The following is a 57,671-nucleotide window of genomic DNA, read 5'->3' as shown; positions in this document are numbered from 1 at the left end:
AGTCACCTTAAAATCAGGTCCTATCCCTATTCCAACCTTCAATCTTTCCATTGGTGATCTTTTACCGATTGAAAGAACTCCTGAAGAAATCTATGATGCACACATGTTCCATGGCGATCAATACCAGGGAATTACTGAAGTGTCAGCGGTTGGAACCAAAGGAATCATAGGAAAGATCAAAGGAAATGGCGGAAAAGGATCTCTATTGGATAACGCCGGACAGTTATTCGGGCTTTGGTTACAGCTTACATTGGTGAAAGACCGTATCGCCTTCCCGGTGAAGATCAGAGATATTGAATTCTTCGGAGACATGCACGATCAGGAAGGTATTTTTGAATGTACCTGTATGCAGACTGAGCTTAATGATGAGTTTGCCATTGCTAATATCGTTCTTAAAAGAGACGGAAAAGTATGGTGTGCCATCACAGGCTGGCAGAACAGAAGACTGGAAATTGATGCCGCACTATGGAATGTTTCCATGTCGCCGTTGCATAACCGCCTTTCTGAAGAAATTGCTCCTGAAGTATTTTTCTTCCACCAAGCTTATACCAGAGTCGCTTCATGGGATTTTATCCTGAAAAGATATTTCAACCAGACGGAAAAACAGCATCATCAGCAATTATTACCCAACAAGAAGAAAAACTGGATGGTAAGCCGTGTTGCGGTGAAAGATGCTGTGAGAAACCTTCTTCGTCAGGAAAAAAATCATGCCTGCTTCCCGATCACCTTTGAGATCCGTTCCGATGAAGTGGGGAAACCTTACCTCATCAGTGATTTTACAGAAGACATTCATATTTCACTCGCTCACAAAGGAAAAGAAGCTGTGGGGATTGCGAGATATGGCAAATCTGTAGGAATCGATATGGAACTCATGGAAGAACGCAGCGAAGGATTCTATGATCTGGTATTTACAGACCATGAATTAGCCTTATTAAAAGGAAAAGATCAGGCAGAATGGACCACCCGTTTCTGGGTAGCCAAAGAAGCCTACGGAAAGTTCTTAGGAACCGGACTGAAAGGAAATCCAAAAGCCTTCGAAGTCGAACTTATAAAAGACGATCACTTGTGGATCAACACTATTGAAATCAAAACTATTAAACATAAAAATTATATTATCGGATGGACACTGTAAACGCAACATTAAAAATGAACCACGAAGAACTTTTTACTTTATTAAAAGGTTTTATTACTGAAGTGATAGGTGCTGAATTTGTAGAGGAGATGGACATTACTCCGGAAAGTTCATTCACTAAAGATCTTGAAATGGACAGCATTGAGATTGTCTCTTTCTCTGAAAAGATCAAGGCGCATTTTGGCGATCAGATCGACTTTACAGGCTGGTTATCTTCTATGGATCTTGACCAGCTTATTAATCTTGACCTTAGTATGATCATCAATTATATCTACGAATGCCAATAATCACTGTCAATAACAGACAAGTTCATATACAGGAACTCAACAAAGGAGCCGAACAAACCGTGGTCTTAATCCACGGTATGTTCAGCAACCTTTCCATTTATTATTTTAATATTGCCCCTATTCTGGCAAAACATTTCCATGTGGTGATGTACGATCTGAAAAGTCACGGTATGAGTGAACGCTTTTTGGATGGGTACGACCTTGAAAACATGTCATCCGATCTGATTGGTTTAATAGATCACCTTCAACTGGAAAAAGTACATCTTGTAGGCTATAGCTTCGGAGGTCTTATTGCTTTGAAAACAGCATTGAAATACCCTGAACGCGTTAATCAGCTGGTAGTAATGGAAGCTCCGGATCCTCAGGACGAAAAAGCCCGTAACATCATTGATGAGTACAGCAAGGAATTCCTTGAGCATTATGTAGCCAATTTTACAGATACCACCAAAGTGCAGATGGGCAAAAGACAAATGGAAAAGAACCATCGTATGTATGAGTTTCTGTTTAATCAAACCAGCATCAAAGCAGATATGATCAAGGAAAAACATTTCCTTGGGGAAGCGGATTTCAACCAACTGAAAGCTTCCACTTTATTACTTTACGGTGCTGATTCCAATTGCAGACCTACAGGAGAGTGGCTGCAGTCTCAAATCGGTTCATCCGAACTTGAATTAATCTCCGGCGATCACAATATTCCCATTCAGGAGCCTCAGCTCATCGCAGAGACGATCGCTCAGTTTTTATCTAATATTTTAACGAAGAACCATGGCTAAATTTGCATTTATAGTTCCACCCTTGACAGGACATGTCAATCCTACCTTAAGCATCGGTGCTACGCTGCTGGAAAGAGGGCACGAAGTAGCCTGGATCAGCCTTGACCCGACTTTAGAGGCGAAACTTCCAGAGGGCGGAAAATTATTACTGATCCAATACGATCAGACCGACGCAGAAAAGAAAGAAAGCGAACAGTATCTCGATATTATTTCCAAAAAAGTAGTGTACGGAATAGACAGCGTGAAATTCCTTTACGAAGAAGTTCTTATTCCACTGAACAGACACTGCTATAATGGAATTGTTGCTTTATTAAAAGCATATCAACCTGATTTAATCATCGGTGACCATCAGTTATTTGCTGCTCCGGTGGCGGCAAAAGCATTAGGAATTCCTTGTGCAACTTCCGTTACCGCTCCGGCTGCCATCAAAATTATGAATGAGCTACCAAAAGTACACGAATGGGAAGTGAATCAGATTATTGAATTACAGAAAGAATTAGGTTTCAATGAAGAGCGTTCTCTGGCCACTTCAGACCTTTTAACCCTTGTTTTAACCTCGAATTACTTCTTTGGGGAAATGGAAGATCTAGCCCCTCAATATCAATTCACGGGACCCGTTCTTACCGAACGTCGTATCTCTTGTGAATTTGATTGGGACAGATTAAAAAGTGCCACCAACAAAAAGATTCTAGTAAGTATCGGAACTACTTTCGATCATGATCATAAAAAGGCATTCTTCCAAAAGGTAGTGGATGCTTTCAAAGACGAAGACTTAACCGTTGTTGTAGTTTCTGATCCACAGCTTTTCGAGCAATGGCCGGATAATTTTATAGTGTATCAGCAGGTTCCGCAACTGGATCTGTTACCTCATCTTGATGGTGTAGTTTGCCATGGCGGTCACAATACCGTTTCCGAAACCTTATCCAACGGGATTCCTTTAGTCGTGATTCCTATTGCGTATGACCAGTCGCACGTTGCAGGGCGTGTGGTGCGTACGGAAGCAGGTGAACGACTTAATTTCAACAGATTTAAAGCCAATCATCTGAGAGAGGCAGTACAACAAATATTAAATAACCCGGGCTATCGTGAGGCAGCTCAAAAAGTAGGACAATCTTTTATGGAAGCAGGAGGAGCATCTACAGCCGCTAATTTATTGGAAGAAGCCATCACAAAGGCTTCAAAACCAGAAAAACCATCTAAATTTTTATTCGTTGTTCCGCCGTTTTTCGGACATGTAAGCCCTACATTAAGTGTGGGAGCCAGTCTGATTGCCCGTGGCCATGAAGTAAAATGGTTCGGAATTACGCCTTTAGACAGCAAACATATTCCGGAAGGAGGTTCTTACTTCTATCCTGAAGAAGATCTTATTCCGTATCAGGAAGAAATCGCCCGCATTTTAAAAAGACAGGATGACGGACCTGCATGTTCAGGACCTGAGGTGATGAAATTAGCACTGGAAGAAACGTATGTTCCTTTCGCCAAAATGATGATGCCGGGATTAACGAGATTAACAGAAAGCTGGATGCCTGATGTAATTGTGAACGACTGTATCACTTTCGGAGGTGCTCTTTTCGCTCACAAACATAATATTCCTTGCGTAACGACTACACCTGTTCCACCGGACGTAATGGGAGACACTGAAAAAAGTGCCCCTAAAATCTGGGAATGGCAGCAAAACCTTATCAAAGACCTGCAAAAAGAAGTAGGCATTCATGAGGAAGGAATTTACATCCATTCTCATAAACTGAATATGGTATTTACGTCACAAGCCTTTGCCGGTTTTGATACTGTACCCTCTCACATGAAATTTGTAGGCCCTGTAAAAGGCCGTCCAAACGATGCACCATTTGACTGGGATAAATTAAATGCTTCTACCACTCCAAAGATCTTCGTATCACTGGGAACGTTGTTGGTAGACATCAGAAAAGCGTTCTTCGAAAAGATCATCGCTGCATTTAAAGATCAGCCGGTAACGGTGATTGCCGCTACTCCACCGGAAATCTTTGAAGAATGGCCGGAGAACTTTATCGTGAACAGCTTTGTGCCTCAATCTGCAGTGATGCAAAGGATGGATATGGTAATTTGCCACGGTGGTTTCAATACCGTAAATGATACTTTCCGTAATGGTTTACCGATGTTAATCACTCCTATTGCTTATGACCATTTTCATATTGCGAAATTAATTGAGCAGGCAGGTTGCGGAATCAGCATCCGATACAAGAGACTGCGTGTAGAAGCTCTTCGTGAAACCGTTTTTGAATTATTGGAAAATCCTAAATACAAAGCTGCTGCTCAAGAAGTTCAAAATACATTCAATCTTGCCGGAGGTAATGATAAAGCGGTAGAATTGCTTGAAAACTTTGTACAGGAACATTCCACATTAGCATCTGTCTAGCTTATGAAATCGCCATGATTCACAGGCTCAACACCGATAAAAACGATGCGATTGCATATGACCTTATAAAAAAGATAGACATCTACATATGAAAAGAAGATTGTTATTTGGCGAACGAATGTTACTGGGAGACGGAACAGAACCGTTTAATGCGGTGATCCCTTTCAGACTCAGAGGTACCTTTGCATTAAAGGATATCCAGGAAGCTTTGGCTAAGATCCAGCAAAAACATCCGTGGCTAAGAGCGCTTATTGCTCACGATGATAAAAATATCCCCTGGTTTGATGTTCCTGAAAACCCGATCTCCATTCCGGTACGTATTATTGCCAGACAAGGAGAAGATCAGTGGCAGGAAGAATCCAGAAGGGAATGGAATACCTTATTCGATCCTAAAAAATTACCTCTTATCCGGTTTGTCTGGATTAAGGGGGAAGACGTTTCTGACATGTTATTTGCGTTCCACCATTGTTTGTGCGATGGTGGTTCTGCAATGACCTTCCTTTATGAGTTTTTAAAAGTCTTGGATAATCCAAAAGCCGATATTGGAATAGAAAGTCCTATTTTAGGGATTCAGGATGTGGTTCCGGCAAATATTTTAAACAGCCGGAAGCAGAAATTAAAAGCCAAATTCATCGGAAGATTAGCGGCTACAGCCATCAAGGTTATTCCTACCGGAAAGAAACCCGTTGATCGTCAAGATGATTATTTAATCAGTTGGAAAATAGATGAAACCGTAAGCCAACAACTGATTTCCTATTGCAAAGCCAATGGTGCTACCGTGAATACGTTCTTAAGTGCCGCTTTACTTCAGGCATTCAGGAAAATAAAAGGAACCGGAGCTTTCAATAAAGTATCCTGCCCTGTAGATATCAGACGTTTTGCTACCCAGGTGAAGAACGATCATATTTTTGCTTTTGGATTGATGATTGTAGTTTCTGCTAACGAAAAGCTGAGCTTTATAGAAAATTTACATGCCATGCAGGCTTCTGTAGAGCGTAAAACCTCTAAGCTTGATCCTTATATTACCATGATGGTGATGGAATCCGGGCATGATGCGTTGAATAATTTCACCAGGCTTTTAAAGAACGGAAAATCATCTAATGACTGTATGTTTTCCAATCTGGGACGCATTCAGATTCCTCATGAGTATAAAGAATTCTCGGTGGATACTATTTTCAGTCCGTCTGTGATTGGACCGCTTGGGAATACCACCACAATGGTAGTTTCTACCTACCGTGGGAAAATGGATTTTTCATTTGTAGGAAGTGAAGGATATTTGCCTTATACGGAAGCTCTCGCCATCCGTGATGAAGTTATGAAGATCATTAAAACCCAACTGGAATATATCGCTGTATCATGATCAAAAGAAAACTAATGATGGTGGAAAGGATCATGTATGTAGATCCCGAAACACCCGTAAACTGTATATTTACCGCTAAAATAAAAGGAGAACTTCCGGAGCAGAACTTTAAAACTGCTCTGGAAAAAATCCAGCAAAAACATCCAATGCTGAGAGTGGTCGTAGATACCAAAAGCGAAAAACATCCCTTTTTTAAAGAAGAAAAGGACATCGCTCCTATCCCACTCCGCATTGTAGAAAGAAAAACGGATGAAGACTGGCTGACAGAGTCTCAAAAAGAATGGAAAATCTTATTTGAGGAAGAAAAAAGCCCTCTCGCCCGTTTAGTTTGGATCAGGGGACAGGATGTTTCTGAAATCTTTTGGGTAATGCCCCACTGCATCTCAGACGGAACAACCGGAGTAACATTAATGAAGGAACTTCTTCAGCTTTTGGATAACCCTGCTTTGGAATTAGATCCTTACGAAGCTTTTCAATCTGTAGATGAATTTTTACCTTCTAACTTTAATGTAAAAAGTAAGAAATTCAAAGCCAAACTTTATCTGACTTTTGCCAGGTTCTTCTTTATGTTACAGCAAAAAAGTAAGAAGAGAAACCTTGGGAAAGATTATGTTCTTCACCAAAAACTAGATCCGGCAACTACAACCCAAATCACCGAAAGATGTAAAGCCAATGGAGTTTCTGTACATGCTTTACTTTGTTCGGCATTCATGCAGGCATTCCAGGAAGTGAAAGGGAAAGACGCCAAAGGAAAAGTGATCAGTCCGGTGGATGTCCGTCATTTTATTCCGGAGATCAAAGAAGATCATTTATTTGCTTTTGCTCCAACGGTTGACCTTGCGATTAAAAAAGGAAGTTCCGATCTGTTGAACAATGCCAGGCATATTAAAGAAGACCTTGTTCAGAAAATAGGAAAAATGGAAGCCCGCGAACTGCTGTGGATGGGTGAACAGATGCACCCAATTGTGGATCGTATGATCTCCATGCTCAAATCAAGCAATGGCGGCCATGATGTGACCTTATCCAATATGGGCAGGATCAATATCCCGAACGATTACAAAAACTTCAACATTGAAACTATTTTCAGCCCTACGGTAGCCTTCCCATGGCTGAACTCAAATACTTTGGTGGCGACTACGTACAACCATCAGATGGATTTTATATTTTTGTCCAACGAAGATTTCCTTCCCAAAGCGGAAGCCGCTAAAATAAAAGAGAAAGCCATAGTGCTAATGACCACCTCATGAAATTGAAATTTAAGCCGAAGCCGCCTAAAAAGCTCAAAAAAACTACCCTTAAACGCTTTCTCATCAAGCGGACGATTTATTATGTCCTTCCGAATGTATTTTTCAATTTCATCATTGCCTATGCCAGCTTCAAAGAATTAGGCTACACCCATTTTTTCTCAGGCGAACAGAATCTGGCCCGCCTTACCTTACCCATGGCCCTGTTTCTCCCCGTTGTCCTCACCATAGACATCATCAAAAGAGTAACCGATGCCGCCGGACAAGGCGCCATTGAGTTTACCGTAGATGAAGCGTTGAATATAAAAAAGTTAATGACTAAGCTGAGTATTCTGCATGGTGTAATTACCTGTTCTTTGGTCTTAGCGATGCTTTTTTTAGGGCAGTATAATTTTTCTAAGGATTATAAGCTGGATGCTACGGCGATGGCTGTTGTTGTGGGGATATTGGCTGGGATTTTATCTGTGGTTTTTGTGTATTTGCCAGTGTGGAGATTGAGGAGGTGGATGTGTAGGAGGAATATAGCTATATGAAATATACTTTATAGAAAAGTCATCATTATAATCTTGGTTCTAAGCATTTTTAATAAACTTTAGAAAAGAAGCTTCTAATGTGTTTTAAAGCGAAAAGTATTTTATTTATAGTAGGTTTTTAGTAAGTTTGTCTTTTACTAGTGATTTTTTAAAAGACGATAACCTATACTATTAAAAACACCTAATGCCATCAAAATTTTTATTTCTAAAGGATCTTTATCCTGAGCTTTTTAATTGTGCAAGATTAGCAGAAACTTTGTATTATATAGATGCCAGTTCATCGATATCAAAATCAAGATTATTTTGTGAAAAATTAGTTAGTTTAATTGCTGGTTTTGAATCAGAAGACATTTCTCTTTTAAATCAACACGATGCTATACAGTATTTAAATAATCACGAGATCTTACCTGATACAATAACTGATATTTTCCATGTCGTTAGAAAATCAGGTAACAGAGCCTCTCATAATGGTTCTAATAAATCTGATGAAGCTTTATTTATATTAAAAAAAATATTTAGTCTAGCTAAGTGGTTTTTTGAAACTTACGAAGAGGATACTATTGAAAACCTTGTCTATGAATTACCTCCCAATAAATCTGATGAGGAAATAGCATCCTTAACAGATAAAGTTGATGAACTAACCATTCAATTAAAAAACTATGAATTAAAAATTCAATCACTGAATGTTTCAGAAAGTGGTATAAAAAAGAGAAGAGAAAAAGCTCAATTTTATGCAGATAAAATTAATCTCAATGAATATGATACAAGAATCCAACTTATAGACGTTCAGTTGAGAGCCGCTGGATGGGAATGTGATACAGAAAATATTAATTACAAGAATAAAAAAATATTACCCGAAAAAGGAAAAAATAAAGCAATTGCAGAATGGCCATGCGGAGGAAAGTATGCTGACTATGCTTTATTTATTGGTACTGAACTCTACGGTTTAGTTGAGGCTAAGAAATATAATACTGATATTTCTACCAACCTTCGGCAGTCTAAGGTATATTCAGAAAATATCAACCCACAGGATGAGATTCTTTTACTCGGGCAATGGGATACTTATAAGGTTCCATTCTTATATTCCACCAACGGGAAAAAATATTTGGAACAACTGAAACCCAAAAGTGGAATTTGGTTTCAGGATATAAGAAAATCTACCAATCGTCCGTATGCTTTAAAAGGTTGGTATTCACCGGAAGGGCTAAAAGAGCTATACAATAGAGACTCAGATGCAGCTAAAGAAAAACTCTTAGAAAGTGATTATGACTATTTGGCTTCTCCAGGCGGATTAAGTCTTCGTGACTATCAGATAGAAGCTATACAATCCGTTGAAAATAAACTTGCCGAAGATCCTTTTGATAAAAGAGCTTTACTAGTTATGGCTACCGGAACAGGAAAAACCAGAACTATTAATGGGTTAATATATAGACTGATAAAAGCCAACAGGTTTAAAAGAATTCTATTTTTAACAGACAGAAAGCTTCTGGCAACTCAGGCACGTGACAGTATTAAAGAAAATAAAGTTGAAGCTCAACAGTCTTTTGGTGGAATATATCAATTTGATGATCTTGGGACAACTATTCCAGACTCTGAGTCCCGTCTTCATTTTGCTACAGTTCAGAGTATGGTAAAAAGGCTATTCTATAATGAAGGAGAACCATTAACTGTAGACACTTATGATTGTATTATTGTTGATGAGGCACACCGTGGTTACCAGTTAGATAAAGAAATGAATGAAGATGATTTTGGTATCCGAAATGAAGATGACTATGTGGCACAGTACCGTAAAGTTCTTGATTATTTTGATGCCTTTAAAATAGGGATGACTGCTACACCAGCTCTTCATACAACAGAAATTTTTGGAGAATCTGTTTATAATTACTCTTATCGAAGAGCTGTAATAGATGGTAATCTGGTAGATCATGAACCTCCATTTAATATTAAAACTTATCTTAATACCGAAGGAATTACATGGGAAAAGGGAGAAAAACCTCAGGTATATGATGGCGAAACTGGAGAAATAACAGATTTGGATGAACTGGAAGATGAATTGAAATTTGATGTAGAGCATTTCAATAAACAAGTTCTTAATGATAATTTCAACAGAACTGTAGTTCAGGAACTTGTTAAACATTTAGATCCTGAAGGTAATGAAAAAACAATCATCTTCGCAGCAAGAGACAGTCATGCAGATACCATAATTAATATGCTGGGTGAAGAGTTTGAAAAAATTGGCGTTGATGTTCATGAAAAAGCTATTCAGAAAATTACGGGTAGTGTTTATGATAATGCGCAATTAACCAGAGATTTTAAGAACGAAAGATATCCCAATATTGTAGTTACAGTAGATTTATTAACTACCGGAATTGATGTCCCGTCTATATGTAATGTTGTATTTATGCGTCGTGTACGGTCCCGTATATTGTACGAACAAATGTTGGGAAGAGCTACACGTCTTTGCCGTGAAATAGGAAAAGAATCTTTTAAAATATTTGATGCAGTTCGATTATACGAAGCATTAAAAGATTATACTCAGATACAGACCGTAGGAAATCCTTCTTATACATTCCAACAATTGGTAGAAGAAACTGAGAGAATTTCTGATGAGCAACGTTTATATAAACAGGTTGAGCAAATCATTGCAAAACTGCAACGAAAGTCAAGAAGCCTGACGACTGAACAAAAAGAGCATATATCTTATCATACAGATGGAAATACCATTGAAGGATTAATACAGTCTTTGAAGAATACAACCAGCTCTGAAATAAAAAATACAGTAGAACAATTAAGCTCACTATGGAATTATCTTGATACAAAAGTATACAAGAAATATTCTCAATTTGTTTCTACACACGAAGATTCTGTAATGGAAGTTACCCGTGGATATGGAAATGCAGATAAACCTGAAGATTACATAGAAGGATTCAAAAAATTCCTTCAGGAAAACAGTAATACGATTACAGCAATCAATATCATTTGCAACAAACCTCACGAGCTAGACCGTAAGTCATTAAAAGAATTAAAGTTACTTTTAGATGAAAAAGGTTTTAATGAAACTTCTCTAAATACTGCTTGGAAATCCACAAAAAATGTGGATATTGCGGCCGATATTATAGCTTATATCAGAACACTTTCTATGGGAATTGATTTAATAACCCCTCAGGAACGTGTTCAGAAAGCCATTAGCAAGTTAAAATCAAAACATCAGTGGACTGCTGTGCAATTAAGATGGATAGACCGTTTTGAAAAACAGTTGATGGCAGAAACCATTCTTACAAAACAGGACTTAGATTTAAGACCTTTTGTAGATGAGGGAGGTTTTACAAGGCTAAATAAGATATTTAATAACGAATTAGAAGAATTGATAACAGAGCTGAATAATGAACTGTATTCAGCATAGAGATGTAAAATGAGCGCACAGGAAATAGCCAATAAACTTTGGAATTTATGTAATGTGTTGCGCGATGACGGCGTAACGTACCACCAGTATCTTAACGAACTTACTTTTATCCTTTTCCTTAAACTATCTGAGGTAAAGGGATTTTCAGATCAAATTCCTGAAGAATACAGATGGAATAAATTTGTGGAGGAAACAGATAATGTTGAAGCCTTTAGATTATACCGTGATTTTTTAGCGAATGTAAGTAGCAAAACAGACAGTCCATCTATTAAAGACATCTATACTAATGCTTCTACTACGCTTACTAAACCTGTAAACTTTAATACTTTGGTTCAGGCTATCGATAAGCTAGATTGGTATGAAGAATCTGACCGTGACGTGATGGGAGACATCTACGAAAGTCTGTTGGAGAAAAATGCAGGTGAGAAAAAAAGTGGGGCCGGACAATATTTTACTCCACGTCCATTAATTAATGTAATGGTAAAACTAATGGCTCCGAAATTAGGAGAAAGATGGAATGATCCTGCCTGCGGAACCTTTGGATTCATGATTTCTGCAGATCATTATTTGAAAGAAAAATATGATTACCGTTACGTTCTGTCTTCTGAAAAAATAAAATTTCAGGAAGAGCAAGCCTTTTCCGGTGTAGAACTTGTTGCTGATGCCCATCGTTTGGCATTAATGAATGCAAGATTACACCAAATGGAAAGTAACATTCTTTTAGGTGATACATTAACAAGTTTAGGTGAAAATCTAAAAGGGTTCAATGGTGTATTAGCAAACCCTCCGTTTGGAACAAAAAAAGGAGGCGAAAAACCTACCAGAACAGATTTAAAATATATATCCAGCAACAAACAGCTCAATTTCTTACAGCATATTTACAGAAGTATTATTACTGACGGAACAGGTCGAGCTGCGGTAATATTACCGGATAATGTTTTGTTTGAAGATGGTGATGGACAACGCATCCGAAAAGACCTTATGGAAAAATGTAATCTGCATACTATTCTACGTCTACCAACAGGTATTTTCTATGCAGCAGGGGTAAAAACCAATGTTCTTTTCTTTACAAGGGGTAAAAAAGAAGAAGGAAACACCAAGAATGTATGGTTCTATGATATGAGAACCAATATGCCAAGCTTTGGAAAAAGAACACCTTTTACAGAAAAAGCATTTGATGATTTTATCACAGCTTATACAGGAGGATTAACTGCTGAAAACGTAGTAAAAGAATATGAAGGAGTAATAGATGAAGAAAAAAGAAAGCAGATAAAAGACGAACGTTGGCAATGCATTTCCCGTGAAGAAATTGCAAAGAAAAATGATTCTTTAGATTTAGGATTGATTGCTGATGAAAGTTTGACTAGCTCATCTGATATAGGTGAACCATTAGATATTGCTAACGATGCTTTAAAGGAACTTTTACTTATGCAAACCGAATTGGAAAAATTGATTAAGGAATTAAATTAATGGAAAATAGGTTACCAAAAGGTTGGGGAAAGTTTAATATATCTGCTTTACTAGATAAAAATGATATTTTTTCAGATGGGGATTGGATTGAAAGTAAAGATCAAGACCCAAATGGGGATGTTAGATTGATTCAACTAGCTGATATTGGAATTAATGAATTTAGAGATAAGTCTAATAGGTATTTAACAAGTCAAAAAGCAGAAGAATTAAAATGTACCTTTCTTAAAAAGAATGATGTACTAATTGCAAGAATGCCTGATCCTATAGGAAGGAGTTGTGTCTTTCCATTGGAAGGAAAGTTTGCAACTGTTGTTGACGTTGCTATAGTAAGAATTAATAGTAAATATATCAATCCTAGATTATTATCTTTTTTTATTAATAGTATACATATTCAAAACAAGATTAGAGATTTATCAAGTGGTTCTACTAGGTTGAGAATTTCTAGAAAGAATTTGGATACAATTAAATTTCCTCTCCCTCCATTACCAGAACAAGAACGTATTGTAGCAAAATTAGATGCTTTATTTGCACAACATGAAGCAATGAAAAAAGCATTGGAGCGTATTCCTCAATTGCTTAAAGATTTTCGCCAACAAGTTTTAATACACGCTGTTACTGGAAAATTCACATCTAATTATGAGTATCAACCAATTGTTCAAGAAATTATAAGTGATAGAAAAGAATGGTATAAAAAACAACTATCACATGCAAAACCTAAAAAAATTATTGAAAAAGTAAATGAAGACAAATCTTTTTTAGAATTTTATTTAGAAAAGAAAACCGATATTTCTTTTATTGAAGAAGTATCTGCAAAAAAAGATAATGCGCTAAAAGCTGGGCCATTTGGTTCTTCTTTGAAAAAGGAATTTTATGTTCAAAAAGGATATAAAATTTATGGCCAAGAACAGGTTATTAAAGGAGATAGTAAATACGGAGACTATTATATTGACGAGGCTAAATATAAGGAGCTTCAATCATGTGCCATAGATAAAGGAGATTTGCTGATAAGTCTTGTTGGGACAATTGGAAAAACTTTGGTAATTCCTGCAGATTTTGAGAAAGGAATAATAAATCCTCGATTATTAAAATTTTCTTTTCATGAAAAAATTAATCCCTATTATATTCAAATCTATTTGCAAAGTGAAATAGCAAATAAATTTCTAAGTAAAAATTCACATGGAGGAACTATGGATGTCTTGAATATGGGTATTTTAAAAAAACTTCCTATCCCAATTCCTTCAACAGAAGAACAGCAAGAGATTGTTAATATAGTCGAAAATCTTTTCTCAAAAGCAGATGCTATAGAAAAACGCTATAAAACTTTAAAAGAAAAAATAGATAATCTTCCACAAGCCATTCTACATAAAGCTTTTAAAGGGGAACTCAGTGAACAGCTTGAGAGTGATGGAGATGCAAAATACTTGCTAGAGGAGATTATAAAGCTAAGGATGCAGACAAAAAAGGAAGAGGGAAAAAATTAAAGAAATAATTTAATTTATCAATTTCACATAAGTTATGAAACTTAAAAGCATTACTATACATAATTATAAAAACATTCCTCATCAAACCATAAAATTTGATACTGATCTAACATCTTTAATTATTGGTCAAAATGGTCTCGGAAAGTCCAATCTACTGGAAGCCATTACATTAATTTTTGTAGCATTATCTGATAAGGATGATTATTTAAACTTATCAAATTTAGATGGACGCTACTTAAGTTTTGATTTAGAATATTCTTTAAGAGGAAAAAATATTAAAATTATTTATGGAATAAAAAACGTTTATGAAGTTAATATTGATAAAGACGTTTATAATTTAAAACCAGAAGGACAATATGATCCAAAAATTATAAAGAAAATCAATAAAGATTTAATCCCTGATTATTTTGTAACCTATTATTCGGGGCAAAATAAGCGTTTAGAAAAAATACTGAAAAAATTTGAGGATACATATATTGATGGCTTACGAAAAAATAAAGAAACCACTTTTTTAACAGATCGCAGAAATTTTTTATACCTCAAAAATTATCATGCGCCGTTGCTTATTTTAACTTTAAGTATTTTTCATGAGGTAGAAGTTTGTGATAAGAAAATATACTTAGTAAAATTTAATAGCTTACTGAAACATTTAAATATAAAATGTATTGCAGAATTTTCTTTAAAATTGAATAGTCCTGATTGGATTGCTAAAAAATATTCAGAAAAAATAACCGATGAAATAAAAATTGAAAATAGATATACTGAATTTATTCATTTATATCTCGCAGAAGAAAAGAAATATCCTTTTCCTTTTTGGGGCTTAAAAAGTTCTGTTGATTTATTATTAAAATGTCTCACAAAATCAGTTGAAATGACTGAATATAATAATGAAGATGACATTAAAAATAAATCTAATTTCACAGAAACAATTGAATTCAATAATGTTTCTATTTCAGAATTAAGAAAGCATATAATTGAAGATTTTGAATCTCCATTAGAGCTATTTTATGCATTAGAAGCATTAGTGTTATTAAATATTTTAGATGTTGAGAATAACTTAAAATTTGACATAAAGAAAGGTGAGTCAGTATCTGCAAAAAAATTTTCATTCGAATATTTAAGTGAAGGAGAAAATCAGTTTTTTATTGTTTTAGGGATAATATTAGCTACTGGAATTGAAGAAACCTTATTCCTATTAGATGAGCCAGATACTTATCTTAATCCCAAATGGCAAAGAGAATACATTCATCATCTTGAAGAATTTAATCTTGAAGATGATGACTCTCATATCCTTGTAACAACACATAGTCCATTACTTGTCCAAAATATACAGGGGGAAAATAAATATAAGTATGATTTAATATTATTATCCAGGAATGATAATGAAATTGAATTTGATCAAGATATTACATTATTTCAGAATTGGAGAATAGATCAAGTCTTATCTAGTAAGTATTTTGATTTAGTAAGTAGTAGACCTATTTTACTTGATGATTATCTGAAAGAAAAAGAAGCTATTCTATATAATAATGATTTAAATCTTGACGATAAAAAGAATCAGATTGACCTACTAATGGAAAAGTATGGTAATCTACCTACTGGGGAATCAAGAAATGAAATTCAATCGATGATATTAATAAATGAGGTAATTAAAAGATTTGGAAAATGATTAAACTAAAACGATTACCTCATGACCCAATTTACACTAATGGTAGAGCTTGTAAAATTATTAGCGAAACACAAAAGTTGTTGGATACTTATGCTATTAATCCTAATGATTACAACAATGGAACATTAAAACTTGATATTAATGCTGTATATCGCCATGATAATATTAAGGAAAAGCTAAGGGAAATTCAAAAAAATAAATGTGCATTTTGTGAAGTTAATTTGGATAGTCAGCATGGAGAAGTGGAACATTTTAGACCAAAAAAATTTAGTAAACAAAAACCTATTGGACCTGAAATCTACCCGGGATATTATTGGCTAAGTTATGATTGGAACAATCTATTGCTTTCGTGTATTACCTGTAATCAAAAATGGAAAAAAAATTTATTCCCATTAAAAGATCCAAACAAAAGAGCCTTAAATCATTCGGAAGAAATAAAAAAAGAAAAACCTTATTTTATTAATCCCTATATTGAAAACCCTTCTAATTTTATAAAATTCTTTGGTGCAGAAGCTAAGGGTATTGATAAGTGTAACAGAGGGAGAGTAACAATTAAATATTTTAATCTTAACAGAAAAGGTGAAAATGGTATAAATTCCATTTATGAATTACGAAATGATCATTTCACAAACCTTGACTTACTAAGTAGAACATTGTCTTTTATACCTCCAACAGATCCGCTTTATGCAGAAATAAGAGTGAATATTCAACTTGCAAAAAGATCTAATGAGCAGTATGCTGCTATGGTAAGAGACAATTTCTAATTTTAAAATACATAGAGTATAGTCCGTACTATTTTTATAAATTAATTTGTAACCCTAATATACAAAAAGGTTCAGCACTTGCTGAACCTTTTTGTATATTAAATTATTTATTCTCAATCAATCTCTCCAGCCTCACCATCATCTCATCCTTCTCCTTCAGCATCCTTTCATAAAGCTCAATTTTTTGATCATGTAACTCAATTATTTTTTCAATAGGATGAAAATTAATTGTACCATAATTAAATGAGTTACTAAATGCATGCTCACCAAACGTATTAGAAATAATATTCACCGCCTGCTCCTCATCAAAATTCTGAAATGCTTCCACCGGAATTTTCAATACTTCAGAAATTCTTTTCAGCAAAGGGTCTTCAATAATTTCTTTCTGTTCCAGCAGAGAAACTTTCTTCTGGTTCCAGTCGTCCCCAAGGTCAAGATCCAATGCTTCCTGCTTGATGCCCAGCATTTCCCTGAATCGTTTTACATTGCGTCCCTGATGTATTTTATGTTCCATGATAAAGACCCCAGAGGGCCGTTAAAAAATAGTTTGCATCACTCTAGAAGATATAAAACTTTTTTAAAGGATATTTCTGTTGAAATTTTACGTTTTCCCGTAAGTAAAAATTAAAGATTTTTCTTATCATTGCAATAAATAAAACTACAAACTCATGAAAATAAATACCATTTCATCTCTTTATAGGATGGTATAAAAATATCTAACACTTACAGCTAAATAATTTACTGCCGATATAGTCTCCGTTATTTATTAATGGATTACTTTGTATATATGGCAATATAAAAACTAAAACATCATGATTTTTAGAGAATTAATTGATAAAATAGAAATTTGGGATCACTGGCAGGGAGAATATAACCGTTTTGTCCCTCAGTTTGTGGCAGAAGCAAGCACAGGAAAAAATTGGGAAGATTGGGATAAGGAACTCTTTTATGAGTTTTTTATGCGCTCTGCAGATCAATGTGTTTCTTCTTTAAAACAAGGATATTTTACCAATACAGAAAGAGACCTTATTAAGCAAAACTGGCCTGAACTTTCTGTACTATTACAGAAAATTGCTTTAAACCAGGAGCAGCCTTTATTTGATACGTACCATCAGATTAAAGAATTGCTACGAAAATGTACAGACAATAATAAAAAAGCAGCAACCAACAGGCTTATCGCAAGTTTACAGCCTCAGTTGCTGTGTACTGTTGTTAATCAAGATAAATTAGGACAATTAGTTTATCTGTTGAATACTCATGTTGAGGATTTCGAATTGGAACTTACCTATGACTGGTTTAAGGACAGTTATAACCTTCTTCAGATCTTTAAAGAAAAGCTTCACCACGATGTTTTTGAAATTGTAACCCTTCCATGGCAGGTTTACGATTATTTTCAGGAACAAAATACTTCATCTTCTATAGAACAAAATGATATGAGTGAAAATAAATTGGATCATCAGATTCAGATTTTAGAATACAAAAAACAAATTATCCTGCAAGGCCCTCCAGGAACAGGAAAAACAAGACAAGCCAAAGAACTAGCTGTTCAATTATTAGGATTACATACCACTCAGGAACTAAAAGATCATCCACAGTTTAAACTGATTCAGTTCCACCCTAGTTATACCTATGAAGATTTTGTAAGAGGAATCGTAGCCAAGCCGGATGAAGCAGGAAGCGGTATCATCTACGAAGCTGAAAATAAAGTACTGGGTGATTTTATCAAAAAAGCCAATGAACATTCTCAGCACAGCAATGGTTCTTCTCATACAGCATGGCTTGATGAATTATTTGAAGATTTCAAAACTTCTATAGAAGAAGAACTAATTACAAGTGATCATAAAATACAGCTTACCAATAAGCTGTTTCTTACCCATATTGGGGAGAGCTCTTTTCATATTTCCAGTGAAGGATGGACAGGAGACCGCTTAAAGTTCAGTGAGATAAAAAAACTATACAAGTATAACATCACCAAAAGAGAGGAAACAAAAAAATATGATGATCTGGCAAAAACGGTCTATCACAGAACTGCCTATTACTTCCCATTAGTAGAAAAATTCAAAAACTTTTTAAAAGATAAGCCTGCTTATACTCCTGATCAGGCATCATCTCAACCGGAGAACTATGTTCTGGTCATTGATGAAATTAACCGGGCCAATCTGTCATCTGTACTGGGAGAATTAATTTACGCACTTGAATACAGGGGGAAAGCAGTAGAAAGTGTGTATGAAATAGAAGGTAATAGAGACCTCATTCTCCCTCCCAACCTTTACATCATTGGTACCATGAATACTGCAGACCGAAGTGTAGGCCATATTGATTATGCTATAAGGAGACGTTTCGCTTTTATTGATGTACTGCCTGAATCTCTGGAGCATGATAATAATATTCATTTTAATTCCGAAGGCTTTGAAAAAGTCTCTCAGTTATTTAAAAATGGAAATGTAAGTGGTGAATTTGAAGCAAAAGATGTTCAGTTGGGACACAGTTATTTTATTGCCAAAAATGAAGATATCCGGGACGGTCAGACAAAAGAGGAAATCTTCAGAATGAAAATGAATTATGAAGTGGTCCCTATTCTTCTAGAATATGTGAAGGACGGAGTTCTTATCGGAAATTATGCCGGTAAAGATATTAAAGAATATATCAATACCCTGAAAATGAATAATTAATGGGAATTTTACTTTCAGAGCACAAAAGCATTCTGATCAAACGGGTAGCAGCAGGAGAATCTTTTACAAATGTACAAAATGAACTGCTGCACCTTGATGATGATTCTTTCGCCTTATTTAACACGTTGGAGAGTAAAAAATTCAACCATCAGTCTTTTTCTTTTTCAGTAGTAAAAGAAGAGAATCATTGTGAGATTAAGGCAGATTACTTTGTAGGCATAGACTGGCTGGGTAACACTGGCAGAACAATCTATGTAGAACCTAAGATTAATGCAGGTTTATCACAATATTTCCGAAACTGTCTTAATGAGGAAGAAAGCTCCACCGAAGTTCCGGAAACATTTGATAGTAAAGAAAAGGTAGAAACCAAAGAAATCAATTACCTTAAAATCCTCTTGGATATTATGGCCTTGCCTCAAACAGCCCGATATTCAAAAGATATGATCCAGATCGACTGGAAAGCCAAACCTATTCCTATTGATCAGAAGAATGACCGCCTAACTCCATTTCTTATTGTACAGTTTTTACAGCATTTAAAAACAATTGTAAGAAAAGGACTAAAAAAATCATACTACAAAACTCAGGAAAATCTGAACAGTAAAGTAAAAGGTAAAGTATTAATTGGGCAGCATATCAAAAAAAATGTTTTTAAAAACAGATTAACATCTACTTTTTGTGAATTTCAGGTATTTGGAGAAGACCACCTTGAAAACCGTTTTTTAAAGAAGGTCCTGGAATTTGTAATCAGTTATATTGAAAATAACCCATTATTATTTTCTTCAAACCTGACATCAATTAAAAATATATTCAATTATTGCAGACCAGCTTTTGAACATATCGGTACTGAGATTAATGAACATCAATTAAAAAACATAAAGAAAAATCCCTTTTTCAATGAATATGGAGAAGCGATCAGAATTGGTCAGCTTATACTGAAACGTTTCTCTAATACTATTACCAAAACAATTCAGGAAAAGGCAGAAACTCCACCTTTCTGGATTGATATGCCAAAGATGTTTGAACTCTACTTTTATTATCAGCTGGTAAAAGCAAACCCTGAAGATGAAAAATACATTCATTACCAGTTTAGTACCTACGGAAATCATGTTGATTTTTTGATCAGTAAGCCTGGTTATGAAATAGTAATTGATACTAAATATAAACTCAAATATACCAAAAGTCATATTCATAAAGACATCCGTCAGGTTTCAGGTTATTCCAGATTAAAGAAAGTCATACATGAAATAAAGAGTAAAAATGAAACTTGGGACGAAAATAAAATATTGGATTGTCTGATTATTTACCCACACCTCTACCAACCTAATGAAAACAATTCAAATATCCCACAATCATTACTCAATAGCTTCAAAATAGAGAATATCAAAAAGCAATTTGATAATAAAGAAAATCAGATTACTGCATATCACAAAGTTTTTAAATTGGGAATTAATTTACCCATACTTTAAATAAAAAAGGTTCAGCTAAAAACGCTGAACCTTTTTTATTTTTACTAAGAGCAAAAACTAGTTAGCTCCCCGGCCCATTCAAATATTCATTACTAATATCCTTCTCCTTTTTAAAATCCATCTTTCCAAACTTATAACTAAAGCTGATCCCCGAAGGAACGGTACGGCAATTCCCTTACAGAATAAGAATCATAATCTGCGGTACTCACTGTGGTAACCTGCTTGATATATTTATTAAACGGATTGGTCATGGTAAATCCTAAGCTTGCCTTATGTGAACTCATTGTACAGCATCCTTCTCAACTTACTCAAGTGAACTAAAGTGTTTTAAACAAAAGCTTTTGTGACTTTTGACTCCGTCGAAATAACATTCATCGACTCACAGGAGATAATCTTCGATTTGTGGTTAAAAATGATAAAGGTTTACCTCACTCCACCAGATAATTTCTCTAATTCCTACGCCCATCATAATACTTTAACAACCTTTATACCCCATCCCCAGATAAATTTTCGTTCTTTTGCAAAAAGTTTTAATTTTTACCATAACATGTCGAAGTTTGATGAAATCCGGTATTTTCATGATCATGAAGTAAATGAAAGATTGCAGAGCATAGCTCGTGATCCGATGATGAAAGCACTGATGAACTTTACTTTTCCCGGAGAGGATGAGCAGGTTTGGCTGGAACAGTTTAAAAATGTGCATTCTATAAGTGATTTCCAACATCAGTTTGTAGCGTATGCCGTTCGTCAGATTCTTGCCAAAAGTTCTGAGGGATTAACGACTTCAGGTTTCGATAAACTTGATAAAAATACGTCCTACCTTTATATTTCGAATCACAGAGATATTGTACTGGATACTTCCCTGCTTAACCTTGTTTTGTTGGAAAGTGGCCATATTATGACGGCTTCAGCCATTGGTGACAATCTTGTAAAGAGAAACTTTTTGAATGTACTGGCTAAACTGAACCGTAATTTCTTAGTTCAAAGAGGATTATCAATTCGTGACCAGCTTAAAAGTTCACAGACCATGTCTGAGTATATTGATATGCTATTACACGAAGAAAACCGCTCTGTATGGATTGCCCAGCGTGAAGGCCGTGCTAAAGACGGGAATGATGCCACTCAACAAGGGGTTTTAAAAATGTTGGCCATGGCAGCGGGAGATCAGTCATTAATAGATTATTTTAAAACATTAAAGATTGTTCCTATCTCCATCTCTTATGAGTATGATCCTACAGATTCTTTAAAAATGCCTCAATTATTGGCACAACACAGAGAAGAGGAATACATTAAAGGTAAAAACGAAGATTTTAATACCATACTCAGCGGAATTTTAGGACAAAAGAAAAGAATTCATATCCATGCCGGTGATGTTATTGATACAGAACTGGATCATATTGCCGCTGCGATAGAAAATAAGAACAAACAACTGCAGGCTATTGTACAGTTGATTGATGATTCAATCATTAAGAATTATAAACTTTGGCCTACGAAATACATAGCCTACGATCTGATTAACAATACAGACACCTATGCTTTTCAATATACAGAACAGGAAAAACAATTGTTTATCCGAAGACTGGAAATGCGTATTGATCCGTCTGATCTTGTTTCTAAAGAATATTTCATGGCGATGTACGCTAATCCTTTGGTGAATAAATTAAAGGCAGAAGAAAAATAGTTTCTTTAACCACAGATTTTCTCATATCTCCACAAATTTTAATACAAAAACTGAAAATCTTTTTAGCCACTAATGCACAAATAAAAAAATGATTCGTGAATTAGTGGCTAAAAAGATTACAAGATTTTATAAACGCAAAGGTTTTTTCTTCATTCCGTAATATTTAAAGGGAGCAAAGAATGGAATCAATGAAATTGATTCTTATTAAGCATACGTTTAGCCATAAAGCTTCTTCAGCGACAAAGTCACTGTTCTTAGCTTCCTTACAATATCCATTATTCACCTTAAACTTTGTTGCGTTTCAAAAAAAATAATCTATGGATAGGCTAGTATATTTTATACTTTGTGTATGCTTTTCCCAGAAAGACTATCTTCGTATTCTTAATCAAGGTCTATCAGATGAAAAAGATGATCCCTTCTCACCATAATCAATTGGAAAATTCGGCAGTCAGGCTGATACCTTTATCTGTTTTTCATGACAAGCAGGCGGAAATACATCGGGATGATCACTATATGTTTATTATTCAAAGAAAGGGTCATTTTATATTGGAAGTAGATTTTAAAACCATTGAGCTAAAAGGTTCTTCCGTATGTTTTGTAGCACCAGGTCAGATTCATCAGTATATTGATCAGAAAAATAATGAAGGATGGTTTTTATTTGTGGAAGCAAGAAGTGTTTCTGAATCGTATCAGGAAATACTGGATATTCACCAGTGGCTCCATCAGTCTATTGCTATCAAAGAAAATGATGTGATTTTTGATTTTCTTTCCCTATTCGAAAAAACAGAAAAAGACACCACATTACAAGACTTTGCAATAGAGCAATCATTGACAGATGCAGTTGTTGGAGTCATCATTTCCAGGATTTCGGAATTTCCTGTGCTGCAGATTCAGCATAACGGTCAGAAGCAGGCCATCACAAGACAATTCAAAAAACTCATTTCTGGCAATTTTAAAAGTACTAAACAGGTACAGCAATATGCTCAATTCCTAACAATCACTCCGCTGTATCTGAATGAAGCGGTAAAAGAGGTAACAGGGTATCCTGCCAGTTCCTGGATTCAGCAGAAAATTATTTGGGAGGCCAAACGTTTGCTGGTGTATACAACCATGGATGTGAAGCAGATTGCATTTGAGCTAGGATATGATGATCCGGTTTATTTTTCGCGTTTTTTTAAAAAAAGAACAGGAAGTACGGCATTAGATTTCAGAGTAAAAAACCAAGATTTGTCCCATCATCACCATTAAATAACTATCGTTCCCTTCATCCACTCATTATAATTTTGTCTCATCAATTCATTACCACTATATAACAGAATTGATGCTTAAAAATTATGATACAAAAACACACTAACAAACGTATTGCCATTATAGGGGCAGGCTTGGGAGGATTATGTCTTGCTCAGGGATTAAAAAAGAATGGACTGGATTGTAAGATCTTTGAAAAAGATGCAGCCATCAATACCCGAACTCAGGGATATAGAATCAGAGTGAATGAACCAGGCCGAAAAGCACTACAAAAATGTCTTCCCCAGAATTTGTACAATCTTTTTATAGATACCTGTGCAGCTAGCCATCGTGGCATGAATGTACTCACCACAACCCTTGAATCTTCAAGAAACGAATTGGTAGAATCCTGGAGTGATGGAATAAGAGAAGTTCCAGATCTGAAACCTAACCGATTAACGCTCCGTGAAATTTTATTACAGGGATTACAGGAAAACATCAGCTTTGGAAAAGAACTTACAGGTTGGAAGGAATTGGAAAATGATGAAGTGGAACTTTCTTTTGCTGACGGTACAAAATATATTGCTGATCTCGTAATAGCAGCAGATGGAGTACACTCTAAAATCGGATCTGATTATTGCAAAGATCAAAAAGTCAATACAGGAAATATTACGATCTACGGAAGAACATTTTATTCTCCGGAAGCTTTGAAAGCCATTTCTCCGGAACTTCAAAAAGGAACTTCTGTCATTATAGAAAATCAGTACTCTCTGATCATTGATGCAATGGTATTTGATTCTTCCAAAAAAGAGATATCCTGGAATATATTGAGTCCGGTTTCTAACTATTTCTATTGGGCTTTCATTGGAGACCCTGAAGCTTTTGGGCTTTTACAGGCTGATTTTTACCATCATTCAGGAGAAGAAATCTTTCCTGTCATTGATTTGCTTACCAATGACTGGCATCCTCAACTTAAGGCTTTATTCAATTATGCCGATCAAAAATCATTATCCATTACTCCCATACGGTCATCCTTACCTAAAGAAACCTGGCCATCAGGAAATATTACAGCATTAGGTGACGCCGTTCATACAATGAGCCCGGCAGGAGGTGTAGGCGCCAACACAGCATTTATAGATGCTGCTCTTTTAACGGAAAACATAATGACTCATAATAGTATTTCAACGGCTATAGCTGACTACGAAGATAAAATGAGAAAGTATAGCAATCAGGCCGTAGACATCTCCTTACAGGGTGGAGAAATCTTGCAAGGGATCAATAAAAAAAATAATTAGCTGATCAAATAATCTTTAAAAAAATAAATAAAGTCGATGAAATTTTCCTTCATCGACTTTTTCTTTTGAATATAAACTGAATCACAGGGTACCATATTTTGTAGTTTCCCTCATTTTTCTAAGGATTGTTTGTAGTTTCAGCCTTGTAAAACAAATCATCTTTAACACCCCATTAGCAATGTATCATAATCTAAAATATTCTCTTATTAAACTACACAAATCTCAATTTTTACTTCAATATATATTATTATCGTCTTTTCTGAACACTTACAGAGACTACTTTTCCACTTCCGTCATAAGTAATGACTTCTCCTTCACAATTACTATTGAGCGTTGAAATAGATTTGCTTTGAACTTTTCCATTGGCCATCATCGTAAATATTTGTTTTCCATCGATAGTCTTCACTGTATTTTCAGAACGTATCTTTCCTTCTTTATCTTCGATAATCAGTTTTGAGTACATCCTTCTTTTATCAGAGTCATATTGATAAGTATTAATGACAGTAGATTCTCCTTTGTGAGTGCTTTCTTCTTTTAAAACTCTCCCAAGATTATCATAGGTATAATGGATCTCCCGCTTCATTTTGTTCTCTTTATTGAAATCATATTTTACATTTACCTGTCCTTTTGTATTAAGATGAAACTCTTCCCTATCCCCATAACTTGAATGAATAATGAACTGATCCGGTAAATACTTGAAGTTAAGCTTCATTTCTCTTTTACCATTCTGAGAACTAACTATAGAATCCAATAACCCTACTGTATTGAGGTAATATTTTTGTACATTTTCAAGCCCTTCCCTTGTGTATACATACTCCAGCATTCTTCCATTTCTGTAGGTAACATGGGAACTATAACTTATATGTTGTTGTTTTTCATCTGAGTAAATGATATTTCGAAACTGTCCGTTACAATTCCCGCCATCTTCAAAGGAAAGCAAAGGGTAATAGACGGTATTGCTATGGTTGATTATGCGATCTGCATATTTTTGGTCCGGTGAGAAAGAAGTGGCATCAATAGATTTCCAGGTGTTAAAAGCTCCTTTTTCAGCATTCTGATTTTCTTTATCCGCTTCCTGCTTCTTTTTCAGGTCCTCGGATAAGTATTTTTTCACCAAATGTTCATAATTTTTGGGGTTGTAATCAATAATGGGTTCATTGTTTCCATCAAATACAATCATCGCCGTTCGTTTCGGAAAGTTTTGAATATCGACAAACCATGTGGTCTTACCATTGGAAAATTTAAAAGTTTTAGCATTGGTTCTGGCTACCATCACCCGTTCTGTAGCTCCTCCAAATAGTCTGTAAAGATGGTCTGCGACTTCTTGATGTCTGCGGATATGATCTTGGGGCGCAGTAATCTTTTCATTCTCCACAAAAAACAGGGCCTTGGAAGGCTTTGAGATCCCAAAATCGGCTTTATCTTCCGCACTGGCCAGCCTGACCACTTTTGGAGAACACGAGCACATCAACAAAAACAGGAGTATAGAAGAGAATATTTTCATCATTATTAATCTTATTTTAAAAATACAAAAAATAGGATGAATAAATTCCCTCAATAATGTGTACTTTTAAGATGTACTACAGCCAAAATGAAAAAAATAATAGTTTCAATCCTTTTGTCGGCTCCCTGCTTTTCATTCAATGCTCAAAAATACAATGAGCTGTATCCGATGAAGAATGCTAATGGATATATTGGTTACTACCTTTCCGATGGAACCAATATCATCCCGCCTCAGTTTTGCTCTGCAACCTACAATACGGATGGCTATTATTTAGTTTCGAAAGCGGATCATGAATATGATGAAACCGGAAGAAGAAAGGAGGAGCATATTCCCGGTACGGAAAAGTATGGCATCCTTAACAGTAAAGGGGAATGGGTTATAGGTTTGGATAATACTTACAGCTCAATAGGCATATCCAGTGGATTTATAAAGGTTACGAAAAATGACCTCAACGGAATTGTGAATGACAACAATAAAATATTGATTCCCATAGAAAATGAGGATCTGGACCCGATGTACAGCACACTTATTTCTGCAAAAAGGAATGGTAAAAAAGGAATCATAGATATTCAGAATAAAACCCTTGTTCCGTTTCTATATGATGAAATTCACGGATTTCATTTTATGAATGATAAAAACCAATTTTACTCTATTGTAAGAATTGGAGATGAATACGGAGTGGTGGATAACAAAGGGAAATATGTCATCAAACTAAGTGATACTGAGCTGGTATCTATGACGGACACTACCATTATTATCCGGAAAAATGGTTTATTTGGCTTATCGGATTTCCAGATGAAAACCATTATCCCTTTAGAATATAATGATGCCTATCTTTATGGTCAGGAATTATTTTTTCAGAAAAACAATGTCAACTTTTACTTCAGCCCAACAGGAAAGCTGTTGAGAAAAGAAAAAGCAGATTAAAAAACTGATTTAATGTAAACTAAATGAAACACCATATAATACTATTCTTTATTGCACTCACTTCAGGAGCTTTTCTGTCTTCGGCACAGACTTTAACCTCTTCTGAGGTCTGGTATAAACTTATTCAGAACAAGACTAATACCGACAGTCTTTTAACCCGAAAAGGATTTAAAATGATGTATTCGGGACCGAAGAAACTTGGCGGCCATCTTTCCTGCTATTTTAATAAAAAGGCTGATGAATGGCTGTTCATCCACGATAATGAACAATGGCAGACCACCAATGTTTCTTATCTTCTCCCTACTTTACAAAAATATCGGAATAATCAGGTTGAAAAGAAACTTCTGTTACAAGGTGAAGAGGTAAATCCAATGGGCAAGACCTATCAGGAAAACAAAGTTTATTACCATCTTGTTTATACTTTTGAAAAATATAAAGCACCTCCCGTAACAGAATAAATATAAACTGGATACCATACATAAGCTGGAAGTTACCATTCAACCAACCTTGATTTCTGGTTTACAATACTAGCTAACCAACAGAATTTCAATACAGAATCAGGCATTAACCACATTTCAAGAACTTCCCTCCTCCAGCTCCCATTCTTCAACTCTATTAAACTTAAAACCTTATCTTCGCAAAAAATTTGACAATATGAAAAAAATGATATTTCTGGCTTCGGCTGTTCTGGTACTCAATTCCTGCGTGGTAAGAACTGCTACCAAAGTGGTATCAGGAGCTGTAAATATAGGCTATAAGGCGGTAAAAGGAACTGTGAATGGGATTAGCTGGGCAGTAAGCAAAGCAAAAGGTAAAATAGATGAAGACCGTTTAGATGGAACCTGGAAGATAGTGGGCGTTTACAAAGGTTCTTTCGAAGATTTTACCAAAGATCAGAATCCGGAAAGTACATTTTCTTCTGAATGTGCAGGCGGCTTTGACCAAATGATCTTTAAGGCTAAAAAATCTAAGTTTAAACCAGTGCATTGTAGTACGGATAATGAAGATTGGGTAAAATACTCACTGGAATTCGGGAAAAATCCTATTACTAAGGAAAAGGAAAACTATATTGAATACAATTCCAATAATTATATTTCTGTGATTGATGTTAACAGCAAAACGATGGTATTAGAAGGTAATCTGATGCCTAAGCTGGCATTCTCAGGAGCTAAATTATATCTTTTGGAAAAGGTAAAATAAAAATAACAGAGCCTGTCTTCATAGTAAATGACAGGCTTTTTTTATATTTCATTTTTATTTCCCACAGATTTCACGGATTACACAGATGATTGAAAACAGCAGAATGTTTTAAGATGCAAAGAGCTATATCTGAAGCCTTATGATTTTAAGAATAGGTTTAAGAAACTACTTATTTTCTATGTCAACAATCTTGTTTCCTTCATTTCCCAGATAATGAAGAACCAGATTTTCATAGACTTTATAACCATCATCAATATTGGTAAAAATAATAATGCCTCTACCGGAATCCGGAAGTATGATCGCAATACATCTTGTCCCCTGATCGGCTCCGCCATGAGCTAAAGCATATTCACCATTACCCAGATCATAGATTTCAAGACCCAATCCAAAGTATTTATTTTCTTTGGTTTTCACCTGCTTTTTGATCATTTCCTGGAATACTTCAGGTTTCAGGTTTTTACCTTTCATCACACTCACCATAAAGTTTCCATAATCTTTGATTGTAGTATGCAAATCATCCGCGGCATTGGCCTTTTTATTTTTTTCTGTTGGATATGGTTTTCCATCTGTATTATATCCGATGATAAATCGTGATTCATCCGTCTTCTGATCCCAAATGTAGTTGGTATCATCCATTTTAAGAGGTTTGAAAATCAAGTCTTTTGCAATTTCTTCCAAGGGTTTTCCCAATTTCTTTTCAATGGCTTTTCGCAGATATTCAAAACCTTCTCCTGAATATTGATATTGTGTTCCTGGTTCAAACTGAAAATTAAGTTTTTTGTCTGTATTCATCCATCGCCAGTTCGGAAATCCGGTCTGGTGGCTCAGAATCATTCTGGTCGTAAGTTTTTTATGCCTTGGGTCATTGATGATATCAGGATCCGTCCAGTAAGCATCCAAAGACTCATCCAGCTTCCACTTTCCTAAACTGATCAAACGCAGAGCGACCATTGCTGTAACGGGCTTGGTAAGAGAGGCTACATTAAAAAGGGCATTATGAGGAGCTGAAAATCCTTTCGTAACATCTCCGAAAACTTTTACTTCTTCTAATTTTCCTCCCTTGATGATGCCTAATCCAAGCGCAGGAATGTTGTTTTCTTTAAGCCAGTTTTCCATTGACTGATCATTATCAAACATCGCGTCATTATCTGTAGTTTGCTTTGGATGATGATTAAAACTTAACGAATTCTTCAGCCTCCACTCATCTTTTTCCAATATCCATAAATGGGTAAAACTGGCTTCTCCTACTAGTTTTTCGGTATGATTTTCTGCTTTTTCATAAAACAGATGGTGTCCATTCTGAATGGCAGCATATATCTTTCCCTCTTTATACATGGGATAAACCTGAGTGCTTTTGTCAATCAGGATTCTCTTTAACTGATAGGTTTCCGGAGATTTGCATAAGCCATTTTTGAAATCGGTTATAAATTTATTTTTTTCCGCAAAGCCTCCTTTATCGTGATAAAATTCAAAATTTTCACTTAGAAAACTTTCCATCTTAGGAATATCACAGGTATTATAGGCGACTGAAAAAAACAGACTGTCTTTAGACATAATGGTTTGGTAAAGCGGATCCGTTTTGGGTAATTGCGCCCGAATATGATTAAAAATAAGAGTAAAAAAAAGAAGTGCCAATGAAGCTGTCTTTGTCATGATTAAATTTTTGACAAAGATTATATTTTCATCTGTTTCGAAACGAAAAATGAACCCGACAAAAACCCGACAAAGTCCTGACAGGTCTTATATCATACTGAAATTCAACTTGAAATACAATTTCTTATTCCTGTCAATCTCTGCAGCGTTGCGAAGGATAATAAAAATATTAGAGAGTGCAATCACGATCATAAGAACTAAAGTAAACGATCTTCCGAGCTTTAAAAATATACCCAGCATGAATACAATCGGTGCCATTACCGTCCATATCATCTGGATTGAAATGATCTGGCGAGCCAGACTATTTCTCTGCTTCAGAGTAAACATCAGAATAAGCGGAACGAAAATATTGAGTGGTGGCAGCAAGGTAAATAACAGTGATGAAAGATTGATGATTTTAATGAGAGAATAATTGATTTCAGACTGCTGTTCTTCTTTTACTTCCGGAATGACTTCATGGCTTACTTCATCAACTGTATCCGAAATTAGAATGCTATCCTGTAATGATGCTTCTTCTATTTCCAATGCCTGAGCCAATGCTCTTAGAGTATGTCCTTTCGGTTCTGTACCTGCTTCAATCCTTTGAATGGTTCTTACAGAAATTTTAGATTTTTCTGAAAGTTCTTCCTGGGTCAGGTTTTTGTGTTCTCTTGCGACTTTTAATTTGGACATTTACTTGGAAAGGATTCATAATTGATTTGGCTAATTTACATTTTTTAGAGGGATAACAAAAGCTGTTTCATAAACAATTGGTCTACAAAAAGTAATTTTAAACACTGTTCAAAAATTTAATCAATTCACAACTGAGAGAATTCCCTTATTTTTTAAAATTCAGTTTTTTCCCTTAATGTAGATTTATTTGAATTTGAGAAATTTGTATTAGACAAAAGAGAAAAAGCGTTTCATATTCTCTAGCATCAGACCTTTATGAATAATGGGGATTGATATATAAAAAACGCTGAAAATTAAAACAATAATAACCATTTTTAAATAAAGTATATGTCAGATAAAGTAAACAGTCAGACCACAGATGCGGTAACGCAGACCAATGTGACAGTGCTTGGAGAATCTCCCGCTCAGGCCATGAGTATGCTCTATCAGATGGCGAGCCACGCCAGTGGAATTTCCATCCAGAATTCGGTAACCAATCAACAGAATCTGAACCAGTTAAATCCTGTAATCATTGCTGATGCCATTAAAATCTTAAAAGGATAATTTCAAAAATGAAAGAATATGGATACAACCCAAAATACAGATGTACAGGCCAACACTCCCATTGAGGAATCTGTAGTCTTTGTTAACGGTGAAGTATTAACTCCACCAGCAACTACCCCAATAACAGGTGCTTCAAAGATAATGACTGATCAGGCTACTGGAATGATGATGCAGGATCTTCAATCTTTCCTGAAAGGATTTGAGCAATTAAGTTTAATCGCTGTCAGCAGATTAGCTAATAACATGCTGACTTATGGAAAATATCACCACGATCCCGATGCTCTCCATAAAGATAAATCTTCCGAAAATGACTTTCAAGATGTTGGGAAAGGGAATGAAGTGATGAAAGATCTTTTCAAAATTATCAGTGATTATGCTGAAGTAAAAACCAGAATAACAGCTCTCAGTCTCCCTGCGCCCACCCCGATAGTCAACAGCAATATGTCCTCGCCTTCACCTGCAGCTTCACTGGATCTTTCACAAGAAGATTCTCAAAAAAAAAACATGACCTCTGAGATTAATGATGAAGCATCTGAAGAATCGGCTTATGATGAGCCTGAATTTCCCACCGGGGAAAATAAGGCTTCTGAATCTAAACAAAACCTGATCTCAAAACTATTTAATACCTTAAAATCAATATGATATGAATTACTCAAATGACAGCAAACCTGCTCAAATATTCAATTTAAGATCTTTAGAAGAACTTAATGAGAGTTTCTTTCTCCAAAGGGATAATGATACAGCCTATTTCAGTATAAAAAAACCTGATAATAATACTAACCGGGTAGTATTCAACCTGCAAACCTCTGATATTAATATCACCCCTACAATACGGCTTGTAAACTGTGTCAACAAAAACAAAAAGTACCCACTTTATCAATCATTTGCTATAGAGACAAAAGATAAATCAACGGGTATTGCAATTATCATGATTAAACTGGATGATCAGAAAACGTTTTATTGTAATTTGAGAATTCTTCCACTCAATACTTTAAGTGATGTTGCAGACCAGGAAGCAGACTTCCCTCTTGTTACTGTGAATCTTGAAAAAGCAACTTATCTTTTAAAAACGGATATTACGATCAATCCATCCAATACCGGAGAAGCCTTGTATTCTACTCATGAAGTAGATGTGAATGCAATTTCAGACCTCATTACCTCAGCTGAAATGATAGAATTAAAAAGGGAACTAGAATTTCAGGGAGCAAGACTTATTGCCCATTACTGCCAGGAAATTCTTCAGATTGTAATCAATCAAAATTCAGCCGGCAACAGCACACTTCCTTTGCTTTCTGAAGATTATATTCTGCAGTTACCACTTGATTCACTGAAAGAGTTACTTTCTGCCAATGTCATTTCAGGAAATATAGCCCTTGAAATTGTAGGGAGTAATGTCATCAGAAATCTGAATCAGGACTGGACAGGAGCAAGTGCTTTTATAGACTATCTTCTTTAGCGGAGTATAAACATTTTGTTATTAACCTTAAAAATAAAATAATGAATACAGACGATGAATCCAATGCATCTCAGAGTGAAGCGCAGACTTCTACTTCCGATGCTGATCAACAAAATCAGATATCTTTTCCAGATATTCTTTCCCATGAAGATGAAATTATTCAGTACATCAAGGAGAAAGCGACTAAGGAAACTCTTAAATCTCTAGCTCCATTATTAGAAAAACTGGAAGAAGCCGTAAAACAACAGCAACAGGAAACTTCTTCACAAAATTCCGTTCCATCTGTTATCAATTATGATGAGCAGCTGAAAAATCTACAGGAAATTTCCAAGGAAAAAGTGAAAGCCCAAGAAATAAAGATTGCTGAAAGACTAAGCAAATTACAAGCAAAACTGGCCAACATTCGTAAATAAGTACGATCACCTCAAAACTAAATATTTATGGAATCCTATCAAAATGAAATCAACAATACGGGTATTGTAGCAATGTCATCAACAGTACCAGCCGCTATTTCTATGCAAGTGAATGCTCATTCCGTCGGAATCATGTATGAACAAACGGTACAGAATCAACAAAAAGATTTTCAAATAAGTACAGGCAATGCTGTCGCAGGCTTAAAAAAACTGACTGAGAAAAGATTAAGATATAAAGAAACTTTACCCTTTAGAAAAAGCAGGTTTGATATTTTATAAAAAACAATCAGTAAAATATATGGATGTGGTTCTACTCTAAAATCAGGTTCAATCTATATACATGGTTTTTTTAGTCACATTTTTCTTCACTTATAATATTATGCCTGAAGAAATAGAGCTTATCAGTATTTTATAAACCTCAAATAAATAGTACTGATCTATTTCCAGTACAACTGCATCCTTTTTTAAACACAAATAAAAATCAACATATTCATTATTAACCGAGATCTAATCTCACAAAAAACTAAAAATTATGTCACAAACAGTTAACCAGCAAATCACAGATGCTGTAACACAATCTAACGTAAAAGTAGTAGGAGAAGCTCCTGCAATAGCTTTAGGAAATGTCTATCAATCTGCAGCACATTCCACAGGAATTATGTTTGAAAATGCAGTAAATGCACAAAATCAGCAGAACATCTTGGGTCAGGCAGCCACCACCCAGGGAATCATGCAGATTTACAGTATGGATACCGTCGCTGATGCTATTTCCATTGCTAAAATGCTAAGTGCTTCTTAACAGAAATACTTTCATTACAAAAAAATGTTGGCCAGAAAGCCTGGCCATCTATTCAATACATCATAAAAAATTAAAATCATGGCACAAACAGTCAACGAACAAATCACAGATGCAGTTACCCAATCCAATGTAAAAGTTGTAGCAGAAGCTCCGGCAATGGCATTAGGGAACGTTTATCAATCCGCAGCACATTCCACAGGAATTATGTTTGAAAATGCAGTGAATGCACAGAACCAGCAGAATATTTTAGGACAGGCGGCTACTACTCAGGGCGTAATGCAGATCTACAGCATTGATACTGTATCTGATGCGATCGCAATTGCAAAAATGCTCAGCGCTTCCTAATGAAACTTTATTAGAGAAGAAAGATTACAATCGGGTAATCTCCCGATTGTTTTTTTACCTATTCAATCACTATTAATATAAACTAAAAAATTAAAATCATGGCACAAACAGTCAACGAACAAATTACAGATGCCGTTACCCAATCTAACGTGAAAGTAGTAGGAGAAGCTCCGGCAATGGCTTTAGGAAATGTGTATCAATCTGCTGCTCACTCTACAGGAATTATGTTTGAAAATGCAGTAAATGCACAGAACCAGCAGAATATCTTAGGACAGGCGGCCACTACTCAAGGTGTTATGCAGATCTATAGTATTGATACTATTTCGGACGCCATTTCAATTGCTAAAATGTTAGGAGCATCCTAATTCAGTTCTGAGGTTATTTTACCCCAAATAAGCAACACTTCATAGATAAAAGTAGTAACGGGATTAATCTCTCAAAAAAATTAATATCATGGCACAAACAGTTAACCAACAAATCACAGATGCAGTGACACAAGCTAATGTAAAAGTAGTTGCAGAGTCACCAGCAATAGCTTTAGGAAATGTGTATCAATCCGCAGCACATTCTACAGGAATCATGTTCGAAAACGCTGTCAATGCACAGAACCAGCAGAATATTTTAGGACAGGCAGCCACTACTCAGGGTGTGATGCAGATCTACAGTATAGATACGGTATCTGACGCGATTGCGATTGCAAAAATGCTTAGCGCTTCTTAATGTTTTTTAAGTTTTTAAAATGGGAGAATACGTTAGAGTTCTCCCTTTTTCTTTTAGCCTAATAATTTCTTTAACTCATAAAAAATTACACATGTTTACAATGTACTCTTCAAAACTATTAAAAATGCGCTCTTCTTATAGAATGCTTATCCCTGCACGTCATCCTATTTACTTGACAAAAAAATTTTCTACTGTTCCACAACCACCCGAAGACAAAGAAAAGAACACCCATCTATCTTCTTTTCCGCTCCAGAATAATAAAATGTATAGTTCTTTATTTCCAAAGAACTCCCAATTCAACATACCTAGCTGTGAAGCATTGTTCAAAAAAACTCATGATCATAGCTCTGGACCTTCACAAAAAAAGACATGTAAGAAATTATTACAGTATCTATTGTATATTATTTCATCTTATCCTCTCCTTCTTGAAGATAAGGATGAAAGAGGATTTTTTTTAGCAAGATGGGCCCGTAATATATGGAGTGCAATGGATTGTAAGATTAATGCCCGATACCATCGATACGAATTTACCCTGAAGGTTTGTAAGGCTAGCGAAATCATCACAGAAAAGAATGCTTTCAGCTTTTTTGCCGAAGAAGCAAGTATAGGATGTACTGTTCCGGGAGCGTTCAAGGGAAAAAACAGTCTATTTTTTGCAGGCAGGGAAAACAATGGAACCGCCAATGCCTTTTTCTTGGGAAATGTTAGAACGATCAATGATCCCAAACATCATAAAATTATCAATGAAACATTACCAGGTCATTTATTGCATAATAAAGATATTCCCGGAACTGTTACGATGAGATTTTTCAAAGAAGGAGATTATATCTTTATTGAAGTGATTGGCGAAGGATATGGTAATTTCGCCTATCTCAACGAGATATTTGCAGAACCTATTTTTAAATGGAAACTAAAAAACGGGATTAATATATTTGTACATCAAACGTAATATTATTTATCCAATAAAACAATCTCGGCAGCATCCACAATGCCATTCTGAATAGCATAAATAACCAATCCTGCCATGTTTTTCACACAGGTCTTGATCATTAGGTTCGTTTTATGTGTTTCCACCGTTTTAGGAGAAATAAAGAGGTTGTCAGCGATTTCCTTAGTACTTTGTTGCTGGCAGATCAGCCTGATGATTTCTACTTCCCTTTCTGTAAGGTCGTCTTTTGAATAAGCATGAAATTGAGGAAGCTTATTAGATAACTGTCCTCTCATCACATCAATCTGCTCGCTGGAGAAGTAATGTCCGTTATGATATACGGAGTGAATAACAGCAGACAGCTCATCCAGCTCAATTTCTTTTGGTAAAAAAGCATGAACTCCCATTTTCAGCATCTGTCCCATAAAAGAGCGTCTGTAGAAACTTGAAAGCACAATGGTTTTGATCCCGCTCTGAAGTGAGGGCAATGCTGATAAAACCTCCAGTCCGTCTCCATTATTCATTCTCAGATCCAAAATAAGAACATCCAGGAGAATATTAACTTGCTGAAGAAATGCATTGCCGCTTTTTGAAGTGAGTACTACTTCATAATGTGCATCGCTTTCGAGATAGTTTTTTAAAAGCTGTACAAAAAGTAAATCATCATCTACTATTCCTATTCTGATTTTCATAGTTTATATTTTAGTTTCATGTAACATTAAGAAAACAATACATCGAGTTCCGTTTTCAGGTTTGGTTTTAAATTTATAAACTGCATTGATCCGTCTGCTTCGCGATTGTATATTTTTAAGTCCAATTCCTATATCATTTTTTCCCACCGGAAATCCATGTCCATTGTCCTTTACAACCAGACTCAGGTATTTCACTGAAACCCTCAAGAGAACTGTAATTTCAGTAGCAAAAGCATGTTTCAGAATATTCGTTATCAGTTCCTGTACAATTCTGAAAAGATTCAGCTTAACTGTGCTGCTGATCAAAACGTCCCGTTCTGTATGTTTAACATATAAGACTTCAACCTCTTTACTGATCTGTACAAGATAATCGGCAATACAGTCAGAGAGCTCTATTTCACTTAAATCTGGTGGAGTAAGATTGTGAGACAGCTCCCGAATCAGCTGCATGGATCTTTTTAAGTCTGAATTTAATTCTTTACCATTTCTGGTATTAATGTTTAACCGGATTATATTCAGTTGGGAAATAATATTATCATGAAGCTCTTCCGACAACCGCTCTCTATCTCTTTCCTGCAAATAATGAATACTTTCCCAACATTCAGCTTCTGCATTCCGAACCAGCTGTATCATCTTTCTTTTATTCTTCCTAACCTGCTCAAAATAATGAATAACCAATACAATAATAAAGGCTGTCGTTAAGAATAAGATTCCTATACCAATCCATATCCATAACACTATAGTACTTTCATTTTCCGGGTATAACATCCAAGGTTGATAAAAGAAATATAAAAAGAAAATAGCAGAATCCCTCTAAATAACCAAATGGGAGCTACCCATTTCAGATAATTATTGATCAGAAAATTAAACGTTGTAGAAATCAGACATTCAACAGAAAAAAATAAAAACACCCATATATTGGTCACAAATAATATTTTATGAATATTTCCTTTTTTAATGATGTACAGGAAATAATAGGCGGCAAAGCTACACAGAATAGCACTCGTAATCACATTGGAATAAAAAGTAGCTGAATGAATGTTCTGCCTATACACAAGGTTGAATATCAGCAAGACAACAGCAAAAACACAGATTGCAAGTTTCAATGATTTTCCTATTGAAAAAAAATATCGGTCATAAATGGCCGTGATCATCAGCAAACCAAAAAACTGGCTTAGCGGATAATTAAAAATATTAATGGTATGCCAATCCAGAAGACGGTCTGCAAAATCAGAAACTTCCAACAACAGTTCTCCGAAAAAAAATATCAATAGTAATACATTTGATCTTTTATCCTTCATTAGCAATATAACCAATCCGATCAATAAGGTGAGATTGATAACAAATTGCAAATAAAATGACAATGTATTATATGTAAACATTACTCTTCTGTAAAAGTTGATATTCAATGGAGTCATTGGTAAATGGAGGTCTTGGCGTAGAATAATCTTCAGCAAACTGGCTCATCTGACCTATTCCTATATCCTTTACAGTAATTATTTCTATATGATAATCGGAGATGGGGGTATTTTCAAGGATCTTATTGGTTAAACCAAAAAAACACACACATGATTCTCCTTCCTTAAGATCAAGTTTATTATAATCACTAAAAGGAATCCTAATTACCTGAAAAAATTGTCCTTCCTTTTGCACATCTATCCAGTCACTACAATACATATTAAATGTAAAATTTCTACTGATCGCTGATTCCGAACTAATAGGAGGATAGGCTGTAACTATTGGAACTTTTTCTATGGCTTCATCCGGAGATCCATGAGAAAAAGGTTTTATAAAAATCTTCCCAAACTCTGCATAATAGTCACTGTGGGAATCAATCAGAAAAAATTTAAGTTGGTCTTCATCTATTCCCACATAGGCATGGATGGCTTTTTTTTTATCGTCTGTATTTTCCAAAAGCTTTGTCCATTCTTTAATCTCCGACTCATCAACTGAAAAGTGTGTCCCCTGATTAAGATATCTCATAATTTCACCCTTACTTTCTTTATTTCCGCTCATGTAAGCATCGATCAAAGCTTTCCATTTTCTTAAGGCCTGGTAAATTTTTTCAATAGTCATAGCATTAGTTATTTGTAAATAGTAAATGTTTTATTTGTTGAAATTTACAAAAAAAAGTATTTACATTTATTTATATCACGAATAAGTGGGTATTTTGATATAAAACAGCAAACCCCATAATTTATTTTTCAAATAATTTTATTGATGTATTGTAAATGATTCTAAGAAGCAAGACATTTGCATAAAAATTAATGATCCCACTTCAAGATCTTTCATTCTTTATCCTGGCAGCACTTATCTTGGTGATCAGCCCGGGACCGAATATGATTTACCTAATTTCAAAATCAATCACTCAAGGGAAAAAGTCCGGTTTTATTTCTTTAATGGGCGTGGTATGTGGATTCTTGTTTCACATCATTATGGTATCATTTGGGTTAACAGCTGTATTGCTGGCTGTTCCGTTTGCCTATACAGTTCTTAAAACCATCGGCACGGTTTATCTTCTGTATCTCGCTTATCAGGCCATCAAACCTAATAGTAAAAATATTTTTGATGTTGACAAAAACACTTCACATGATGGTCCGAAAAAGCTTTTTACTATTGGTTTTTTAACAAATGTTTTGAACCCAAAGGTTGCTGTCTTTTATCTTTCTTTTTTTCCTCAATTCATCAAGCCAGAATATGGTTCTGTACTCACTCAGAGCCTGGAGCTTGGTGTTGTTCAAGTGTTTGTAAGCTTTAGTGTTAATTTTTTAATTGTATTAACTGCTGCCAAAGTTGCCCGCTTCTTTGCCAATAATTCTTTCTGGATTAAGATACAAAAATGGTTTATGGCAAGTATACTTACTTATCTAGCTGTGAAAATGGCATTTTCAAAAGCAAAGTAATGATCTGAATACTTCTTAAAAAACAAGTAAAGCAGATCTTCTATATTATTGTAGTTTTGTAAAACCAGTTTCCAAAACATGAAGCATTCTATTCCTACCTACGATCTGAGTGATATCTCCAAACACCGCTTTCATATCAAAAGAATGGATCAGCATACCTATCATGCAGAGAATATTCTTATGGATAAAGGAATACATCGTGACAGTCACTATATATTTACTTTCATGGAAAGCGGACATGTAAGAATGATGGTTGATTTCAATACTATTGAAGCTAAAGATTCTACTATTTTCTGTGTGCTACCAGGACAGGTGCATCAAGGTCTTTTAATGGATAAGGTGAACGGATGGTTTGTCGCCATACAATCTGATCTGGTTCCGGATAATGTACGCTCTGTTTTTGAGGAATCTCTGGAAGGAATATATCCTCTGACGATGGGAAAATCATGGATAGAAAAATTTAATAATGCAGCTGCTATACTACATTCTTTTTATAACGAAGAAACTTTGGCTTCCAAAGAAGGTTTTTCAGTAATTCAATCTCTGCTTCATGCGTTTATAGGAATGTTTGCTTTTATCTATTCAAAAGAGAATTCTTCTCAAGCATCTGGCGAAAACCGCTCTTTACAACTGACAAGAGCATTCAAAATCATGGTACGCCAGAATTACAAAACCATGAAAAGTCCATCTGAATATGCAGAGAAGCTCAATATCTCAAGGGGATATCTCACCGAATCAATTCGCGAAGTAACGGGTAAACCTGCACAACATTGGATTCATCAGGAAATTTTAATTGAGGCTAAGCGTTTACTCGTATTTACCCACCTTACAGTAAAGGAAATTGCTTATGAATTAGGGTATAATGACCACACCTATTTTAGCCGTTTGTTTTCAAAAATGGAAGATCAGTCACCTTCAGAATTCAGAAGTATCAACAGATAGCTTCACATTATTTTCTTCATTGTATTTAGGCATCCTATCGCTCATACCACGAATTATCCAACCATTCCCATGAAACAGCTATCGGTATATTTTAATTTTGAAGCTTTCTTTGCAGTAAAAATTATTTATGCCAAGTTTACCAAAATGGATCAATGATACAGTAGAAAATGTATGGTCCTCAAAATTTAAAGAATGTAAAGTTATTCATATAGAAAACATTTCTCCAACGCTTCGCCTTATACGTTTTGAAACCGATTTACAGGATATTCAATTTGAACCCGCGTACGCTATAGGAATCAGAGTTAACGAAAGAGATTTTCGCAATTACTCGCCTTTCAATTTCAACAGAGAAGCAGGAACGTTTGAAGTCTTATTTCATATTCATAATAATTCTTCGGCGGGGAGTCTCTTCACAGCTGGTTTATCCATTGGAGATTCTATAAAAATTTTAATACCCAGAGGAAAACGCTTTTTTGAACCAGATGCAAAAATCCATTTCTCAATAGGAGATGAAACTTCTTTAGGAAGTTCACTTTCCATCAAAGAAGCTGTTGAAGAATGTGGTTCTTCATTTATTTGTCTTCATGAGCTTGAAGAAGCTCAGGCATTAGAAAATCTTAATTTATATGGTTATCATAGTCCCAAAAACAGCACGATGAGAATCATAGAAGCATTAACTGACTTTCTGAGAGAAGAAAAAGAAGCCATCTACAATGATGATGCTGTTTTTTATCTTACCGGGAACGGAACCCGGATGTCACTGATAAGAAAATTTCTTAAATCTAAAGGCGTCTCGTCTAGATGCATCAGATCGCAGGCGTATTGGATAGAGGGGAGAAAAGGACTGTAAAAAGATAGGAAGGAGGAAACTCTTATAAAACAGATCCCTGTAAGAGTTTCCAACCTCTATTTTTATTCAATATTATTCTATTTTAGTTTTTGTCCCAAAGATTTTACCTGCTTCAACCATGTTTCCCTTTGCTTCTCATTAGAATTCCGGATAATCCCCAAATAAGTTACTTTCATCACCTTTACTCCACAAAACTCCAGTGTTGATACCTTAAGCTGATTCACACTTGGTCTTCCGTACATCAAACGATAATACCAGCCCGGCTGATCTATTGTTGTAATGATATGGGCTGTTTTTCCTTTTAAAAGCTTATCCCACCATAAAGAATTCTCTCTGTATTTATAAGCTAATCCCGGGAGAAAAAGCCGGTCTATAAAACCTTTCATCAAGGCGGGTAAGCCTCCCCACCAAACAGGATGTACCCATACCAGATGATCCGCCCACTGAATAACCTCCCAGGCCTTCAGCAAATCCGGTTCAAGTTCCATCCTTTTTTGATATCCAAATTGTAAATTCGGATTAAACTTCAGATCTGCAATGATAATTTCTTTTATTTCTGCTCCTGCTTCTATGGCTCCGTTTTTATATGCTTCTGCAACACCGAAATTGAAAGATTCTTTATTCGGATGTCCATTGATTATGACTATTTTTTTCATTGTGCTATGTTGATATTAATTGTTTCATAGGCATTAAGCTGTGCCAGTAATGATAAAGGCTCATGCAGCTGGTGGCTGAAATACACATTATTTTCATGAGGATTTCTCAGTAATTCTTCGGTGTGTAAAACTGCTGATAAAGCTGTTAATTCGGCTTGCCCTTTTGTACTCTGCAGGCTCAGTTTTTTATGGCTGTTTTTATCATATACAAGAATTTCAAAGACCGCCTGATCTCCATTTCCACTGGTCCCAAAGATCTTTCTTCTTTCTTTTAAGGATAAAATATCAAAAAGCCGGATATATTGAAAACTGCCAAGAAGCCAGGTGATCCATTTTGAGCTGTAGGTCATCTTTACACTCACATTAGGAACTCTTTCAACCTTATTTAAGATGTACAGATCGGGAACATCAAAATTGTAGGCATTCCTCTTTCCAATCCCGAAAGAAAAATCAAAAATTTCAGTATTTAAAAAGTGCCTGATAGAATTAGGCTGGTCATTTTTATAATCATGAAAAGGAACAGCAACATTTTCTGCCATAAAATGAGCGGAACTCTCCCCTGCCAAATCTTTTACAGAATAATATACAAAGAGCTTTACACCCTGAACATCTGCATTGTCTTTTGAAAGAGCATTGACCAGTCCCGGAACAATTCCCCCCATCCAGCCGGAACTGAAAACAATCCTGCTGTTGATCTCCGATTTTCCGGCAATAGTATAAGCCTTTACCAGATCCGGAGTTGGTTTTGTGATATCCAGATAATCGATATGATTTTCAATGGCATATTTGAGGATATGATCAGACTTATCATTCACTGAAAGAATAATAAGGTTTATTTTGTTATCGGTAATTACCTGAAAAGAACCGGGATCCGTAACATCAATGGCCAGATGTCTTCCTGTACTTCCACCTCTACGTCCGCCAATAAAAATATTGAGATGAGGGTTTCTCGTCTGTAAAATACGGACAATTGTTTTACCCACTAATCCATTTCCGCCTATAATCAGAATATTGTGCTCCATCTATTTTTTTTGACAAAATTATAGAGCCTATCAACCAATCAACAGGACAAATGTCTAAAAAGAAATCTCTTTTCTGATGCGGCTTAAATGCCGCTGTGTAATCCCCAGGTAAGAAGCAAGATACTGTAACGGGATTTTCTGAATATAATCCGGATAGTTTTTAAGAAGTGCGGCATAACGCTGGGTTGCACTGTCTCTCTGAAGCTGGAAAAAACGGTTTTCCAATTCAAGATATTCCTGTTCGGCAATCATTTTTAAAAATTTCGTCCAGTTGAGATGATCCTGAATCAAAGTATCCATCTTTTCTTTCTTCAAAATCAAAAGTTCTGCATCTGTAATCGCCTGCATACTTTCTTTACTAAGACAGCCGGAAATAAATGATGAATAAGCAGCCATCATCATATTGGGAAACCTGAAACAATAGGTGATATCTTTTCCGTTATCAGAAAGATAGAAAGAACGGAAAATCCCTGATCGTATAAATGCCACTTCTCTGCATTTTTCACCTTCCTGAATAAAATATTCATTCTTGCTGACTTTCCTGATCTCAAAAAGCTTCAGAAACGTTTCAATTTCATCTTCTGAAAACAGATTAAAACTCCGAAAAAAATCATGTATCATGGGTTGGATTTCTTAATATGCGAAAATAAATAAAACTTATTACAAAACTAAACCTGAACGAAGGAAGTTAAGATGAAATGGATGGAAGGTGGAAGAAGGAGGTTGGAAGTTACGGTGAATGATATAATTACTTTTGGTCACTATAAATTATTTGAAAAGTAAAATAATATCTGTTCTTTGGCCTTCATAATTTCCTGCTTCCAACAATGAAAAATCATCCCAAGGCGGGATGATCGTTCCAATTGTTATTATATGAAAATATGAAATGATGTGTTTTTGTTGTTGCAAAGATAAATAGACCGCTACTTCCCATCATCAGGAGAATCCCCAGAATTTTCTCCGTAAAAATACGGTTGTATACATAAAAAAGCCCTGCAAGACAACTTACAGGACTTTTACTGATCTAACAATTATTTTGTTTAATATTTTTAAAGTTTAAAGTTCAATGTTTTGGGTTTAAAGTTCTTCAACATTGATTTTAGTTTCTTATAATGGGCTTACCAGTTGTAAAAACCATTCTTTCACTTCTCCTTCCAAATGAGGAGCCAGTTTTTCTTCACATGTTTTATGGTAATCGTTTAACCATGCAATTTCACTTTCTGAAAGAATTTCCTTTACTACAGTATCTTTAAAAAATGGGCAGAACGTTAATGTTTCAAATTCGTAGAAGGTTCCGTGAATTGTTTTCTCTGCTTCTTTTACTGCAATAAGATTCTCATGACGGATTCCGTAATGCCCTTCGAGATAATATCCAGGTTCATTGGACAACACCATTCCCGGAAGAAGCTCTTGAGGATTTAAGTCTTTTCTGATGTTTTGCGGACCTTCGTGAACATTCATGAAGCTTCCTACTCCATGTCCTGTTCCGTGGTTGAAGTCTTTTGCTTCCATCCACAGCGGAAGTCTTGCAATAGCATCAAGCTGTACTCCTTTTGTACCTTTTGGGAACTTCACCATAGATAAACGGATCAGTCCCTGTAATACCAATGTAGAATTTCTTTTAAACTCATCAGAAGGAGTCCCTAATGCAAAAGTTCTTGTAATATCTGTAGTTCCTTCAAGATACTGACCTCCTGAATCTACTAAGATCGTATCTTCATTCGTTACCTCTTTACTTCCTTCTTTCTTAGCAGAATAGTGCATGATAGCTCCATTGTCTTTATATCCAACAATAGAACCGAAGCTTTCGCCCACAAAGTTTTCACCAGCAGCACGGAATCCTCTCAGTTTTTCACCGATAGAATATTCGTTCATAGCTTCTTTTCCTGCACTATGAGTCAGCCAGTAAAGGAATTTTACCATCGCTACACCATCTCTTACCATTACTGTTCTGAAACCTTCCAACTCAGTTTCATTTTTCTGAGCTTTCATCAGGTTTCCTGGCACGGGAGCTTTGATAAATTGGTTATCTGCTTTTAACGTTTCAAAAATCTGCTGATTACTGTTTGGAGAAACTAAAACTTTTTCATTTTTGAAAGCTTTCAGATAATTATAGAATTCTTCGTAAGGCATCATTTTCACGAAAGAATCGTCCATTTGTTTTCTTGCCTCTACTTCAAGTTTTTCAAGACCAGTGAATAGGACTGCATCATTTTTGGTGATCACAATATATCCTAAAAATACAGGATTGCTCTGTACATCACTTCCTCTCAGATTGGATGTCCACGCCACATCATCAAGACTTGAAATAATGTGAACTGTTGCTTCCTGCTCTTCCATTTTCTGACGGATTGCAGAAAGTTTATCAGTTACAGATTTTCCGGCCCTTTCTACAGGATGTACAAAGATTGGATTAGCAGATGGTGTTCCTCTTTCTTTCCAAACCTCCTTTAAAAGAGGAATATCAGCAAGAGTAATATTTTTTGAATTCAATTTTTGAGATAGGAGTTCCCAGTTAGCATTAGAAGCTGCTAAAGCATTGACAGCCACTTTACCTCCTGCCGGAATTTCAGAAATGATCCAATCAATATAATTAGGAGTTCCTTCTATTCCTTCTTTGAAAAGGTCGATGCCTGAACCGTTCAGCTCAATAGCAGCCTGTGTAAAGTATCTTCCATCTGTCCAAAGCCCAGCTTTGTCCTTCGTAACTACCACAAAACCGGCAGAACCTAAAAATCCTGACAGCCATGCTCTTTCCTGCCATTCTTCGGGAAGGTACTCACTCATGTGTGGATCTGCAGAATATACTATAAATGCATCAACATTATTTTTCTGCATTTCTTCACGAAGCGCAGCAACTTTTTCCTTTGAAGTCATTCTTTTCATTTTTAAACACCGAAAGTTACGAAAAATTTGAAGTCTAAGGATCAAATAAATTCCCTATTTTTCCTAATGATATGTTATTTTTTTATGAATTTTAACCGAAGACAAGGAGATCCTATAATTTTTTAATACTCCAGTCTATATACCTAAATAAAAACTCATTTAAACCATACATACCTAGATAACAAGGTTCATTTTACTATATAATTTTTAAAAAAAGGTAAAATCCATACCATAAAATATGATTTTTTATTAAAATAATAAATTTATGGAAAGATTATTGCTACATTACACCTATGAAACAGCAGAACTACAATAACCACAGAAAATTTTATCCACCTCATCATTTTATTTATCTCCCTTTATTAATTGTTTTGGAGATTTTAGGAATCTATAAAATCTGGGATGATCCTGGTAACCAACTGATCTGGATTTTATTTTCAATGGTGATTTTTCTGCTTTTTTATCTGGCATTTATGACCAGACAGCATTATGCATTAGGACTTCAAAATCGTATCGTGATTCTTGAGTTTAGACAGCGGTATTTTGAAATTTTTAATAGAAGATCTGATGAAACGGTTGAAAAATTAAGGTTTGACCAGATTGCAGCCTTAAGATTTACCTATGATGATGAATTTAAGGAGCTTTTGTACAGGGCAATTCACGAGAATATTTCAGGAGATGAGATCAAAAAATCTATCAAAAACTGGAAGCCTGACCTGCTTCGAATTTAACTGACACCAACAAAATATACACCTATGAAAAAATGGAGCTTATACAGTATAACAATATTAAGTTTGTTGACATTAACAAGTTGTGAAGCAGTAGGAACAATCTTTAAAGCCGGCATGTGGTGGGGAATTTTCTTAGTCTGTGTAATTGTAGTGATTCTTTTACTGATCTTTTCGAAGGGTAAAAACTCTTAACCATTTTCTATGGAGAAGAATACAGATTTAGAAATTATTTCTCACCTGAAACCATCAAAGATTGTTAAAATCATGAAGGATCCGGAAGCTTCTGCAAAGGCGGTACATCTCATTTATACCACCGATGCAGAAACTGACGGAATCACTCGTAAAAAAACAGGCAAGAAGTATTCTTATTATAAGGATGGAGAAAAAATCCGTGATAAGGATGAAATAACAAGAATCAATAAACTTGTCATTCCCCCTGCGTGGGAAAATGTATGGATTTGTGCTTTAGAAAATGGACATCTCCAGGCCACAGGTTTTGATATCAAAAAAAGGAAACAGTACCGTTATCACCCTTTATGGAGTGCTTTGAGAAATCATACAAAATTCTATAGAATGCTTCAGTTCGGGTATGCGTTACCAAATATAAGACTTCATATTGAGCAGGATCTTGCCTTAAGAAATTTTGAAAAGCGGAAAATTCTCGCTCTGATCGTCAGTCTTATGCAAAGAACGAATATCCGTATCGGCAATACTATTTATGAGAAACTATATGGTTCGTTCGGACTTACTACTTTGAAGGATAAGCATGTTGAAATAAAAGGGCAAAAAATTACTTTTTCATTCAAAGGAAAAAAAGGTATTATGCATCATGTGGATCTCAGAAGTAAGAGATTGGCAAGACTTGTACAGAAATGTAAAGATATTCCCGGCAAAGAGCTTTTTCAATATCTGGATGATGAAGGAAAGCGGCATTCCATAGACTCCGGAATGGTGAATGACTATATTAAGGAAATAAGTGGTGAAGATTTCACAGCCAAGGATTTCAGAACCTGGTCAGGAACGGTAAATGCTTTGATTGCATTTAAAGAAATCGGGTATGCTGAAAATGACACTCAGTATAAAAAGAATGTAAAAGAAGCGTTGGACATCGTTGCTGAACATTTGGGAAATACCAATACGGTCTGCAGAAAATATTATGTCCATCCTTTAGTCATCAATCTTTACGAGAACAATACCATCAAGAAATATTTTGACGAGCTGGAAATTATTGAAGAAAATGATGGAAAAGCCGACCTGACCCAAGAGGAGAAGCTGGTGATTAAAATGTTGGAGAATGAGAAGTTGTAAAGTATTTGACTGGAAGAAGGAAGCTTGAGGCTGGAAGTACTATCACACGATATTTTTCTAAACGGCATTCTAATTATTTGAGGTTTTTATTATCATTCTGACAAAGGAAGAGTTTAAAAATGTGGATCAGATTCTTCCTTCGTCAGAATGACAGGGCATAATAACTAAATAATTGATGGTGTTTACAAAACTGTAATACTTATGTTATTTTAAAAATAAACCTGTTAAGGAACCAACAGTCGATTCTTCAGGCTACAAAAACTCCCATCCTCCATCTTCTAGCTTCTAACCTTTACCTTATCCTGTCACTCTATTGCTCAAAAACTGAGTTCTGTATTCCTTCGGGGTGATCCCTGCAATTTTTTTGAAAAGCTGGGTAAAATGGGATGCTGTATGAAAGTTCAGTTCATAGGCAATTTCCGCAATATCTTTACTGGAGTGCAGTAATGCTTTACTGTAATTGATATCAATCTCGTTGATCCATTGTTTCGGTGATTTTTGAGTGACACTTTTCACACATTTATTCAGATAACTTTCTGTTACTGATAATTTATCAGCATAGAAAGCCACCCTTTTTTCTCCCACATGATATTTAAACAAAAGATCCCGGAACTGAAGGGATAGTTCCATGGGTCGAGTGGCAGATTTATGATGGGTATCAGAATCTGTACTCAGCATTTTAATAAGAATCAGGTGTAGCATGGTGACTACAACGTCATTAATATTCAGATTATTCAGCCATAATTCCTGTTCCATGATGGGTAAAAGCTGGGTAATCGTTCCATAGGTCAGACTGTCCAGGTTCAGGAAAGGAGTCATGAAGAAAATACTGCTCTTATGTTTAGGCAATTCCTGCTCAGAAAGGATATTATTTTCGTAAGCCAGGAAAAAGCCTTCAATATCATCAGAAAGTTCTACGGTAGCAGTAATCGTTCCTTGCTTAATAAAGATTACACCGCCTTTTTCAGCGTGATATTCCTTATTTTCAAGATACTGTTTAATGTGTCCATTCGTAACGAAAATAATAAAGTTAAACGTGGTACGGTATGGTATCACGGGCATCAGAATCCCTTTGAGGTAATTCTCTATCCGGTAAAGCTGTATATCTGCATTGTTGGCTAATATTTTCTCCGTAATATTCGGTAGAAAAAGTTTTTTGTATTGAAAATTGGATAATACTTCCATATCCGATATTATGATAAATTAAAGTTAGACAAAATTTATAAAGTAGAGTCAGAAGAATTTGAAAATTTGACAATGAGTGAATTTGAAAATAGCGCATCAACCTATTACTCTCAAACCCTCCCACTCTAGAACTTGTAATACACCCCAACTCTTACTCCAAATGGGCTTCCCGGTGTATAGGTAAGATCTGTGATAGGTTCTGGTTCGCCTTTCAGCTGAGTTTCTGTAGCAAACTGAGCTTCGTTCCATTTTACATTGAAAAGATTATTGACCTGAATGTTAGCTCCCCACTTCTTACGGTTGTAAGACAACATCAGGTCATTAACGAAATAAGCCTTTGTCTTAATACTGTTATACTCTACAGCAGGTCTTTCACCAAGATAACGGTACTGAAGACCTAAAGAAAACCCATTCAGGAAATCCCAGTTTACAGATCCTGTACTGGTCACTACCGGCGCCAGTGGAATATAATCCTGGCCTTTTTCTTCTTCAATAAATCTTGCATGAGAATAATTGATATCTGCATTCAAATAAAAGTTTTCCAATGGCTGAAAACGGATTCCCAGATCTGCCCCGAAACGTCTTGACTTTCCGGACGGTTCTACTACAGCATCATCTCCTACATAAACAAATTCCTGTTGCAGATCCATATACCATACTGCTGGAGTAATAATCAACGATTTGAACGGGTGTAATCTTACTCCGAAATCAGCGCCAATAGAATATGGAAGGGTGTTTTCATTTTGATTGGTCACCACTACTCTCATATCATTAGAATGGAATCCCATCCCCGTTTTCAGGAACCACATTACATTATCGCTTTGAGCATAGGAAAAGTTCAGTTTAGGACTTACTCTGGTTGCTTCTTTCGACTGTCCGGAAGGTAATTGTTCAGGATCCAGCAGATTATGCATATTGAAAATAAAATGATCTACTCTCAATGCTGGATTAATCGTCCATTTACCGGTTTTCCAAACCAACCCTGAGTATGCATGAAGATTCGTTTCTGTTCCGTTTACATCAGATAATCTGTCAAGCAGCATGTCTCTGTGGTAAACATGATTCAACTGTAAGGTATTGATATCATCGTTTCTCACCCCTATTCCGGAAGTCCAATTCAATGAACTGTTAGAAAGAGAGAAGCTTTTCGTGTATTTAACTTCTGCACCGTAGATATTTCTTCCATCAGTCTGCTGAATTTCATCGCCGTGATCTTTATCTTTCAAGAAAAACGTAAAATCAGAATACAGATTGAAATTGTATTTTGAATAGAAAGCCATTGCATCAATCTGCTCAGAAGGAGAAATGATATGCTTAAAATTCATCTGAAGGTTTGTTCTGGAAGTTTTCCCCCCCTCAGTAGGGTCAATACTTCCCCATCTGCCAATGATTCCTTCATCCACTGCACGTTCCGGAATCTGCCCGGAAGCATTCCATGAAGAATTGAAGGTTGAAAACTGAATATTGAAATAATCATTATCCGTAAGCCATTGATTATACTTTCCGAAAATATTCACCCTGTTGAAGTTCTGTTTTACATCAAAAGGACCATCTGTATAATTGTATTCAGCAGCGATATAGGCGTTTTTTCTTCCCAGATCATCATGCAGAATATTGAACATTCCCATGACTCTTTTTGAATTGAACGAACCGCCTTCAAGTTTAATCATGCTATTTTTCAGTCCACCGTAAGTTTGAAAATCTACATATCCGGCAGTATTGAAGTCTCCACGATCCATATAATAAGCTCCTTTTCCGAAATCAATATTGTTTACTGTTTCAGGAATCACAAAGTGAAGATCAGAATATCCCTGTCCGTGGGCGTGAGATACAATATTCACCGGCATTCCGTCTACATTCACACTTACGTCTGTTCCGTGATCAGCATCAAATCCTCTCAAAAAAAGCTGTTCTGCCTTTCCTCCTCCGGCATGCTGTGCAATGAATAACCCCGGCACTTTTCTCAATAAATCCTGCGCTGAGTTCACCGGAAATTTATTCAGATCCACCTTTGTAATAGCTGATAAAAAAGAGCTGTGATTAATCGCTACTTCCGAAATCTGAAATGGCTTATGCTGTAAAAAAATAACTTTGTTTTTATCATCATCATTGGTAACTACCCATTTTACCTCATCATATCCCTGGCGGCTGATCACTAAGGTATCAGGAAGTGATTTTACAGGAATAGCGAAAGTACCATCAGTTCCTGTATGTGTATGGCTATTACCGTGGTCATATTTTACCAATACATCTGCAATCGGAAATTTGTCTTCTGCATCTTTGATTAACAGCTTCTTTTCTGTTTCCTGCGCCATCATTTTTCCACTGAATGTCATGACAAGAAAAGCGGCTGCTATTTTAGTTATTTTCATTTTTTGTTTTAGTTACATTATAAATTAGATACGAGATAATAGACGGAGAGATGATAGACGTTTTAATTTTACATTTCAATAGTAATTTTGCTTCGCAAGTGAATGGCAACATTAAACTTTAAACCTTGAACATTCTTACTCTCAAACTCTAGAACCCTCAAACCAAGCCTATCCTTTAGTTTTAAGAAATACCTTTTGAATTAAAAGGGTAATCCATGTTCCGGCTACAAATGGGAAAGTAAATACTCCACCTACTGCATCCAGGCAATGATTATCAATGAGAAGATCATCGATAATAATGGTTAAAAGGACGGCAATTAGTACCCATAAGCCATCTGTTTTTTTAACTCCTGAAAACACTATGGCTGAAAGCACTGCATTGAATCCGAATAGTCCCATGTGGATTTCTTTGATTGGCTCTCCATTCATCTGTGATAGCCCTGCTCCCAAAATAGATGCGGCTAATCCATATAAAGCGGCAATCGGTGAGCTGATAAACACAGCCAGAAAGAATATTATTCCTGAAATTACACCTCCCTGAAATATGACTTCCCCAAAACCGTTGGTACAGGTAAGAAAATCATCATATTCTGAAGGGATTACCTCAGCGCTCAACATAGCAGAGGGAGGAATATGTGTAAAATGATGCAAAGTAAATACAAGAATCCATGTAATCACAATAAAGGGAAAGGTAAAAACCGGAATTCTCTTTTGAATAAAGAAATGCTGAATAACCGCAGCCAATGAACCCCCTAATATAATAAGCACCCAAATCAAGGCTGTTGTTTCGAATAAAAAGGCCAATGCTACTCCTACAAGCGCGGCACTGAACCCATATAATCCGGCATTGATTTCAGATTGAGCATATTTAAGCTTCATCGCGGTAAAGGTTCCGGCTGCTGTTGAAAGTAAAACCGCTACTCCACACTGCCAGCTTCCCATAAAGATTCCTACCAGAAACAGAAGGCCGGTCCATCTGTTTTCCTGGAGCATAATCTGTCCGATTCCTTTTAAAATATTATCTAAAAAAGGTAGTTTTTTGAAAAATTCGTTCATAGTTTTTTTAATTGTATTATTGATTGGAGATATTGGATAAAGATGAGAGACATTGCAGGTTTAAAAGTCAATAGTCAATTTTGCTTCGCAAATGAATGATGAGTTGCTAATTATTAGGGAAAGAATGACAACTTTAAACAGTTTCATTCTCAAACTATCCAGCCCTAAGACTCTCAAACTCTCCTACTCTAAAACCCTCAAACCCCGCTTACCATCCCAGAAAGACCATCCCGACTCCGCAGACTGTTACCACAGCACCACTTACCACCCCCATGTATCTTTCCAGTTTCTCAGTATTAAATAATGTTGAATAACCATAGCGTCCCAAAAGAACCATTCCCAGCATTGTCAAAACGGTAGTTACAGTGAATGAAGTTACCAAAACGGCAATTTCAGACATAGAATGTTTAACTCCCGAATAGAATAATAAAGGGATTAAAGGTTCACTTGGTCCCATTACGAAGATCATAAAAAGAACAAGCGGCGTTACTTTTATCCTTGTTTGAGGCATCACCACCTCGCTATGATTGTGTTCATATACATAGACATCATCACCCATGACATCAAAATGTTTGTGTGGTTTATTTCTGATCGCCTGAATAAGTCCATAGATTAAGTAAACTCCCCCAAAAATCAGCAATGCCCATCCTGAGAAATTTCCTCTGATATCCTGAAACCAGGAGATTTTATTCAGCTGCCAGCCCAAAAACACTCCAATAAAACCGAGAATCAGAGAGCTCAGAACGTGTCCAAGTCCACAAACCACTGTTAATATTGCGGTTTTCATTCCGCTCCATTTTTTGGATTTTGAAATCACGATGAAAGGCAGGTAATGATCCGGTCCTGAGGCCGTATGTATAAAACTTATTGAAACGGCACTTAAAAGTAATGCCCAAACTGTACTGTCCATTTTCTATTAATTCTGTTGTTTCAGGTTCTTATTATGTTTTGGCTAAAGCCAATGGAGGAGTTCTTTTTATTTGTGCGGGCTAAAGCCCGCTTGTTATATGCTCTCGCAGATTTTGGAGATTACGCTGATGATTGTGTATAAAGCCTTAGCTATTTAAACTTTGTCTTAATCAGCACCCTTCGACTCCGCTCAGGGTGACAATGTATGTTAAAGACTATTTTCTTCCAGTTCCAGCCTTGTCAAGGTTTAAAACCTTGACAAGGCTCTAGCCTAACCTCTTTTTACTCCAATGACCAAAGAATTTCCTGCACATAAAGGAAAAAGTTATACATCAATTCTCCACCATGCCCTAAGGCTCTTACAACAAATCCATTATCTTCCATTGCTGATACTCCTACTTCCATCTCTTCAATATGCTGGACTGCAGCTTCAACAATCTCTTCAATCAGCCCGTTTTTATCTACATTTTCTTTTGTACTGTAGAAGATCAAAGTTCCCTGATGAGTATATTGTTCCAGATTACCAATACTGCTGATTGGGATCAGGTCCGGTTGGATCACCACATTATCTTTTACTACCAATTTATTGTTATGATAGATTTCCATAAGGTTCTGGAAACGTCTCAGCTTGAAAACCTCTCCATAATGCTTCCTTCCGCAGGTAATAATCTCACTGATGATAATCTGACTGTTGTTCCCTATATGAACATTCGCTTTACTTTTAAAATTCGAATCTTCATGGGGAACTATAGGATGCGGAACATAAGCAAAAGAGGTTTCATCTTCCATTATTACATTCAGTTCCTGAACAGCTTTATCTTGCATATTAAAAAGCCTCTGATACGACTGCGACTGAAGCTGAAGGGAAGATCCTTTCTCAAGAGATACATCCAAATGGTAGTGGTCACCATCCAGAATTCCCGGAGAGGAGCTCATCACCATCTGATAGAGTTTCTTATCACTTTTTCTCTGTCCTACAGAAACTACTCTGAAAGGCAGCGAAACGTAAAGATCCTTCACATATGATTCTCCTCCCTTAAATCCTGCAATAATTTTTAAACGACTGTCCATTTATCTTACTAAGTTCGGTTCTTCAATTTCTTCTAAAAGAGCATATTTCTTGATCCATCCGATTACTTTATCCAATCCTTCATCTGTTTTAAGGTTGGTGAAAACAAAAGGATTCCCTTTTCTCATTCTTCTGGCATCATTCTCCATTACTTCAAGGCTGGCTCCTACGTAAGGGGCAAGGTCAATTTTATTGATGATTAATAAGTCTGATCTTGTAATACCAGGGCCTCCTTTTCTTGGAATTTTTTCTCCTTCTGCAACATCAATAATGAAAATAGTAACGTCAGCGAGGTCCGGACTGAAAGTTGCGGAAAGGTTATCACCTCCACTTTCGATAAGTACCAATTCAATTTCAGGGAAACGTGCAGCCAGCTCGTCTACTGCTTCAAGGTTCATACTTGCATCTTCGCGGATTGCAGTGTGAGGACAACCTCCTGTTTCTACTCCAATAATTCTGTCGTGAGGAAGAAGACTGTTTTTAGCCATAAATTCGGCATCTTCTTTCGTATAAATATCATTGGTAATGACACCAAGATCGTAAGTCCCGAACAATTTTCTGCTTAAACGTTCTAATAATGCGGTTTTTCCTGATCCCACAGGGCCTGCTACTCCTACTTTTATATATTTTCTGTTTTCCATTTTTTCTAAATTTTACTTTATTTGTTTTAATTTTTTTAACGCTAAGAGCGCTAAGTTTTTTGATTGATTGGGAATATTTTGAGATCGCAAGGGCGTTTCACTCAGCAAAGACATTTCCATTTTACCCCTTTATCTATTTTTAGGACATATAAAGTCTTGAATACAATCTTTCGTGCTGCATACATCGGATGTCAAAGGCCGTATTACAAAGTCCTACCATATCTCTGTCCAGCTCCATGGTTTCCCAAACTGTTTTTTCCATAACAGGATATAAAGCGAATAAGATATCCTGTCCGTCAAGCTGTCCCAGCGGAACCAACTTTACTGCATTGGTGATCATCCCGGCAACAGAAGTGTAATAGAATCCCAGTAATGCTTCATATAAAGGGATCTTCATTAAATATGCATAGACTCCGAAAACGATACAGTAATGAGAATTGGCTTCTTTATTTTGAATGGCTTTCTCAAATGCTTCCATCAGAGGAAAGCTTTCTCTTCTTTTAAATATTTTTATTAACCTCAAACCCAGTTTCTGACTAGCCTGACGGATTTCTTTCGGGCATTTTATCGCATTACATTCATTGTCAAGATCCAAAAGTGCCTGCAGATCTCCTTTTTCGGCTGCTTTATAAGCCAGTTTTACAAAAGCTCCGTCATTGAATTTAAGATTATACTGAAGCATATTCTGTACAAACTCTTTCGCAGTCTCTACATTATGAACGATTCTTTCCTGTACATAGGTTTCAAGTCCGTTAGAATGGGTATAGCCGCCGATAGGAAGTGTAGGATCTGCCAAATGAAGCAGTCCTGATAAAAAGTTTATATTCATATTATTCATCTTTTGGAGCGGCCATTTTTAAGATTTTGGTAAAAATTGTAGAGCCAAGACTTCCGTGTCCGTGAGGTTCTACATTTGATTTAAGAAGATTAAGCAGTTTTACGGATTGTTTTTCCGGCTTAAAACCGCTTGCTTCCAGCCATCTGAACATGGGCATTTCAAAAGGAAGCAGCACTTTATCATCCTGAATGAAAAGCGGAATATGTTTGTTTCCGATTTCATAACATACGGTTCCCATTTCCAGTAAAGATCCGGGAACCATTACAATCGCATCTGTTTCCAGTACATTGATCGCAATTACTTTTTCTGCATCCTCAAAAAGAAGATCTCCTTCACGCAAACGCTGCCCTTCTTTTAGAAATTTGATGGCAACATCTACCCCATTTCTGGTTCTTTTGCGTTGGATTCTTTTCGTAGTTTCAAACCATTCCAGATCCAGATAATCGATATTCTTATCTGTAGGATTTTCGGTGAGATTGCCTATAGTTTGATTAATTATCATCTTTAGCCGATTTTTTTCTGAAGTCAAAGTTTTTAGAAATGCCTACCCCGAATGTTGAACCACTAAGTCCTGCTACGTAGCTCTTTGTCCAGCCTTCTTCTTTAGTTTTAGTCTGAAGCATTGAAAGTTCTGCAAATTTGAATTTCAGGGCCCAGCCTCCACCTAATAGGATTCCAATCAAAGGATAAGCGCGAAGGCGAAATCCGTTAAAATTCTGCATCGCATCACCTGTTACGGCCTGTTGTTGTCCCCAAACATAATGAGCATCTATTTGCCCGATCAATACAAAGTATTTTCCAAGCATTACTGATGGGCTGTACCAAATTCCGGCTTCATTTTGTTTATAGACAACATTATGATTTACAGAGTTTTGAGAGTAAGCATAATTAACCCCAACAAGGTCATTATTATTGATAAAATATCCTACTCCAAGAGGCGCACTGGAAACGGTACTGCTACTATTTGTAGGCGTTGTAACCTTAGAGTAATCTAATGAACCATACATCATAAATTGACCTTTTGGTCCGTCTTCATCACTCTTCAGCCTGTGTCCTCCCAAAAACTGTGCGCTCACATTACCAGAAAGTAAAGACATTCCGGCTACGGCAAGAGAAAAAACTGTTTTATTTAAATATTTCATTCTAAACGTAGTTCTATAATTGTTTTTCATTCTATGGTGATCAATTTTAAATAAAGGGAGTGCCTGGAAATGTCATTCTGACGAAGGAAGAATCTCTTTGATAATCCCATTGAGATTCTTCACTACATTTCATTTCATTCAGAATGACAAAAGCCAAATCTTTTTAATTTTCAGACACTCTGCTTTAAAGTTGATCTTAGAACAAGTAATACAACTGTGTTAAAGGAAGTTTCTCAGCCGGTTCGCAAGTGATGTACTCACCATCAACCGTTACTTTATAATTTTCAGGATTCACTTCAATTAAAGGAGTCTTATCGTTATGAATAAGGTCTTTTTTACCAATATTTCTACAGTTTTTCACTGGGAGGATCATTTTTTCTAATCCATAAGAAGCGATTGTTCCATTATCAATAGAGATTTGAGAAACGAAATTGGCGCAAATTCCATATTTTGCTTT

General features: G+C 35.8%; 59 protein-coding genes (2 of these 59 running past the window's edge). 36 read left to right on the top strand and 23 right to left on the bottom strand.

The window, feature by feature from the left end:
• From AC3HD6_RS02920 to AC3HD6_RS02865, 12 genes are all read left to right on the top strand, one after another.
• A protein-coding gene (locus AC3HD6_RS02920) for a type I polyketide synthase (protein WP_488894982.1) crosses the window boundary here: on the top strand, window positions 1-1,132 show its final stretch. The gene continues 3,134 nt to the left of window position 1, outside the view; only the last 1,132 of its 4,266 coding nucleotides appear in the window; its start codon lies off the left edge, out of view; the stop codon is at window positions 1,130-1,132.
• The gene (locus AC3HD6_RS02915) at window positions 1,120-1,419 is read left to right on the top strand and encodes an acyl carrier protein (RefSeq protein WP_002977699.1); all 300 of its coding nucleotides are present in this window, start codon (window positions 1,120-1,122) and stop codon (window positions 1,417-1,419) included. Before AC3HD6_RS02920 ends, AC3HD6_RS02915 begins: the two co-directional genes overlap by 13 nt.
• Window positions 1,410-2,192, top strand: a complete 783-nt coding sequence (locus AC3HD6_RS02910; protein WP_488894981.1) for an alpha/beta fold hydrolase — start codon at window positions 1,410-1,412, stop codon at window positions 2,190-2,192. Before AC3HD6_RS02915 ends, AC3HD6_RS02910 begins: the two co-directional genes overlap by 10 nt.
• Window positions 2,185-4,587, top strand: coding sequence for a glycosyltransferase (locus AC3HD6_RS02905; protein WP_488894980.1), 2,403 nt, complete (start codon window positions 2,185-2,187; stop codon window positions 4,585-4,587). The genes AC3HD6_RS02910 and AC3HD6_RS02905 overlap by 8 nt, the downstream gene beginning before the upstream one ends.
• Window positions 4,588-4,675: 88 nt before the next feature.
• The gene (locus AC3HD6_RS02900) at window positions 4,676-5,947 is read left to right on the top strand and encodes a condensation domain-containing protein (RefSeq protein WP_488894979.1); all 1,272 of its coding nucleotides are present in this window, start codon (window positions 4,676-4,678) and stop codon (window positions 5,945-5,947) included.
• Window positions 5,944-7,194: a condensation domain-containing protein gene (locus AC3HD6_RS02895; protein WP_488894978.1), complete on the top strand. Its 1,251-nt coding sequence runs from the start codon at window positions 5,944-5,946 to the stop codon at window positions 7,192-7,194. Before AC3HD6_RS02900 ends, AC3HD6_RS02895 begins: the two co-directional genes overlap by 4 nt.
• On the top strand, window positions 7,191-7,724 hold the full coding sequence (locus AC3HD6_RS02890; protein WP_488894977.1) for a hypothetical protein: 534 nt from the start codon (window positions 7,191-7,193) through the stop codon (window positions 7,722-7,724). Before AC3HD6_RS02895 ends, AC3HD6_RS02890 begins: the two co-directional genes overlap by 4 nt.
• Window positions 7,725-7,908: 184 nt before the next feature.
• Window positions 7,909-11,127 carry a type I restriction-modification system endonuclease gene (gene hsdR, locus AC3HD6_RS02885; RefSeq protein WP_488894976.1) on the top strand — a complete coding sequence of 1,073 codons (3,219 nt, stop codon included), beginning with the start codon at window positions 7,909-7,911 and terminating at the stop codon, window positions 11,125-11,127.
• 9 nt (window positions 11,128-11,136) lie between these two features.
• A complete protein-coding gene (locus tag AC3HD6_RS02880) occupies window positions 11,137-12,597 on the top strand; it encodes a class I SAM-dependent DNA methyltransferase (RefSeq protein WP_488894975.1) in 1,461 nt (486 codons plus the stop codon).
• On the top strand, window positions 12,597-14,078 hold the full coding sequence (locus tag AC3HD6_RS02875) for a restriction endonuclease subunit S (protein WP_488894974.1): 1,482 nt from the start codon (window positions 12,597-12,599) through the stop codon (window positions 14,076-14,078). Before AC3HD6_RS02880 ends, AC3HD6_RS02875 begins: the two co-directional genes overlap by 1 nt.
• A gap of 34 nt (window positions 14,079-14,112) precedes the next feature.
• Window positions 14,113-15,747: an AAA family ATPase gene (locus AC3HD6_RS02870; RefSeq protein WP_488894973.1), complete on the top strand. Its 1,635-nt coding sequence runs from the start codon at window positions 14,113-14,115 to the stop codon at window positions 15,745-15,747.
• Window positions 15,744-16,511 carry an HNH endonuclease family protein gene (locus tag AC3HD6_RS02865; RefSeq protein WP_488894972.1) on the top strand — a complete coding sequence of 256 codons (768 nt, stop codon included), beginning with the start codon at window positions 15,744-15,746 and terminating at the stop codon, window positions 16,509-16,511. Before AC3HD6_RS02870 ends, AC3HD6_RS02865 begins: the two co-directional genes overlap by 4 nt.
• Before the next feature lie 103 nt (window positions 16,512-16,614).
• On the opposite strand, the gene AC3HD6_RS02860 is transcribed toward AC3HD6_RS02865, so the two are convergent.
• A complete protein-coding gene (locus AC3HD6_RS02860; protein WP_488894971.1) occupies window positions 16,615-17,025 on the bottom strand; it encodes an XRE family transcriptional regulator in 411 nt (136 codons plus the stop codon).
• 298 nt (window positions 17,026-17,323) lie between these two features.
• Between AC3HD6_RS02860 and AC3HD6_RS02855 the strand changes: the two genes are divergently transcribed.
• Together AC3HD6_RS02855 and AC3HD6_RS02850 are read left to right on the top strand one after the other, a co-directional pair.
• Window positions 17,324-19,183 carry an McrB family protein gene (locus AC3HD6_RS02855; RefSeq protein WP_488894970.1) on the top strand — a complete coding sequence of 620 codons (1,860 nt, stop codon included), beginning with the start codon at window positions 17,324-17,326 and terminating at the stop codon, window positions 19,181-19,183.
• Entirely contained in the window at window positions 19,183-20,649 is a 1,467-nt protein-coding gene (locus AC3HD6_RS02850) for a 5-methylcytosine restriction system specificity protein McrC (RefSeq protein WP_488894969.1), read from the top strand. The genes AC3HD6_RS02855 and AC3HD6_RS02850 overlap by 1 nt, the downstream gene beginning before the upstream one ends.
• A gap of 137 nt (window positions 20,650-20,786) precedes the next feature.
• Here AC3HD6_RS02850 and AC3HD6_RS02845 read toward each other — a convergent pair whose 3' ends face one another.
• Window positions 20,787-20,933 carry a hypothetical protein gene (locus tag AC3HD6_RS02845; protein WP_488894968.1) on the bottom strand — a complete coding sequence of 49 codons (147 nt, stop codon included), beginning with the start codon at window positions 20,931-20,933 and terminating at the stop codon, window positions 20,787-20,789.
• Window positions 20,934-21,196: 263 nt separating this feature from the next.
• Between AC3HD6_RS02845 and AC3HD6_RS02840 the strand changes: the two genes are divergently transcribed.
• From AC3HD6_RS02840 to AC3HD6_RS02830, 3 genes are all read left to right on the top strand, one after another.
• Window positions 21,197-22,330 carry a 1-acyl-sn-glycerol-3-phosphate acyltransferase gene (locus AC3HD6_RS02840; protein WP_488894967.1) on the top strand — a complete coding sequence of 378 codons (1,134 nt, stop codon included), beginning with the start codon at window positions 21,197-21,199 and terminating at the stop codon, window positions 22,328-22,330.
• Between the two features lie 399 nt (window positions 22,331-22,729).
• The gene (locus tag AC3HD6_RS02835) at window positions 22,730-23,578 is read left to right on the top strand and encodes a helix-turn-helix domain-containing protein (protein ID WP_488894966.1); all 849 of its coding nucleotides are present in this window, start codon (window positions 22,730-22,732) and stop codon (window positions 23,576-23,578) included.
• 86 nt (window positions 23,579-23,664) lie between these two features.
• Complete coding sequence (locus tag AC3HD6_RS02830) at window positions 23,665-24,852, top strand: FAD-dependent oxidoreductase (RefSeq protein WP_488894965.1); 1,188 nt, start codon at window positions 23,665-23,667, stop codon at window positions 24,850-24,852.
• 247 nt (window positions 24,853-25,099) lie between these two features.
• Here AC3HD6_RS02830 and AC3HD6_RS02825 read toward each other — a convergent pair whose 3' ends face one another.
• Complete coding sequence (locus AC3HD6_RS02825; RefSeq protein WP_488894964.1) at window positions 25,100-26,359, bottom strand: hypothetical protein; 1,260 nt, start codon at window positions 26,357-26,359, stop codon at window positions 25,100-25,102.
• Between the two features lie 84 nt (window positions 26,360-26,443).
• On the opposite strand from AC3HD6_RS02825, the gene AC3HD6_RS02820 reads away from it, so the two are divergent.
• The 3 genes from AC3HD6_RS02820 to AC3HD6_RS02810 all read left to right on the top strand — a co-directional run bounded on the left by AC3HD6_RS02820 (window position 26,444) and on the right by AC3HD6_RS02810 (window position 28,483).
• Window positions 26,444-27,283, top strand: a complete 840-nt coding sequence (locus tag AC3HD6_RS02820; RefSeq protein WP_488894963.1) for a WG repeat-containing protein — start codon at window positions 26,444-26,446, stop codon at window positions 27,281-27,283.
• 23 nt (window positions 27,284-27,306) lie between these two features.
• Complete coding sequence (locus AC3HD6_RS02815) at window positions 27,307-27,741, top strand: hypothetical protein (RefSeq protein WP_488894962.1); 435 nt, start codon at window positions 27,307-27,309, stop codon at window positions 27,739-27,741.
• A gap of 196 nt (window positions 27,742-27,937) precedes the next feature.
• Window positions 27,938-28,483 carry a hypothetical protein gene (locus AC3HD6_RS02810; protein ID WP_488894961.1) on the top strand — a complete coding sequence of 182 codons (546 nt, stop codon included), beginning with the start codon at window positions 27,938-27,940 and terminating at the stop codon, window positions 28,481-28,483.
• Window positions 28,484-28,648: 165 nt separating this feature from the next.
• Here the strand turns inward: AC3HD6_RS02810 and AC3HD6_RS02805 are convergent, their stop codons facing one another.
• A complete protein-coding gene (locus AC3HD6_RS02805; RefSeq protein ID WP_488894960.1) occupies window positions 28,649-30,136 on the bottom strand; it encodes a serine hydrolase domain-containing protein in 1,488 nt (495 codons plus the stop codon).
• Between the two features lie 87 nt (window positions 30,137-30,223).
• Window positions 30,224-30,808, bottom strand: a complete 585-nt coding sequence (locus tag AC3HD6_RS02800) for a helix-turn-helix domain-containing protein (RefSeq protein ID WP_488894959.1) — start codon at window positions 30,806-30,808, stop codon at window positions 30,224-30,226.
• A 327-nt stretch (window positions 30,809-31,135) separates the two neighbouring features.
• On the opposite strand from AC3HD6_RS02800, the gene AC3HD6_RS02795 reads away from it, so the two are divergent.
• The 10 genes from AC3HD6_RS02795 (at window position 31,136) to AC3HD6_RS02750 (ending at window position 36,033) form a co-directional block, all read left to right on the top strand.
• Complete coding sequence (locus AC3HD6_RS02795) at window positions 31,136-31,351, top strand: RebB family R body protein (protein ID WP_129055578.1); 216 nt, start codon at window positions 31,136-31,138, stop codon at window positions 31,349-31,351.
• A gap of 18 nt (window positions 31,352-31,369) precedes the next feature.
• The gene (locus AC3HD6_RS02790; RefSeq protein WP_488894958.1) at window positions 31,370-31,993 is read left to right on the top strand and encodes a hypothetical protein; all 624 of its coding nucleotides are present in this window, start codon (window positions 31,370-31,372) and stop codon (window positions 31,991-31,993) included.
• Window position 31,994: 1 nt separating this feature from the next.
• Window positions 31,995-32,807 carry a hypothetical protein gene (locus AC3HD6_RS02785; RefSeq protein ID WP_488894957.1) on the top strand — a complete coding sequence of 271 codons (813 nt, stop codon included), beginning with the start codon at window positions 31,995-31,997 and terminating at the stop codon, window positions 32,805-32,807.
• Between the two features lie 41 nt (window positions 32,808-32,848).
• Entirely contained in the window at window positions 32,849-33,220 is a 372-nt protein-coding gene (locus AC3HD6_RS02780) for a hypothetical protein (RefSeq protein ID WP_488894956.1), read from the top strand.
• Window positions 33,221-33,247: 27 nt separating this feature from the next.
• The gene (locus tag AC3HD6_RS02775) at window positions 33,248-33,499 is read left to right on the top strand and encodes a hypothetical protein (RefSeq protein ID WP_488894955.1); all 252 of its coding nucleotides are present in this window, start codon (window positions 33,248-33,250) and stop codon (window positions 33,497-33,499) included.
• A 253-nt stretch (window positions 33,500-33,752) separates the two neighbouring features.
• Window positions 33,753-34,019 carry a RebB family R body protein gene (locus AC3HD6_RS02770; protein ID WP_129055569.1) on the top strand — a complete coding sequence of 89 codons (267 nt, stop codon included), beginning with the start codon at window positions 33,753-33,755 and terminating at the stop codon, window positions 34,017-34,019.
• Between the two features lie 78 nt (window positions 34,020-34,097).
• Window positions 34,098-34,364 carry a RebB family R body protein gene (locus tag AC3HD6_RS02765; RefSeq protein WP_129055567.1) on the top strand — a complete coding sequence of 89 codons (267 nt, stop codon included), beginning with the start codon at window positions 34,098-34,100 and terminating at the stop codon, window positions 34,362-34,364.
• 98 nt (window positions 34,365-34,462) lie between these two features.
• Entirely contained in the window at window positions 34,463-34,729 is a 267-nt protein-coding gene (locus tag AC3HD6_RS02760; protein ID WP_488894954.1) for a RebB family R body protein, read from the top strand.
• An 88-nt stretch (window positions 34,730-34,817) separates the two neighbouring features.
• Window positions 34,818-35,084 carry a RebB family R body protein gene (locus AC3HD6_RS02755; RefSeq protein WP_488894953.1) on the top strand — a complete coding sequence of 89 codons (267 nt, stop codon included), beginning with the start codon at window positions 34,818-34,820 and terminating at the stop codon, window positions 35,082-35,084.
• A gap of 91 nt (window positions 35,085-35,175) precedes the next feature.
• Window positions 35,176-36,033, top strand: coding sequence for a hypothetical protein (locus AC3HD6_RS02750; protein WP_488894952.1), 858 nt, complete (start codon window positions 35,176-35,178; stop codon window positions 36,031-36,033).
• Window positions 36,034-36,035: 2 nt separating this feature from the next.
• On the opposite strand, the gene AC3HD6_RS02745 is transcribed toward AC3HD6_RS02750, so the two are convergent.
• The 4 genes from AC3HD6_RS02745 to AC3HD6_RS02730 all read right to left on the bottom strand — a co-directional run bounded on the left by AC3HD6_RS02745 (window position 36,036) and on the right by AC3HD6_RS02730 (window position 38,780).
• Window positions 36,036-36,704 carry a response regulator gene (locus tag AC3HD6_RS02745; protein ID WP_488894951.1) on the bottom strand — a complete coding sequence of 223 codons (669 nt, stop codon included), beginning with the start codon at window positions 36,702-36,704 and terminating at the stop codon, window positions 36,036-36,038.
• A 3-nt stretch (window positions 36,705-36,707) separates the two neighbouring features.
• A complete protein-coding gene (locus tag AC3HD6_RS02740; protein ID WP_488894950.1) occupies window positions 36,708-37,337 on the bottom strand; it encodes a sensor histidine kinase in 630 nt (209 codons plus the stop codon).
• A 104-nt stretch (window positions 37,338-37,441) separates the two neighbouring features.
• Window positions 37,442-38,005 carry a hypothetical protein gene (locus tag AC3HD6_RS02735; RefSeq protein WP_488894949.1) on the bottom strand — a complete coding sequence of 188 codons (564 nt, stop codon included), beginning with the start codon at window positions 38,003-38,005 and terminating at the stop codon, window positions 37,442-37,444.
• 67 nt (window positions 38,006-38,072) lie between these two features.
• Window positions 38,073-38,780, bottom strand: a complete 708-nt coding sequence (locus AC3HD6_RS02730; RefSeq protein ID WP_488894948.1) for a hypothetical protein — start codon at window positions 38,778-38,780, stop codon at window positions 38,073-38,075.
• Between the two features lie 191 nt (window positions 38,781-38,971).
• On the opposite strand from AC3HD6_RS02730, the gene AC3HD6_RS02725 reads away from it, so the two are divergent.
• From AC3HD6_RS02725 to AC3HD6_RS02715, 3 genes are all read left to right on the top strand, one after another.
• Window positions 38,972-39,607 (top strand): LysE family translocator, encoded by a 636-nt coding sequence (locus AC3HD6_RS02725; protein WP_488894947.1) that lies wholly within the window; start codon window positions 38,972-38,974, stop codon window positions 39,605-39,607.
• Between the two features lie 78 nt (window positions 39,608-39,685).
• A complete protein-coding gene (locus AC3HD6_RS02720) occupies window positions 39,686-40,549 on the top strand; it encodes an AraC family transcriptional regulator (protein ID WP_488894946.1) in 864 nt (287 codons plus the stop codon).
• 127 nt (window positions 40,550-40,676) lie between these two features.
• The gene (locus AC3HD6_RS02715; RefSeq protein ID WP_488894945.1) at window positions 40,677-41,399 is read left to right on the top strand and encodes a siderophore-interacting protein; all 723 of its coding nucleotides are present in this window, start codon (window positions 40,677-40,679) and stop codon (window positions 41,397-41,399) included.
• Between the two features lie 77 nt (window positions 41,400-41,476).
• Here the strand turns inward: AC3HD6_RS02715 and AC3HD6_RS02710 are convergent, their stop codons facing one another.
• The 4 genes from AC3HD6_RS02710 to AC3HD6_RS02695 form a co-directional block, all read right to left on the bottom strand.
• Window positions 41,477-42,055 carry an NAD(P)H-dependent oxidoreductase gene (locus AC3HD6_RS02710; protein WP_488894944.1) on the bottom strand — a complete coding sequence of 193 codons (579 nt, stop codon included), beginning with the start codon at window positions 42,053-42,055 and terminating at the stop codon, window positions 41,477-41,479.
• Entirely contained in the window at window positions 42,052-43,077 is a 1,026-nt protein-coding gene (locus AC3HD6_RS02705) for a saccharopine dehydrogenase family protein (RefSeq protein ID WP_488894943.1), read from the bottom strand. Before AC3HD6_RS02705 ends, AC3HD6_RS02710 begins: the two co-directional genes overlap by 4 nt.
• A gap of 54 nt (window positions 43,078-43,131) precedes the next feature.
• Entirely contained in the window at window positions 43,132-43,698 is a 567-nt protein-coding gene (locus AC3HD6_RS02700; protein ID WP_488894942.1) for a Crp/Fnr family transcriptional regulator, read from the bottom strand.
• Window positions 43,699-44,184: 486 nt separating this feature from the next.
• Window positions 44,185-45,954: an aminopeptidase P family protein gene (locus AC3HD6_RS02695; protein ID WP_488894941.1), complete on the bottom strand. Its 1,770-nt coding sequence runs from the start codon at window positions 45,952-45,954 to the stop codon at window positions 44,185-44,187.
• Between the two features lie 302 nt (window positions 45,955-46,256).
• Between AC3HD6_RS02695 and AC3HD6_RS02690 the strand changes: the two genes are divergently transcribed.
• The 3 genes from AC3HD6_RS02690 to AC3HD6_RS02680 are packed head-to-tail and all read left to right on the top strand — an operon-like array spanning window position 46,257 to window position 48,002.
• Window positions 46,257-46,694: a DUF6526 family protein gene (locus tag AC3HD6_RS02690; protein ID WP_488894940.1), complete on the top strand. Its 438-nt coding sequence runs from the start codon at window positions 46,257-46,259 to the stop codon at window positions 46,692-46,694.
• Between the two features lie 24 nt (window positions 46,695-46,718).
• Entirely contained in the window at window positions 46,719-46,886 is a 168-nt protein-coding gene (locus tag AC3HD6_RS02685) for a phosphatidate cytidylyltransferase (RefSeq protein ID WP_082811257.1), read from the top strand.
• A 9-nt stretch (window positions 46,887-46,895) separates the two neighbouring features.
• A complete protein-coding gene (locus AC3HD6_RS02680; RefSeq protein ID WP_488894939.1) occupies window positions 46,896-48,002 on the top strand; it encodes a DNA topoisomerase IB in 1,107 nt (368 codons plus the stop codon).
• A gap of 297 nt (window positions 48,003-48,299) precedes the next feature.
• Here the strand turns inward: AC3HD6_RS02680 and AC3HD6_RS02675 are convergent, their stop codons facing one another.
• From AC3HD6_RS02675 to ureC, 10 genes are all read right to left on the bottom strand, one after another.
• Window positions 48,300-49,187: a helix-turn-helix domain-containing protein gene (locus AC3HD6_RS02675; protein WP_068944093.1), complete on the bottom strand. Its 888-nt coding sequence runs from the start codon at window positions 49,185-49,187 to the stop codon at window positions 48,300-48,302.
• A 125-nt stretch (window positions 49,188-49,312) separates the two neighbouring features.
• On the bottom strand, window positions 49,313-51,559 hold the full coding sequence (locus AC3HD6_RS02670) for a TonB-dependent receptor (protein ID WP_488894938.1): 2,247 nt from the start codon (window positions 51,557-51,559) through the stop codon (window positions 49,313-49,315).
• 168 nt (window positions 51,560-51,727) lie between these two features.
• Complete coding sequence (locus AC3HD6_RS02665; protein ID WP_488894937.1) at window positions 51,728-52,615, bottom strand: urea transporter; 888 nt, start codon at window positions 52,613-52,615, stop codon at window positions 51,728-51,730.
• Between the two features lie 208 nt (window positions 52,616-52,823).
• Window positions 52,824-53,525, bottom strand: coding sequence for a hypothetical protein (locus tag AC3HD6_RS02660; RefSeq protein WP_089737129.1), 702 nt, complete (start codon window positions 53,523-53,525; stop codon window positions 52,824-52,826).
• Between the two features lie 281 nt (window positions 53,526-53,806).
• On the bottom strand, window positions 53,807-54,595 hold the full coding sequence (locus AC3HD6_RS02655; protein WP_488894936.1) for an urease accessory protein UreD: 789 nt from the start codon (window positions 54,593-54,595) through the stop codon (window positions 53,807-53,809).
• Entirely contained in the window at window positions 54,596-55,234 is a 639-nt protein-coding gene (gene ureG / locus AC3HD6_RS02650) for an urease accessory protein UreG (protein WP_047094673.1), read from the bottom strand.
• A gap of 139 nt (window positions 55,235-55,373) precedes the next feature.
• On the bottom strand, window positions 55,374-56,063 hold the full coding sequence (locus AC3HD6_RS02645; RefSeq protein WP_488894935.1) for an urease accessory protein UreF: 690 nt from the start codon (window positions 56,061-56,063) through the stop codon (window positions 55,374-55,376).
• Window position 56,064: 1 nt separating this feature from the next.
• The gene (ureE, locus tag AC3HD6_RS02640; protein WP_488894934.1) at window positions 56,065-56,574 is read right to left on the bottom strand and encodes an urease accessory protein UreE; all 510 of its coding nucleotides are present in this window, start codon (window positions 56,572-56,574) and stop codon (window positions 56,065-56,067) included.
• Window positions 56,564-57,214: a hypothetical protein gene (locus tag AC3HD6_RS02635; RefSeq protein ID WP_488894933.1), complete on the bottom strand. Its 651-nt coding sequence runs from the start codon at window positions 57,212-57,214 to the stop codon at window positions 56,564-56,566. The genes ureE and AC3HD6_RS02635 overlap by 11 nt, the downstream gene beginning before the upstream one ends.
• Window positions 57,215-57,410: 196 nt before the next feature.
• Window positions 57,411-57,671: the 3' portion of an urease subunit alpha gene (ureC, locus tag AC3HD6_RS02630; protein ID WP_488894932.1), read on the bottom strand. The gene runs 1,461 nt beyond the window's last position; the window shows 261 of its 1,722 coding nt (coding positions 1,462-1,722); its start codon lies off the right edge, out of view — the gene reads right to left on this strand; it ends in the stop codon at window positions 57,411-57,413.

The organism is Chryseobacterium sp. II3a (genome assembly GCF_057815135.1).
Note: the sequence above shows the minus strand (reverse complement) of the source record. Positions and strands in the feature narration are given on the sequence as shown.

What these genes read in the sequence shown, in the direction of transcription:
- AC3HD6_RS02890 (WP_488894977.1), top strand. Translation starts at nt 7,191, where the DNA reads ATGAAATTGAAATTTAAGCCGAAGCCGCCTAAAAAGCTCAAAAAAACT.
- AC3HD6_RS02865 (WP_488894972.1), top strand. Translation starts at nt 15,744, where the DNA reads ATGATTAAACTAAAACGATTACCTCATGACCCAATTTACACTAATGGT.
- AC3HD6_RS02805 (WP_488894960.1), bottom strand. Translation starts at nt 30,136, where the DNA reads ATGACAAAGACAGCTTCATTGGCACTTCTTTTTTTTACTCTTATTTTT.
- AC3HD6_RS02740 (WP_488894950.1), bottom strand. Translation starts at nt 37,337, where the DNA reads ATGATACAGCTGGTTCGGAATGCAGAAGCTGAATGTTGGGAAAGTATT.
- AC3HD6_RS02755 (WP_488894953.1), top strand. Translation starts at nt 34,818, where the DNA reads ATGGCACAAACAGTTAACCAACAAATCACAGATGCAGTGACACAAGCT.
- AC3HD6_RS02870 (WP_488894973.1), top strand. Translation starts at nt 14,113, where the DNA reads ATGAAACTTAAAAGCATTACTATACATAATTATAAAAACATTCCTCAT.
- AC3HD6_RS02725 (WP_488894947.1), top strand. Translation starts at nt 38,972, where the DNA reads ATGATCCCACTTCAAGATCTTTCATTCTTTATCCTGGCAGCACTTATC.
- AC3HD6_RS02915 (WP_002977699.1), top strand. Translation starts at nt 1,120, where the DNA reads ATGGACACTGTAAACGCAACATTAAAAATGAACCACGAAGAACTTTTT.
- AC3HD6_RS02635 (WP_488894933.1), bottom strand. Translation starts at nt 57,214, where the DNA reads ATGAAATATTTAAATAAAACAGTTTTTTCTCTTGCCGTAGCCGGAATG.
- AC3HD6_RS02895 (WP_488894978.1), top strand. Translation starts at nt 5,944, where the DNA reads ATGATCAAAAGAAAACTAATGATGGTGGAAAGGATCATGTATGTAGAT.
- AC3HD6_RS02715 (WP_488894945.1), top strand. Translation starts at nt 40,677, where the DNA reads ATGCCAAGTTTACCAAAATGGATCAATGATACAGTAGAAAATGTATGG.
- AC3HD6_RS02840 (WP_488894967.1), top strand. Translation starts at nt 21,197, where the DNA reads ATGTCGAAGTTTGATGAAATCCGGTATTTTCATGATCATGAAGTAAAT.
- AC3HD6_RS02795 (WP_129055578.1), top strand. Translation starts at nt 31,136, where the DNA reads ATGTCAGATAAAGTAAACAGTCAGACCACAGATGCGGTAACGCAGACC.
- AC3HD6_RS02700 (WP_488894942.1), bottom strand. Translation starts at nt 43,698, where the DNA reads ATGATACATGATTTTTTTCGGAGTTTTAATCTGTTTTCAGAAGATGAA.
- AC3HD6_RS02905 (WP_488894980.1), top strand. Translation starts at nt 2,185, where the DNA reads ATGGCTAAATTTGCATTTATAGTTCCACCCTTGACAGGACATGTCAAT.
- AC3HD6_RS02860 (WP_488894971.1), bottom strand. Translation starts at nt 17,025, where the DNA reads ATGGAACATAAAATACATCAGGGACGCAATGTAAAACGATTCAGGGAA.
- AC3HD6_RS02875 (WP_488894974.1), top strand. Translation starts at nt 12,597, where the DNA reads ATGGAAAATAGGTTACCAAAAGGTTGGGGAAAGTTTAATATATCTGCT.
- AC3HD6_RS02800 (WP_488894959.1), bottom strand. Translation starts at nt 30,808, where the DNA reads ATGTCCAAATTAAAAGTCGCAAGAGAACACAAAAACCTGACCCAGGAA.
- AC3HD6_RS02815 (WP_488894962.1), top strand. Translation starts at nt 27,307, where the DNA reads ATGAAACACCATATAATACTATTCTTTATTGCACTCACTTCAGGAGCT.
- AC3HD6_RS02750 (WP_488894952.1), top strand. Translation starts at nt 35,176, where the DNA reads ATGTTTACAATGTACTCTTCAAAACTATTAAAAATGCGCTCTTCTTAT.
- AC3HD6_RS02760 (WP_488894954.1), top strand. Translation starts at nt 34,463, where the DNA reads ATGGCACAAACAGTCAACGAACAAATTACAGATGCCGTTACCCAATCT.
- AC3HD6_RS02850 (WP_488894969.1), top strand. Translation starts at nt 19,183, where the DNA reads ATGGGAATTTTACTTTCAGAGCACAAAAGCATTCTGATCAAACGGGTA.
- AC3HD6_RS02810 (WP_488894961.1), top strand. Translation starts at nt 27,938, where the DNA reads ATGAAAAAAATGATATTTCTGGCTTCGGCTGTTCTGGTACTCAATTCC.
- AC3HD6_RS02645 (WP_488894935.1), bottom strand. Translation starts at nt 56,063, where the DNA reads ATGAATATAAACTTTTTATCAGGACTGCTTCATTTGGCAGATCCTACA.
- AC3HD6_RS02685 (WP_082811257.1), top strand. Translation starts at nt 46,719, where the DNA reads ATGAAAAAATGGAGCTTATACAGTATAACAATATTAAGTTTGTTGACA.
- AC3HD6_RS02855 (WP_488894970.1), top strand. Translation starts at nt 17,324, where the DNA reads ATGATTTTTAGAGAATTAATTGATAAAATAGAAATTTGGGATCACTGG.
- AC3HD6_RS02780 (WP_488894956.1), top strand. Translation starts at nt 32,849, where the DNA reads ATGAATACAGACGATGAATCCAATGCATCTCAGAGTGAAGCGCAGACT.
- hsdR (WP_488894976.1), top strand. Translation starts at nt 7,909, where the DNA reads ATGCCATCAAAATTTTTATTTCTAAAGGATCTTTATCCTGAGCTTTTT.
- AC3HD6_RS02900 (WP_488894979.1), top strand. Translation starts at nt 4,676, where the DNA reads ATGAAAAGAAGATTGTTATTTGGCGAACGAATGTTACTGGGAGACGGA.
- AC3HD6_RS02735 (WP_488894949.1), bottom strand. Translation starts at nt 38,005, where the DNA reads ATGAAGGATAAAAGATCAAATGTATTACTATTGATATTTTTTTTCGGA.
- AC3HD6_RS02785 (WP_488894957.1), top strand. Translation starts at nt 31,995, where the DNA reads ATGAATTACTCAAATGACAGCAAACCTGCTCAAATATTCAATTTAAGA.
- AC3HD6_RS02730 (WP_488894948.1), bottom strand. Translation starts at nt 38,780, where the DNA reads ATGACTATTGAAAAAATTTACCAGGCCTTAAGAAAATGGAAAGCTTTG.
- AC3HD6_RS02880 (WP_488894975.1), top strand. Translation starts at nt 11,137, where the DNA reads ATGAGCGCACAGGAAATAGCCAATAAACTTTGGAATTTATGTAATGTG.
- AC3HD6_RS02710 (WP_488894944.1), bottom strand. Translation starts at nt 42,055, where the DNA reads ATGAAAAAAATAGTCATAATCAATGGACATCCGAATAAAGAATCTTTC.
- AC3HD6_RS02655 (WP_488894936.1), bottom strand. Translation starts at nt 54,595, where the DNA reads ATGGACAGTCGTTTAAAAATTATTGCAGGATTTAAGGGAGGAGAATCA.
- AC3HD6_RS02665 (WP_488894937.1), bottom strand. Translation starts at nt 52,615, where the DNA reads ATGAACGAATTTTTCAAAAAACTACCTTTTTTAGATAATATTTTAAAA.
- AC3HD6_RS02835 (WP_488894966.1), top strand. Translation starts at nt 22,730, where the DNA reads ATGAAAAAGATGATCCCTTCTCACCATAATCAATTGGAAAATTCGGCA.
- ureG (WP_047094673.1), bottom strand. Translation starts at nt 55,234, where the DNA reads ATGGAAAACAGAAAATATATAAAAGTAGGAGTAGCAGGCCCTGTGGGA.
- AC3HD6_RS02745 (WP_488894951.1), bottom strand. Translation starts at nt 36,704, where the DNA reads ATGAAAATCAGAATAGGAATAGTAGATGATGATTTACTTTTTGTACAG.
- AC3HD6_RS02775 (WP_488894955.1), top strand. Translation starts at nt 33,248, where the DNA reads ATGGAATCCTATCAAAATGAAATCAACAATACGGGTATTGTAGCAATG.
- AC3HD6_RS02705 (WP_488894943.1), bottom strand. Translation starts at nt 43,077, where the DNA reads ATGGAGCACAATATTCTGATTATAGGCGGAAATGGATTAGTGGGTAAA.
- AC3HD6_RS02830 (WP_488894965.1), top strand. Translation starts at nt 23,665, where the DNA reads ATGATACAAAAACACACTAACAAACGTATTGCCATTATAGGGGCAGGC.
- AC3HD6_RS02790 (WP_488894958.1), top strand. Translation starts at nt 31,370, where the DNA reads ATGGATACAACCCAAAATACAGATGTACAGGCCAACACTCCCATTGAG.
- AC3HD6_RS02825 (WP_488894964.1), bottom strand. Translation starts at nt 26,359, where the DNA reads ATGATGAAAATATTCTCTTCTATACTCCTGTTTTTGTTGATGTGCTCG.
- AC3HD6_RS02720 (WP_488894946.1), top strand. Translation starts at nt 39,686, where the DNA reads ATGAAGCATTCTATTCCTACCTACGATCTGAGTGATATCTCCAAACAC.
- AC3HD6_RS02765 (WP_129055567.1), top strand. Translation starts at nt 34,098, where the DNA reads ATGGCACAAACAGTCAACGAACAAATCACAGATGCAGTTACCCAATCC.
- AC3HD6_RS02680 (WP_488894939.1), top strand. Translation starts at nt 46,896, where the DNA reads ATGGAGAAGAATACAGATTTAGAAATTATTTCTCACCTGAAACCATCA.
- AC3HD6_RS02675 (WP_068944093.1), bottom strand. Translation starts at nt 49,187, where the DNA reads ATGGAAGTATTATCCAATTTTCAATACAAAAAACTTTTTCTACCGAAT.
- ureE (WP_488894934.1), bottom strand. Translation starts at nt 56,574, where the DNA reads ATGATAATTAATCAAACTATAGGCAATCTCACCGAAAATCCTACAGAT.
- AC3HD6_RS02690 (WP_488894940.1), top strand. Translation starts at nt 46,257, where the DNA reads ATGAAACAGCAGAACTACAATAACCACAGAAAATTTTATCCACCTCAT.
- AC3HD6_RS02910 (WP_488894981.1), top strand. Translation starts at nt 1,410, where the DNA reads ATGCCAATAATCACTGTCAATAACAGACAAGTTCATATACAGGAACTC.
- AC3HD6_RS02670 (WP_488894938.1), bottom strand. Translation starts at nt 51,559, where the DNA reads ATGAAAATAACTAAAATAGCAGCCGCTTTTCTTGTCATGACATTCAGT.
- AC3HD6_RS02770 (WP_129055569.1), top strand. Translation starts at nt 33,753, where the DNA reads ATGTCACAAACAGTTAACCAGCAAATCACAGATGCTGTAACACAATCT.
- AC3HD6_RS02660 (WP_089737129.1), bottom strand. Translation starts at nt 53,525, where the DNA reads ATGGACAGTACAGTTTGGGCATTACTTTTAAGTGCCGTTTCAATAAGT.
- AC3HD6_RS02695 (WP_488894941.1), bottom strand. Translation starts at nt 45,954, where the DNA reads ATGACTTCAAAGGAAAAAGTTGCTGCGCTTCGTGAAGAAATGCAGAAA.
- AC3HD6_RS02845 (WP_488894968.1), bottom strand. Translation starts at nt 20,933, where the DNA reads ATGAGTTCACATAAGGCAAGCTTAGGATTTACCATGACCAATCCGTTT.
- AC3HD6_RS02820 (WP_488894963.1), top strand. Translation starts at nt 26,444, where the DNA reads ATGAAAAAAATAATAGTTTCAATCCTTTTGTCGGCTCCCTGCTTTTCA.